Here is a 56,196-nt window from a genome sequence, read left to right on the forward strand (position 1 = left end):
CATTAAGATGCTTAATCTGGGAAATAACTGTTTTGAGTGTGCTAATAGGCCTAAGCTTGTGGTATGCATTCCCACTCATATCCACACCATACAACCCTATACCCAGACGAACCATGTCAAACTGATACTCAGGAAAACGCTGTATACCGCTGCTGTTTAATATATGTTTGATAGGTGTATAGCCTAAAACCTGGCTTAACCGTTTATATATCTGCTCAAACTGCCCGATCTGATGGTGTGTGTAAGCATCTTCCTGCTTATCTTCAGAAGATACCAAATGACTAAAAATACTGCCCACCTTTATTCCAGGTTTTTTACTTATATACGAGATTAATTCATCCACTTCCTGCTGGACAAAACCCAAACGATGCATTCCAGTATCTATTTTAAGATGGATTGGATGTACTGATGGCTTGTGTTTTGAGGTTTCTATCCAGAGCTTAAGTAGTTTGATACTGTATATTTCAGGCTCTAATTGATAATCCTGCATTATTGAAAATGCATCTATGGAAGGATTAAGTACCATTATAGGTGTTCGGATGCCATGTTCTCTCAACATAATACCCTCATCCACATAGGCTACCGCCAAATAGTCTACCCGGTGGTACTGGAGCAGATTTGCAATTTCAAACGAGGCGCCTCCGTATGAGAATGCTTTTACCATCACCATCATCCTGGTTTCGGGTCTTAAGAGAGATCTCGCATAATTCAGATTATGAATGATAGCATCTAGATTAATTTCCAGCGTAGTGCCGGTAATTTTCTTCTGAAGTTTTTTTACGATTCGCTCAAAACCAAAAGTTCTGGCTCCTTTGACCAGTATATTTTCACTTTGGTAAGATTCAGGTTGAAAACTATATAAGTATTCTTCGGTACTCAGAAAATGATCTATTTTCCAGCCTCTGTCTTCAAACAAATGGATGAAAGGCCTTGACCGAGGCCCAATCAGCTTTACTTTTTGTATGGAGTGGTTTGCCAGTAATTTTACTACTTCAGGATAAAGTGCGTCATCTTCGTAGCCGCTATGTAGCAGGTCAGAGATAATGACTGTATTTTTTTGGTTTTGCTTCTGGCGCTGAAGAAAGTCTAATGCGATTTTGAGCCCTGCGAGATCATTACTATAGCTATCATCCAGGATATAACATTGATTAATCCCTTCTTTTAGCTCCATCCGCATATTTACCTGTCGCAACTGCTCTATTCCAGCTTGTATTTCGTTTTCTGACCAACCATCTTTGATCAGAAAGGCGATACAATGCATTACATTTTCTAGTGAAGCGGCATCTTTATAAGCAAATCTGAATTCATAATCTATTTGTTTAGCACTTTGCCTCACCTTAATTAAGGTCAGACCATTTTTTTTAGTAGAAAATGTAGCCTGCAAATCAGCAGCGGTATTTTCAGTAGACCAGCTGAATAATTGTTCAGGACTGTAATGAGCCTGTAGTACCTGAGTGATCTCCGGGTATTCTTTACGATAAATAATGCATGGACAACTTTTAAAAAGTACAGCTTTCTCTTCAGCTTTTTGCAGCCTGTTTTCAAATCCAATATCATGAGCTGGTCCAAGATTAGTAAAAATACCCAGTGTGGGAGAAATTACTTTTTGCAGATTATTCATCTCTCCGGGTCGTGAGATTCCTGCTTCAAAGACCCCAATGTCATACACCTGATTAAGTTGCCAAACTGAAAGAGGAACACCGATCTGAGAATTATAGCTCTTAGGACTCTTCACCACCTTATATTTGTTAGTCGAAATCTGACTCAACCACTCTTTGACAATTGTTTTTCCATTACTACCTGTAATACCTACAATCGGCTGAGAAAAGTTGCTTCTATGAGATGCTGCCACCAATTGCAGTGCGGTGATACAATTATTGACTAAACAAATATTGGCTCCTGGTAACTCATAATCTGGATTTTTTTCAACCACAAATTGACGACATCCCTTATCGTAGAGTTCCTTGATGTAATGATGCCCATCATGCCGCTCTCCTTTAATTGCAAAAAAAACAGATTCTGTCTGGATGATAGCTTGTCTACTGTCTGTGAGCAGGTAGTAGATATTATCATCAAGGTTGCAAGCCTGTAAAACTTTACCTCTCGCATACTTACGTAATGCCTTGAAATTCATGGATCAATGCAGCTTATTTCCATTAGGAATTTTTTCAACCGTTGTGGCCAGTACAATTTCACCTTTTTCATTGGTAAAACCGGTAACCAGTACTTCTGACATAAATGGACCAATTTGCTTGGGAGGAAAATTACAGATGCAGATCACCTGTTTCCCGGGAAGAGTATCTAATGCATAATGCTCCGTGATTTGTGCACTTGATTTTTTGATTCCCAACTCACCCAAATCAATCCAAAGCTGATAAGCCGGTTTTCTGGCTTCAGGAAATTTTTTTGCCTCAACAATAGTCCCGATTCGGATATCAACATTGCTGAAATCCTCCCAGCTAATTTCTTTCATATTTATTATTTATATCTGTATTGAATTCTCGTCTCTGCTTTTTGCAATTCTCTGGTGATAATTAAGTCTGTTAGTTTTTCAGCAGGATTTTCTTCTAGCATGGCTTGTTTCACATCTTTTTCAGTTACATCTATTCTGTATAATAGATTGAGTAAAGTCTCAATATCATGGGCTAAATAATGCTCAATGGTTAACGTTAGTTTTTGCCTAACCTTTTCAAGGAGTATGTCCGCTCCATTCTCCCTTATTTTTAGGTCAAAGTAGTTTTCCAGCCGGTCTGATGCAGCTTTTACTATTTCTTCTTTATTCGTCATACAAACTCAACAATATCAATTATTCGGTTTACATCAAATATTATTAAAAAATCGCTTGGCCTTTTTGCTGCAAAGCTTGAATGAATTCAGCAAATCAAAAATTGAAAAATACAGCCTAAAATAAAACCCATATATTAATTGCTCGTTTTATTTTATATAGTACCTTGCAAAACATAGTACTTTAGCGTTTATTTATCAAAAGTATTTGTTATGGAATACCAGAAAAAGATATTAGGCATCATCTTTATTATAGCCGGAGCTTTACTTATTGTATTTCTCTCGTTGATCACTTCAATTCTTTTTGCTATACCGTTAGTGCCTTTTTCACCACCTATCACTGATATGCCTGGTTTGTTCAAAATTGTTTCTTTGGCAGGTAGTATCATGATGGTTTTGATGCTGGCATTACCTTCCATTATTGTCGGAATTGGACTAATAAGAAAAAGGCATTGGGCGAATGGCTTGATACTACCTTTGGGATGTTTCTATCTGCTATTCTTTCCTTTGGGAACGGCCATAGGAATTTATGGACTAGTAGTTTTCTTCTCCAACCGCCAAAATCAAACATCTTCCCATAACGAATTACACACGTCCTCAACTGTCCATTAATGAACAGCGATGTTCAGATGTGGACATAATGAGAAATAACTATTTTTATTAAAATTCTGATTATCAGCAATTTAAATGCGTGGCATGTATTGTGAAAACACTAAATAAAACCTAACCATAATAACCAATGAGAACTTACCGAATTTTTGCATTAACCTTTCTTTTCTTATGCTGCATGACAGTTTCAATGCAGGCTAAAGAAGTTTATGAAGATCCTTATGTAGTTAAAACTTTTTCAATCAATACCCCTGGAAAACTTATGGTGCGTACCTCGGGAGGTAGCATTTCTGTCTCCGGACACAGTAGCAACAATGTGGAAGTAAGAATGTATGTGAAGAAAAATGGTGCCAGCAGCTGGTTTGGTAGTGATGATAATATTGAAGAGGCTTTGGAAGATTATGACATTTCTATCCGACAGGAAGGGAATACCATATATGCTGAGGCGGAAAGAAGGGGCAGCGGATGGGGAAACAACAATCTCAGCATTTCTTTTGAGCTGGATGTTCCGCATGAAGTTTCTGCCAACCTGAATACCAGCGGCGGGTCAATAAGTATGGCAAGATTAGAGGGAGAGCATGAAGTAAGAACCAGTGGAGGAAGCCTTAATTTTGATGAAATAAAAGGATATACAGACGCACATACATCTGGTGGAAGCATTAATATTGACCAGTATGACGGAGTGATGGACGGAAAAACAAGTGGTGGTTCCATCCGTGCTAATAACTCTAAAGGTGAACTAAAATTGAATACTTCAGGAGGAAGCATAGTATTAGAAGATGTGCGCGGAAGTATTGATGCCCGAACCAGTGGTGGTAGCATTAAAGCTTATGTAAATGACCTGAATGACTACCTGACACTGAAAACAAGTGGTGGAAGCATTAATGCAGTAATACCTGAAGGATTAGGTGTTGATCTGGACCTGAGCGGAAACCGGGTAAATACAAAACTTAGCAACTTCACTGGAGAAGCAGAAAAAAATAATATTGAAGGAAGTATGAACGGTGGGGGAATACCAGTAACCATGAAGACTTCTGGCGGGTCAGTTAACCTTGACTATCACCGTACTTCAGCTTTTAATTAAGAATATGTAGTAATCTGTTGTGTAGTAGTAATAATTCAAGTGCAAAAAATCCTACCAGCTTTGTGTGGGATTTTTTTATAGGAGTTACGCAGACTTCAATCTAAATGGCTGTTTTGACGTAGAACTAACCCTTTTGCTCCGTTACTTTCTTGCTTGATCAAGAAAGTAACTGCGCGGCAGCCGCCAAAGAAATCAAGGAAAAATAATAGCCATACACACAAAACCCACGCAGCAAGCGCAATTTTTCCACCCCTATGCCCATCTTTTTGTCCATAAACTGTTCATGCGTAACTCCAATTTTATACTAAATTTATTTCAACAAGGCTTTTGTAAATCGCTGTTTATTTTTTTCGCAGATAAATGTTTCCGCTAATGGTACTTATGTGAATGGGTGTACCACCTCCGTTTATAGAACCTTGAATCGGTTTTCTCACGCCATAAGTTTCTTCCCTCTTACTATCGTTTGTACTCATATTTAGGTTAAAGTCCGTATAAACTTCCCCACTGATGGAACTAAGCTTAAAGTCAACTTTGGATTCAGAGGGTAAATACATGTCTACGTCTCCGCTCACCACACTGATGGCAATGGGTTTATTGGTATTAATTTGTGCAAAATCAAGTTTAATGTCTCCACTAATGCTGTTTGCCACTACCGGACCGCTGATTCCAAGCAACTCAACATCTTCAGAATGCGCTTTAATTTCAATCTCCCCTTTGATATTATGAATGTAGATATCATCATTTCGGGGGCCAGCCTGTAAACGAATTGTAGTTTGATCAGGAACCTTAAGAATATAGTCAATTTCCTGATGACCAACGCTGATCAGTTGTACCTTGCTTCCTTCTTGGGTAACACTCAAACCAATTCCTGAATTATCCTGTCTGCCATTCGCATAGAGAGCGGTCAGGCCCTTGGCTTTTTCCGGAGGTGCTTCGTAACCATCAGCAGCAATAATAACCTCATCTCCATTATAACCTTCAACTTTAATCTCCCCTCCTTCTATCATTATGGTGAGGAAATTTTCAGAGGAGTTACGCCCAAACGATGTTTTATATTCCTGTGCAACAGATGTTTCTAAAATCAATAAGGATATTAAAAATAATTGTATGGTTTTCATAATGTATAACGAGTAAACTTGGGTCACATTTATAAAAGTTGGCTTAACCCATATTCAGCCTGTTCTCTTACTATCTGATTGAGATCATTTTGTTGTAACAACTGCTGAATTTCGGGTACAGCATCTCTTTCCTTTCTTTCTACCAGAACATCTATTATGGCAATTTGTACATTTGGGTCAGACTGAGAATTCAAAGATTTTTTGAGTGCATTACTGGCTGTGGAGTCAGTAGCAAAGTGTGCCAGAGCTTCCACTGCAGCTAGCCGTACATTGGCATTGGGATCAGCATTTACCGTATATATAAGTGCTTCAAGAATCTGTGTATCAACCTCATCCATAGATTTTGCAGCATTTACAGCCATAATCCTGTCGCTAGCAGAAACCTGGTTCAGTTGGTTAAACATCAGCATACGTTTCATTTCACCCACTTCCTCTTTCAGGGAACTAACTTCCAGGGATGGTGTAGTCTCCTTTTCGTACAAAATACCTCCTCCAAAACCTACAAGCAGAAGTGCAATACTGGCTGCGATCCCAATCAGTCTTTGCAGAGGCAGGCTTTTTTGCCTGATTACTTTTTCTTCTTCCTGATTGATTTTCTGTAAAAAACGGTCTGGCATAAAGAAGTCTTCTTCCTTCTCTTCTCTCAATTCGCTCAGACCTGAGAAAAAGGGCATTTCCCTCTTAAGTTCTTCAGGTATTTCAGCTGATTCAAATACACTTCTCAACTGTGATTCTTCACTCAGGCTAGTTTCTCCTTCATAAAATTTTTCCAGTAACAATTTAATTTCCTGAGCTTCCATAGGCATTAACTTTAGTAAACTGTTCACGAATACTTTTTCTGGCTCTGGATAAACTTACCCTGATATTATTAATACAGAGACCAGTGATTTTTTCAATCTCTTCGTATGAATATTCTTCAATGTCGCGAAGATGAATGATGAGTTTTTGTTGTTCAGGAAGTGCCTGCATAAGTTTAATTAAGACTTCTTTGCTATTATTCTGCTCTGTAATTTTATAGGGGGTGTCATAAGTATGCTCAAATTCGGAGGTATCTCCCACTTCCGTTTTTTTCCAGTGGGCAGATTTGAGTTTATCCAGACACTGATTTTTAGTAATGATCATGGCTAGAGCCTCAATACTCCTGTAATTCTTCAGGTTCTGCCGATTGAGCCATAGTTTCAGTAATACCTCCTGAACGGCATCTTCAGCTTCTTCAGCATTGCCCAGCATTACCTTTGCAAACCGATACAATTTGCCTTGTATCGGAAAGACAGCACTTTTAAAACTTTGAATATTCATTTCAATCAGATAGACGAAGCATAGCAGATAACATTACAGAGATTAACAGATTTTTTTAGAAATATTAAAAATCACTATTTTTTTAATAATCTATGCATGTAATAATATGAGTAATTCACAAAAAGTAAGTAAACGAATGCCCATATATTTAGATAATTAAGTGTTAAATCTAAATATGTCAAAATGAGTAATAATAACTTTGCTTCAAAGGCTTTCCATCTCTTTAAAAATAAGTCTAAAATACTCATTGTAATGCTGCTAGCCACTGTATGGCTAAGTTCATGCCGTAGCCATGTAATGCCTTGTCCTTCTTTTTCACATTTAAACAAAAATGAATCGGGGCAACTGGGAAGCGGTGAGAAATTGAAACTTGATAAACACGGAAGGGTAAAAAATTGAGTTTTTCAGCTATAACTCTGGGTACCACTGGTGAAAAATAGAACTATTACGTCTTTATTACATGCTTTTTGCTATTTACCTGTAATGATCAGCTTAGTGTTGATCTTATTACAGTCAGGAGATGTGCTGGCTCAATCCAAAAAGGACCAACTTCCCACGGTTAAGATTTCAAAGAAAAAGAAAGAGCCCATAAAGATTAAGCCTGGCAAAAAACCACAAAAAACAAAAGATACTTATTCCGGCTCTAAAACCTCTGATAATAATTCTAAGGTCAGAGACGATTATAAGCGCCCTGCTTCTCTGCGAAAACCTGAAAAGAGTAAAGATAAATACCAACGTCCTGCCAGCAAAACGGTAAACTTTGACAACTCTGGAAAAACTGCCAATCAATACCCAAGTCCTCCGGTTGAAGAGGGTCAGGAAAACCAGAATCGCTCTTTTTTCCAACGTATTTTCCATCGTAAATCAGCTTTGGAATTTGAAGGGAATATGAAAAGAAAGAAAAAGGAGGAAGGGACCGAAGGCACTGACTATCAGGTAAAAGTCAAAAAAAGCAAAATTGACTTTGAACAACTTGCTAAAGATCAGCATCTCTATCAGGGTAATATCAGAAAAGCTCCTCCAAAAAGATTAGACAAGCAATTTCAATATAAAGCTGAGTATATGTTCTTTTATGCAGGTGGCAAAAGGGTCCCAAAGCCTGAAAAGCAAGAGAAGATTTCTAAGCAGCAGTCAGCAGACCTTCAAACTGCAGGTTTGTATAAAGTAAAAAAAGAAAAAGACAAAGCAGCCAGTTATACTTCATACCACGGACAAATCAAACTCCCTACGCTTAAGGCCAGAACCAGCCATTACAAAAAGCTTTCCAAAAAGGTGCATCAATATGATGGTGATATCCGTTATCGTAAGCCCGGAAAAGACATGCACCCCAGTGTGTTTCACCTAAAAGCGAAAACGAAAAATTCTTACGAACAAAAAGAGAAATATAGACGTTGGAGATTAATAATTTCGCATATCTTTAAGCAAAGCGATCTTCCTAAAAATGTGAAAGAAAAAGATCGCAAACCAAGATATGATAAAAATGAGAGTGAAATCTGGTATTATTAAAAATCTATGAACTGGAAAAATTTAGACCGTCTAGAGACAATAGAAGAAATTAAAATTAAATCTGAGAATCAACCAATCTTAATATTTAAACATAGCACACGTTGCAGCATCAGCAGCATGGCGCTCAACAGATTGGAAAGAGATTGGAAAAGTGAACTTTCGGAGAGTTCTGATGCATACTTTTTAGATCTGATTAAAAACAGAGATATCTCAAATGCTGTAGCAACTACCTTTAATATTGATCATCAATCACCTCAAGTTTTGATTATCAAATATGGTAAATGTGTATACCACAATTCTCACATGGGAATTTCTTACCGAGAAATAAGTCAGCATTTAGCCAGTGTTGCCTGATCAGAAGGCAAAAGAAACATCTTGATCTATTTCAGGGTTAAGACTTAAAGCCACGGGGCAGCTCAGCGCAGCTTCTTTGAGCATTTTGATTTGTTCATCAGATGCATTGGTTTTCTTTAAACGAAAATCAATCTTGATCTTTGATATTTTACGTGGGCTGGAAGCCATCACTTTTGTAATTTCAGCTTCCAAACCTTCAAGATAAATATCATGCTTCTGAGCTCTGATACCCATGATGGTCATCATGCAACTACAAAGCGACGCACATACTAAATCTGTAGGAGAGAAAGCCTCTCCTTTACCGTTATTATCAGTAGGTGCATCTGTCAGGATTTTGTTCTGAGATTTGATATGAATATTCTCGCAACGTAATTCTCCTAAGTATGTAGACTTTATGGTGATCATCTTCGTTAGTATATTTGTGGTTTAATTGAATTTGATTACATTTAATCATATGGCTGCGGAAAATTACAAAAAAAATAAACTGTTCATACTCTCTTTACTGTGTTTCTTTACGATGTGCAATACCCTTATGGCTCAACAGCAAAGCGACACCTATTCTTACAGCAGAGAGTTTACCTGGGGCATTAGCAAGAATACTAATTCGGGCTTAATAGCTGGTGGAGCTATTAAGTTTAGTAGATTAATAGAAGATAATCGCTTTCAAACTTTCGGATTAGAATTAGTAAATGTCAAGCATCCCAAAGAACTCAGACGGGTTTCACGTACAAGTGGAAACACTTTCATTTTAGGAAAAACGAATCATCTTTTCTCTATTCGTCCAGAGTACGGTCGTGAATGGATAGTCTTCAAAAAAGCTCCCCAGCAAGGTGTACAGGTTAATGCTATTCTTGCAGGTGGCCCTTCCATCGGTATTGTAATGCCATACTATGTACAGTATGCTGAAACTAATAACCGTACAACTACCAGACCATACCGTGATGATTTAGACCCGGGTAGAATTATTGGATCAGGCCCTTTTTTGAAAGGTTTTAGCGAATCAAGCTTGGCTATTGGAGCCAATATCAAGGCCTCCCTTTCATTTGAATTCGGAACATTTAAGAATGATGTAACCGGATTTGAAGCAGGTTTCCAGTTAGAAGCTTTCTCCCGAGATGTAGAAATCGTACCTGTATCCAATCCTAGAAGCATCTTCCCCTCTGCATTTATCATGCTTTTCTACGGAAGCCGCAAGTAATCTGAGGATTTGCTTTCTTAATTCTTGCGGACGAATCATTATTAGGCTTACTTTGTTTTTGACAAAGAAAACAATTACACAGTATATAGAAAATTTAGTATGATTGAATTACCTGTAATACCTGAAGAATCTACTAAAAAAACACGTAAACCCGACTGGTTGAGAGTAAAGTTACCAGTTGGTAAAGAATATGCAAATGTTCGTAAGCTGGTAGATAAATACAAACTTCATACGATCTGTGAGAGTGGAAACTGTCCTAATATGGGAGAATGCTGGGGTAGAGGAACTGCTACCTTTATGATATTAGGAAATGTTTGTACACGCAGTTGTACTTTCTGTGCGGTAGCGACTGGTCGCCCACCTGAATATGATGCTGATGAGCCTAAACGGGTAGCAGAAGCCATCAAATTGATGGGGGTCAAACATGCTGTTATCACTTCAGTTAATCGTGATGAACTTAAAGATCGTGGTGCTGAAATCTGGTACCAAACCGTTAAAGAAGTAAAAAATCTTAGCCCAGAAACAACGATTGAAACTTTAATTCCTGATGTAAAAGGTAATTGGGATGCTTTATATCGTATGATGGAAGGCGGTCAGGAAGTTGTTTCCCACAATGTTGAAACAGTAGAAAGGCTTTACAGGAGAGTAAGACCCCAGGCCAAATATCATAGAAGTTTAGAGCAACTCAAGAGAATTAAAGAGTATGGTATGCGCAGTAAGTCAGGTATCATGCTGGGGCTTGGTGAAACTGATGATGAGGTCTATAAAGCTATGGATGACCTGGTAGAACACGAACTTGACATTCTTACTTTAGGTCAATACCTACAGCCTACCAAAATGCACATAGAGGTTGCTGAATTTATTCATCCTGACAAGTTTGATCATTTTAGAGAAGAAGGACTTAAGCGAGGACTTAAATATGTAGAATCCGGTCCTTTGGTACGTTCATCTTACCATGCTGAAAAACATGTAAATGTCTAAAATTCTTTATTAAACACAATTATTGCTAAAACTGCACGTATTAAAATGTGCAGTTTTTTTATTTTATTACATGCTTACTATCAACTCAAACTCCCTTTCTTGTGTATTTCTGATAAATTCTATGTTTATTATGCATATAAAATAAGTTCAACTTGTGAGAAAGCGTTATGAATAGAAAAGCAACTAAAGCCCTTTATTACGAGATTTGCAGCAGAGTGCATCCCATCAAAGGAATTTATCAGGAAGGTTCAACTGAAAAGGAAAGAATTGTAAAAAACGAACTTGAGGCTTTTAAAGACAACCACCTAAACAAACTAGAAACCAATGCGATTGAGAGGCTCTTCAAATCGCTTGAAGATCAATTGGAAACTGAAGAAAAACTCATGAATTGGTATAAAGCGCTTACAAATTATTATTCTCACGAGATAATCCCTGACACCATTTATATCAAACTGATTACAATTGCTACTCAAAATAAATTTGAGAAAATGCAAGCACTATTAACCCTGCAAAAACAATAAGCTTATAAAAAATGGTTAATATTCGGTTTCAAATGCGAAGGACTAATATTAACCATGAAACTTTTTTTTCAGACACTTACCGAAACCCCAAACAATATTGACAAGACAACCCAGGAAAAAATAGCTTTATACGCTTTAGTTACTATACATTTTTTTGGGATTCTGGGTATTGCATTTCCACCTACCAAACCTTTTTTTGTTTCGGCCACTCCTTTCAGTCTGATTGCTACTTCGTTCATTCTATTTTATTTTCATAAAGATTGGAATGTATCATTTTTTTTCTTTGCTATTATTACCTTCTTAATTGGATACTTTGTTGAAGTAGTGGGGGTTAAAACAGAGCTTATTTTTGGGACGTATTACTATGGCAAAACCCTTGGCTTTAAACTCTTATCTGTCCCAATAATCATAGGACTGAATTGGTTGGTTCTTACTTATGCCAGTGGGGTTATTTCCAGATTTGTTACTAATTCAGCAATACTTGCAAGTTTTATAGGGAGTGCCTTAATGGTTGGCTTAGATGTTTTGATTGAGCCAGTAGCTATTTCCCTGGACTTCTGGAAATGGTCAGGGGGAGTTATTCCTTTAAAAAACTATATAGGATGGTTTATAATATCTTTCCTGTTGCAAATATTATTTCATAAGCTTGAATTTAATAAAAATAATGTATTGGCTAAGCATGTATTTTTTGTTCAAGCAATATTTTTTATCATTTTACAAATTATTATTTAAAAAAATTCTTCAACATATTTGTTTAACGATTGTTCAATAAGAATGAATATAATAAGCAACATTTCATTTTTGATTGTGGGCTTCGTAGGAATGGAATTCTTTTCCTGGTTTATTCATAAGTATATTATGCACGGCCCCTTGTGGAACATTCATAAAACACATCATGTACATTCCGATGGCTTTTTTGAGCTCAATGACCTTTTCTCACTCCTTTTTGGAAGTATAGCCTTCATCCTGATCATCCTTGGGATTCAAAATTTTGATTACAGATTTTGGTTAGGATGTGGAATTACACTTTATGGTTTTTCTTACTTTGCCCTGCATGATATCCTTATACACAGAAGGGTGAAGGTAAAGAAGAAACTCAAGGGAAAATATTTGGCTGGAATAAGTAGAGCGCATCGGGCTCATCATAAAACAAATAAAAAAGATAAAGCTGTATCTTTTGGTTTATTCATTGTTCCAAATAGATATTTTAATAAATAAATTTACAGGAATATATTAAGCATACAAAAGTCCATTGATGTGAGTAACTATTCAATCAGAGATCTAGAACAACTTTCAGGAATTAAGGCCCATACTCTAAGAATCTGGGAACAGCGATACCAGTTTATTGAGCCCAAACGTACTGAGACGAATATTCGCTACTATGATGACAATGATCTTAAACTTATCCTCAATATTGCCTTGCTGAAAGACAACGGATTTAAAATATCCAAAATAGCCGGCATGAAAGAGGAAGAAATGCTTAATGAGGTACTTAGACTTACTGAAAAAAACTTACGCTATCCGGATCAGATTCATGCATTGACTTTAGCGATGATAGATTTGAATGAAGATCGCTTTGAGAAAATTATGGCTACCAATATTCTCAAACTCGGGTTTGAGAGTACCATGATAAATATCATCTATCCTTTTCTTTCAAAAATTGGCGTACTTTGGCAAACGGGAGCCATTAGTCCATCTCAGGAACACTTTATTTCAAATCTGATTAGACAAAAGCTAATCGTAGCCATAGACGGACAATTTGTATCCAACGCTGAAAGCCAACATAAGTATTTACTGTATTTACCGGAAGGAGAACTTCATGAACTTACGCTTCTTTTTCTCTGCTACATAATTAAAGCAAGAAAGAATAAGGTGCTTTACTTTGGTCAAAACTTACCATTTGAGGATCTTAAATCTATCTACAACCACCATAAGCCAGACTATATACTTACTATATTTACTACTAAGCCCCCTGCTAATCAGGTAGATGATTACGTCGAGAAACTAGCTGAAACATTCTCTGAAGCGAAAATTTTATTAAGCGGGTATCAGGTAATCGGAAAAAACTTCAACAATATCAATAATATCATGATGTTCACTCGTATTGACCATATTATTCAGTTTGTTGATGAGAACAATATTCAAAATGTATCTCATCTTTAAGTTTTTAACTCATTATTTTATTCATACTTTTTGGATAAGTTTTATTTAAACAAAACACGTACAGCAATTCTTCGTATACACTATAAACAGACATTGTTTATTTTTTTAACTACTATTTCTTTTAAATGCATTTTTTTAAGCATTGGCATCTTAATTTTATTTTGTTTATCTTAAGGATAATTAATCCTAAACATTTGTTTTTCCTGCATTTTTAGTCTTTCAGGAAAAAAATTGTGAATTTATTTAAAGTGTCTTTAAATAGCTTAAAAGGCATTTTTTTAGATTAATTTTTTGATTCTTTTTATTTTTGTTTAATTTTTTTGTAAATTTAATTAAACATTTTTTCTAATTCTCGTTTAATAGATTAAACGTTTCCTTAAACAAAACCAAGCAAATTTTTTAACCATGACAGCACTTGAATTCAGTTACTCGCTCGACAAAATGTCTAAATCTCTGAAGCCTTTCGCGCTTAAGCTTACTAAAGACATGGAAGAAGCAAATGATCTTCTTCAAGAAACAATTCTCAAAGCGTTCACTAACCGTGATAAATTTACTGATGGTACAAATTTGAAGGCCTGGTTATACACAATTATGAAAAATACTTTCATAACCAATTACCAGCGTATGGTACGCCGTAACACTTTCATAGATACCACCGATAATTTACACTATATCAATAGTACCAGTAGTATCACTGAGAATATGGCTTACTCTAGCTTTGCTATGAGAGATATCAAAAGTGCCATTACAAAATTGGATGATGCTTATAAAACTCCTTTCATGATGCATTATCGTGGATTTAAATACCATGAAATTGCTGACCGTTTAAGCATTCCTATTGGTACTGTAAAGAATAGAATTCATATTGCACGCAAAGAGCTTAAATCTACTTTGAAAAACTACGCTGTAAAGGAGTAGTACAAATAAATGAATGAAAAAAAGTAAAGTAGTAGTTATTGGTTCAGGATTCTCTGGCATATCTGCAGCTACCAATTTAGCGCATAAAGGTTATGATGTCACAATCCTAGAAAAGAACGAATCCGCCGGAGGGAGGGCTCGTTCTTTTTCTGAAAAAGGATTTACTTTTGATATGGGGCCAAGTTGGTACTGGATGCCCGATGTATTTGATAAATATTTTGAGTCTTTTGGTTACTCTACTTCTGACTTCTATGAACTCATCAGATTAGATCCTTCCTATACTGTTATATTTGGTAGAAACGACTTTTTAAATTTGCCAGCATCATTGAGTGAGCTGGCAAACTTATTTGAGACCCTTGAGAAAGGAAGCAGCTCCATGCTTGACAAGTTTTTAAAACAGGCTGCTTATAAATATGAAGTAGGGATTAACAATCTCGTATACAAACCCAGCAGATCAGTATACGAATTTCTAAGCCTCCAATTACTGTATGATATCCTGCGCATGGATGTGTTCAAATCATTCCATAAGCATATCAGGTCTTTTTTCCATGACGACAGGATTATTCGTATCATGGAATTTCCTATATTACTTTTAGGAGCATTACCACAAAATACCCCTGCCCTATACAGTCTGATGAATTATGCAGACATAAAGCTAGGTACCTGGTACCCCATGGGGGGTATGCACAAGATTATTGAAGGAATGCTGAAAGTAGCATTTGACAAAGGAGTAAAGTTAGAATTAAATCAAAATGTAAAAAGTTTTGATTTTGAATCAGGAAAAATTGTCAGCGTAAACACGGAGCATGATGCATTTCAGGCAGACATAGTAATAGCGGGGGCTGACTATCATCATGTAGAAAGTTCGCTCCTGCCTGAAGCTTATCGCAGTTATAGTGATTCCTATTGGGAAAGTAGAAAAATGGCCCCTTCTTCTCTGTTATTTTACGTGGGGATCAATAAAAAACTCAATAATCTTAATCATCATAATTTGTTTTTTGATGAAGATTTTACTCCTCATGCTGAAGATATTTATCAAAATAAAAAATGGCCAAAAAAACCATTATTTTATCTCTCTGTTACTTCTAAAACTGATCCTACTGTAGCTCCGGAAGGTTATGAGAATTTGTTTTTCCTTATACCAGTTGCTCCTGGCCTTGAAGACAATGAAGAAATAAGGGAAAAGTATTATCATATAGTAATGGACCGTTTGGAAGCTTTGAGTGGCCAGGATATAAAAAACGCTGTGGTGTTCAAAAAATCCTATGCTCACAATGATTTTGTAAAAGACTATAATGCTTTTAAGGGAAATGCCTACGGTTTGGCAAACACACTTTTACAGACGGCTATATTAAAACCAAGCATCAAGAGTAAAAAAGTAAATAACCTATATTATACCGGTCAGTTGACTGTACCTGGTCCGGGAGTTCCGCCATCATTGATTTCGGGGAAAGTAGTGGCTGAGGAAATAGCCAAAGAATATAGATAAGCAATCGTCAAGTAAACAATATGCCCAATTTTTATGAACCTCTTTGATCTGACAACTTTTAAATGTAGTAAACTTATTACCGAGCATTACAGCACTTCATTTACACTCGGTATCAAAACATTGCATAAAAGGTTTCACTACCCGATTTATGCAATCTATGGTTTTGTAAGATACGCTGATGAGATCGTAGATACCTTTCATGATCATGACAAAAAAACATTACTGGATAGATTTAGAAAAGAAACATTTCAGGCCATTGAAGAAGGCATAAGCTTAAATCCTGTGATTCATGCTTTCCAAAATGTTGTCAACGAGTACACGATTGAGAATGACCTCATTGATGCTTTTCTAAAAAGCATGGAAATGGACCTTTACATGCAAAACTATAATGATCATAAGTATGAAGAATACATTTACGGCTCAGCTGAGGTTGTAGGCTTGATGTGCCTCAGGGTATTTTGTGAAGGGAATACAACTCTCTACGATCAACTGAAAGAACCCGCCAGAAGATTGGGATCGGCTTTTCAAAAAGTAAACTTTCTGAGAGATATTAAATCTGATTATGTAGAAAGAGGCAGGGTATATTTTCCTGGAGTGGATTTCAGCTCATTTAGCACAAATGCCAAATGTGATATTGAAATTGATATTCAGGATGATTTTGATGCCGCTTACAAGGGAATCTTAAGGCTTCCAAATGGTGCCAAACTGGGTGTTTATCTGGCTTACATCTATTACCTGAATTTATTTAAAAAAATAAAGAATTGCTCCGCTGATAAAATTGCTGAGCAAAGAATCAGAATTCCAGATAACCAAAAACTTGCGCTTCTGGTTAGCACCTATTTCAGAGCTCGCTTCAATTATTTTTAGACCTAAAATTTTTAGACCTAAAAATAATTTTTTGTTGTTCTCAAGTAAACCGTTATAAAAGTATGTTACATCTAAAAGTAGATATTGATCAGAATTCAGGCTTTTGTTTTGGAGTGGTGTATGCCATTGAAATGGCCGAAGATATTTTAGATGAACATCATCATTTGTATTGTCTTGGAGATATTGTTCACAATGATGAAGAGGTTCGTCGCCTTGAAAATAAAGGGTTAAAAATCATCAATCACGACGCACTAAAAAATTTATACAATGAGAAAGTATTGATCCGGGCACATGGTGAGCCACCCTCAACTTATCGCATTGCTTTAGAAAATAATCTTGAACTCATTGATGCATCTTGCCCGGTAGTGCTTAAACTACAAAACCGTATCAGAAACAGTTATGACAAGGATGAAAAAATATATATCTACGGCAAACATGGGCACGCTGAGGTAGAAGGATTGTTAGGGCAAACAGAGCAGCAAGCCGTTGTATTTCAGGATATTAACGAACTGGATATTGCTGAACTTCCCAAAAACATGACCCTGTACAGCCAGACAACAAAAAGCACCGACAAATTTTATGAAATCACAAGTACACTTCGTGATGCCGGAATTGAGGTAAATGCTAATGATACCATTTGCCGTCAGGTCTCCAACCGAGACAAAGAGTTAAGAGATTTTGCAGGAAATTATGATATAATTTTATTTGTATCCGGTACTAAATCGTCGAACGGAAAAGTACTGTATGGTGTATGTAAAGACAAGAATCCAAATACTTACTTTATTTCCAGTGAAAAAGAGATCAAGCCTGAATGGTTTACTCAAGATAATTCAGTAGGGATTTGCGGAGCTACTTCCACCCCTATGTGGCTTATGGAGAAAGTAAAAGAAAAATTGTTAAGTCTATAAATTATCATGGTCTGGTATCGTGAAAAAGGTGTAATTGTTGGGGCAACCATTATTTTCTTATGGTTTGTGAGTTTATTCTGTCTGCTTCAGTTTTTTGAAGTAAGCTGGACAAATCCTCTCACCTATTTTTTCATGTTAGTGCAAGCTCACTTGTATACCGGATTGTTTATTACTGCTCACGATGCCATGCATGGCGCAGTATCTCACACTAAAAATATTAATAACACAATTGGAAAAATAGCGGCGGGTCTTTTCGCATACAATTCTTATAAAAAGCTGTTTCCCAAACACCATATGCATCATCGCTTTGTGGCCACGGACAAAGATCCCGACTATTACCACGGTAATTTTTTCACCTGGTACTTAAAGTTTGCGCTTGAATATGTGAGTATCTGGCAAATTTTATTGATGGCAATTACATACGAATTGCTTTTGCTGGTGTTTCCAAAACCTAATGTGATACTTTACTACATATTACCTTCAATCCTGGCCACTTTACAGCTTTTTTATTTTGGTACTTACCTTCCCCATCGTGGTGAAAAAATTAATAAACACCATTCCTCAACTCAATCCAAAAACCACTTATGGGCTTTTATTAGCTGTTACTTTTTTGGATACCACTATGAACATCACAACGCCCCAGGGGTACCCTGGTGGCAATTGTATAAGGAGAAGGAAAAAATGATTAGGAATTAATCTTCTCTTTTCTTCTACCTCTGTACTTGGGTTGGGCAGCAACTAATAAAGCAGCACCGGCACCAAGCAGAAAACTAGCCAATATAGCTGACCAGGTTTGACTTAAGAATGGTAAAACTTCATCTCTGCCATTCGGATCAAACAAGTCAAATACTAAGTATCCCAGTGCTAAAAATCCAATAATCAAAAATATAATTCCTGTTATTTTCATAAGATTAAAAAGTTTGTTTATAAATACTTAACTGAGTAGACACTTTAGAGTTTTGAGAAGATTGAGATACTTATCATTCAGATTGGTTTAGCATGTCATCTAATGATGCGTTACGGTCAGTCTGATAGAGGTTTTCATGAAAGACATTGAGCTTCCTCAGTAATAGTAATAATTCTGACTTCTGTTTTTCCCCCAAATCACCCATCAAAAGCTTAGACAACTTTTTCATGTGTAAATCTGCATCAGCAACGGTCTTTTTGCCCTGAGATGTAAGTGAAACCAGTCTTGACCGTTTATCCTGAGGGTCTACTGTTTCAGCGAGATAACCTGCTTTTTCTAATCGTTTGATCATTTCAAAGCAAGTCGTGCTTTCTAGTAAGCTAAATTTAATCAGATCTGACTTTCTAGCTTTTTTGAGCAACTCAACTGATTTGAGTAATCCATATTCCTCTACAGTATTGATATGCGAATCTTGCAACGCTTTCTTTGACCACAGATGTGTATATCTAATTAGTCTTGCCCATAATAGCGTAAGTTGATCATCTAAAGAATACTCATGATGAATATATTGCTTAGATGGAGATTCAGTTTCTTGAGTGTCCTTTACTTTTTTGTCCCCTTTTTCTATCTGAACACTTAGCCAGTTTGCAAAAGAAAATAAGTCATCGTCATGCTGATGTGTATACTTTTGCCAGTAATTGAGTAACTGCAATATTTTTTCAGTTTCTTTTCCCATATCTACTAAACAAAATTAAGTAAAAAAAGTATAACAATATTGTAATAAAATTAACACATATTTGTAGCAAATTCATCGCAATGAAAATAATTACACCTTTACTTTTCTCTCTTATAATTATTTCCACAGCAGTATATGCACAAAGTGCTGGTCAGCTGAGTGGATTTGTTAAAGATGCCAAAACCGAAGAACCATTGATCGGGGTTACCATTAAACTTGAAAATACTGATTTGGGGGGTACTACAGATATCAATGGATATTATCAGATCAACAATATACCTGCACAAACTTATAATGTTACAGCTTCTTATGTGGGTTATCAATCACTAACCCGTTACAACGTGATTGTACGCTCAGGAGGTAATCCAGACCTTAACTTCGCTTTAAGCGAAACTGTTGATGAACTAAGTGAAGTGGTGGTACAGGCCAGTCCTTTTGAAAAACTGACTGAAACTCCAAATTCAATCCAACGGCTTTCACAGGAAGAAATCGCAACTTATCCCGGCGGAAATAATGATATTGCCAAGGTAGTACAATCTCTTCCGGGAGTATCTGGATCAGTAGGTTTTAGAAATGATGTGATCATACGAGGAGGAGCGCCTAATGAAAATGTATACTATCTGGATGGAGTAGAAATTCCCAATATCAATCACTTTGCTACGCAAGGTAGTGCCGGTGGTCCTGTGGGACTTCTGAATGTTTCCTTTATTGAGGGCGTTACCCTCAGCACCAGCTCATTTCCTGCACAATATGACAATGTACTTTCCGGTGTTTTACAATTTGATCAAAGGAATGGTAATGCAAAAGAAAGACGTGCCAATATCCGTGTCAGTGCCAGCGAAGCAGCGTTTACCTTTGAAGGCCCCCTGGTAAAACCAGAGGAAGGTGAACTCGCCAAAACCACTTTCGTCACTTCGGTAAGAAGATCTTATCTCCAGTTCTTATTCAAGGTAATAGATTTGCCATTCCTGCCTGACTATTGGGATTATCAGTACAAGGTCAATCATAAAATTGACGACAGAAATGAACTGAATCTGATTGGCGTTGGCTCTATTGATGATTTTCAGATCAATCCACCTGAGGATTACAGCCTTGAACAGCAGGCGACACTAGACCAGGTCCCAGTTATTCAGCAGTGGACAAGTACCATTGGATTAAGCTGGCGCCATCGTTTAAGAGAGGGCAATGGGTTCTTCAGAGCTACATTAAGTGGAAATATACTTAATAATACCTTTACTCAGTACGAAGACAACGTCAATCAGGAAGGAATTCTTTTCAGCAATGAATCCGAAGAGGATGAGAACAAATTCCGCTTTGAAATGACCAATTTTGCTGGCGACTGGACTATTACAAGCGGGGTACTTGCCCAATATTCTCGTTATTCCAACAATACCATTGATGCGGTAAATGACATTCGTTATGAGACCAATACTACATTCTATCGCTATGGCATATTTGGACAGGTCTCAAAGCCCTTTTTTGGAGAAAGGTTTACCCCTTCTTTTGGTATCAGGGCGGATGGCAATACTTTTTTAGAGGATGGTACGAATTTGATAAACACACTTTCGCCGCGCCTTTCTTTAGCGTATGTTGTTGCTCCTCGCTGGACATTAAATGCTTCCGCAGGGCGCTATTTTAAAATACCTCCTTACACCATACTTGGTTTTAAAGATAATGATGGAAACTATGCCAACAAGGATAGTGAATACATCCAAAGTGATCATCTGGTCGCAGGACTGGAGTTTCTCCCAAGAAGATCAACCCGACTAACTTTAGAGGGATTTTACAAAAAATATGACAATTATCCGGTTTCCATCCAAAACGGAGTCTCGCTGGCTAATCTGGGTGGTGATTTTGAAGTCTTGGGAAATGAAGACATCGCTAGTGTAGGCTTAGGCAGAAGTTATGGAATGGAATTTTTATTACAACAAAAGCTGACCAACAACTTTTACGGTATACTCGCCTACACCTTGTACTGGAGTGAGTTTACCGGCCTTGATAGAGATGAATATCTACCATCAGTATGGGACAACAGGCATTTACTTACCTTTACTGGAGGATACAAGCTTCCTAAAAACTGGGAAATTGGTCTTAGAGTCCGCTACCTGGGTCCTACTCCCTACCCTCCTGTTGACCTGGAAAGTTCCTTAGATACCTATCCCTCTTTTGTCTTTGACTATGATCAATTGGGAGAAGTAAGATTGGGCGCCTTCAATCAGGCAGATATACGGGTTGACAAAAAATGGAACTTTAGTAACTGGACTTTTAACCTTTTTCTGGAAGTGACGAATGTACTGGGAAGTAATTTACCTAACGCTCCTACTTATACGTTGGAAAGATCGGATGAAGGAGAAATTTTAAACCCTCAGCGCCTGATTCAGGTTCCGGATACAGATAACAGTTCAGCCTTACCTACCTTAGGTATCATAGTAGATTTTTAGAAGTTGATAAATATATTTTTATGCATGCTATTGTCATCAATCAATATGGAAGTCCTGAAGTATTAGAACAGCAAGATGTACCAATACCTGCACTCAAATCCGGGCAGGTATTGGTTAAGGTAAAAGTATCTTCCATTAACCCTATAGATTTTAAAGCCCGTCAGGGAGATCTTAAACTCTTTTTAACCAAAAAATTTCCCATCATCCTAGGCCATGATTTTGCCGGAGTAGTCCAAGAGTCCAAAGCCCAAAGTAAGAGGATTAAAGCTGGAGATAGGGTTTATGGAATGAATCCATTTCCCCGCATGGGAGCATATGGAGAATACGTGGCTGTTCCTGAAAAATACCTCAGCCATACTCCTGAGAAGCTTGATGACACAGAGGCTGCCGCTGTACCCCTGGCTGCGATGACTGCCTTACAGGCTTTACGAGACAAAGCCAAGCTGCAACAAGGTCAAAAAGTACTGATCAATGGCGCCTCTGGAGGAGTAGGTACGTTTGCTGTTCAGATAGCTAAAACTTTGGGTGCGCAGGTTACAGGAGTATGCAGCTCATCTAATGTTGAGCTGGTGAAGTCACTGGGAGCTGATGAAGTAATAGACTATAAAAAACAAAACTTTGAAGATCAGGCTTCACTGTATGATGCAGTATTTGACGCAGTGGGAAAAAGTAGTTTCTCCAAGTGTAAATCTGTCATTAAACCCAAAGGAATATATATCAGTACTATGCCCAGTCCGGAACTCATGTTAAGAACCGGACTTAGTTGTTTTACAGGTCGCTCGGCTACCACACTTTGGGTGAAGCCCAGCGTTGAAGATCTGAATGTACTGGCTAATTATATTGATACTGGGGCCATCCGCCCTGTGATTGATCATGTATACGACTATAACGAAATGCAGGAAGCACAAAAACAGGCTGAGACAGAAAGATCCGTGGGGAAAAAGGTAGTCAAAATGAATTTCCCTACCACTTAGGATAATATTCCAAGGCACGAAGGGAATCATAATCCGGATTAGGTACAGGCATCTGTGCCTTTACTTCTTCCCGCCAGTTCTTCATCTTCTGATAAAGTTTTTGAGTCAGCTCTGGCATCTGCGTACTCAAATCCTGATTTTCTCCAATATCTTCTTCAAGATGATAAAGCTCAAGATGTTGATCCTCATGAAATTCAATAAGCTTGTAACCATTATATCTGATAGAAGTATGAGGATGAGACCCACCTTCATGATGATGTGGATAATGCCAATAAAGCACCTCTCTGGACAAAGTATCGGCTTGCTCATTTAACAGAGGTAGTAAGCTCTTACCATCCTGATAACTTAAATCTTTACTCTCAAACAAATTTCTTATCGTAGCGAAGATATCCATAGAAATAACCGGCACATCCACTTCAAGACCTGCCTGATAAGACCCTATTGGCTTAACAATCATAGGTACGCGTGTTCCACCTTCATAAGGTGAGCCTTTTCCAGATCTTAAAGGAGCGTTAGAAGTAATATCCCAGAGTATCAGGCCACCATTATCACTGGTAAAGAAAATAAGGGTATTATCAAGGATTGAAAGGTTCTCCAATGCATCCATGATTCTGCCTAAACTCTGGTCGGTGCTTTTCACCATGGATGCATACTCAGAATTATTATGCGTCATTCCTGGCTTTACTTTGTCTTTAAAGTAGGCAGTCAGGCTATCTTTTCCCTGAATGGGAGTGTGTACAGAGTAATGATCAAAATTGAGAAAAAATGGTTTTTCATCATTTTCATAGATGAACGCTATTGCCTCATCCGTCAGGCGATCTGTAAGATACTCACCTTCCTCTCCCCCATCAAGATACGGGATAGGTTCTCTGCCTGGCCGTTCATAAGGATAAAAATAAGAAGGAGGTGAACCTTTGCTATAACCGGCAACATTAACATCAAAACCTTGGTATTGAGGATAATATATTGAATCCTCACCCAAATGCCATTTACCTACGTGTGCGGTTTCATAACCTTTGGTTTTGAGAAATTCGGCAATTGTCTCTTCCTCCAAAGGTAAATACTTCTGCCAATCCGGTACCTGTACTTTTGCATATTCGTTTATGCTACCTGCTATCCAATCCGTAATATTCAGGCGGGCAGGATACTTAGCCGTCATAATTGCTGCTCGGGTGGGAGAACAGACCGTGCAGGCAGCATAAGCATCGGTAAACTTAACTCCATTTTGAGCAAGTCTGTCAATATTGGGAGTCTCGTAAAGGTCACTCCCGTAACAACCTAAATCAGTCCAACCCAGATCATCTACCAGGAATACAATTACATTGGGAGAAGCCTGCTCATTTTGTGATGACTGACAGCCGGAAAATAGTATAGCCATAGTAGCTAAAATAAAACAGCAAGAAATTAAATTTTCAAAAAAACAGGCATTAAATGTAATCGGTTTCATTTTTTAGGTTTTGAGGGAGAAGTAATTTGTGTATTCTTCAGCATTTTACCTAAAAACCATTAAATTAACAGCAAAATCAATATTTCAATCTGTTTTTTTATGATTATTGAAACGGTTTCAGCCAGTGGAAAATAAAAGTTTAAGGGTTGAAATTTTCTCTGTACACTAAAATTTTTATTATGTATAATGACAACCTAAGTATGGAAAAGAAAACCAATAGAAGAGAGTTTTTAGCAACTACCGGAACTGCAATGGCAGGTACTATGATGGCTCCAAGTTTCACTGCATTTGGCAGAGCACCCAAAGCCAAAAAAAGAATAGCCCTGGTGGGAACTGGTGTAAGAGGTATCAGTATGTGGGGAAAAAGTGTAGCTGAAGTTTACAAAGACAATGTAGAATTTGTCGGGCTCTGTGATACAAATCCTGGTCGTCTGGCCTTTGGAAAAAAATATATCGGCGTAGATTGTAAGACCTATACTGATTTTGAGCAGATGATGAGTGAGCAGAAACCTGAGGCACTTATTGTGACTACAGTAGATGCTACTCACCATGAATTCATCATCAAAGGTATGGAAATGGGTGCTGATATTATCACTGAAAAACCCATGACTACCGATGAACGTAAAGCACAGGCTATTCTGGATGCTGAAAGAAGCACAGGAAAAAATGTAATAGTTACTTTCAATTATCGCTATTCTCCTCATCGCCAAAGAATTTATGAACTGCTAAGAGAAGGAGCCATTGGGGACATCACTTCTGTTGATTTTCACTGGTATCTCGATACTGATCATGGTGCTTCATACTTCCGCCGCTGGCATGGAGAAAGAGAGCATAGCGGAACACTTTTCGTACACAAATCCACACATCATTTTGATCTGCTGAACTGGTGGCTAGAATCTGAGCCAGAAGAAGTGTTTGCCTACGGTAAACTTGAGCATTATGGCCTCAATAACGAATTCCGCGGACCTAAGTGCAGAACCTGTGATCATAAAAGCAAGTGTAACTTCTATTGGGATATCACCAAAAACGAACACTATATGAATCTCTATGTGGCTAATGAAGAGTATGATGGCTACATCAGAGATAACTGCCTCTTCCGTAAAGATGTAAACATTTACGATAAGATGGCGGCGTCTATTCGTTATGCCAATGATGTACAGGTAAGCTACTCACTCACTACCTATTCACCTTATGAAGGCTATCGCATTGCTTTCAACGGTACTGGGGGGCGACTGGAAGCCTGGATTCAGGAGGCACAGCCCTGGGAGATGAAAGATTATGATGAGCTACGTCTGACCAAAAACTTCGGAGAAACTGAGCTGATCCAGATTCCTCATGCTGGCGGAGGACACGGAGGTGGAGATACACGCCTTAAAGACAAAATCTTCAAAAATCCTGATATGGCAGATCCTTACCGTCAGTCAGCCGGTTCCAGAGACGGGGCCATGTCTGTGTTGTTAGGGGTAGCTGCCCGTAATAGTGTGGAAAGTGGCGAACCGGTAAAAATTGCTACTTTAACAGATCTAAAACCAAGAGCTACCAGATTATGATTAAACTACAAAGCTGGCTATCAGCCAGCTTTTTTTCGCTAGTTTGTTTTCACTTCCTCAATGCAGCCCAGCTTGATACTGTGCAAATCTACAGTGAGGCAATGGACAAAGAAATTCCTGCGATTGTGATAACTCCGGAGGGCTATTCAGAGTCATCGGCAAACTTTCCTACCATTTATCTTTTACATGGCTATAGTGATAGTTATACAGGTTGGACCACCAAAGCCAGTGTAGTTCCTTCTTTAGCTGATGAGCATCAGGTTATTGTGGTAATGCCGGATGGAGGCTATAATAGTTGGTACATTGACAGCCCACTTGATCCTGAAAGCCAGTATGAGACTCACATTGCTAAAGAAGTGGTTAGTTTTGTTGATTCCGCGTACAGAACTATCCCGGAAGCAAACGCCAGAGCAATTACCGGGCTGAGCATGGGTGGTCATGGTGGTTTATTCTTGGGTATCAGACATCAGGATATCTTTGGTGCAGCAGGGAGCATGAGCGGTGGGGTTGACCTGACTTTTGACATTCACAGATGGGAAATTGATGAAAAGCTGGGGGCTTATGCAAAATATCCTGCCCGTTGGGATTCACTTTCAGTGATTAACATGATAGATAAGATTGATCCTGGCCATCTGAAAATAATATTTGACTGCGGAATCGACGATTTCTTTTTTGAAATCAACCGACGTCTACATCGTAAACTCCTGGAGCATGACATTCCACATGATTATATAGAAAGACCGGGAAGGCATAACTGGGCTTACTGGGACAATGCGGTGCAATATCAATTTCTGTTCTTCAGTAATTTTTTTAGCAGACAAAAGAGTGGATAATTATGAACCACTGCTAACATCTGGATTTCCTTTTTCAAATATCTGTTCACAACATAAATCACTTAAACAGGCTAACACTATCTGCCTGTAGTGAGTTAGCCAATAAAGAGTTTAATCAGAAATATGGATAACAGCAAAATTCTCACAATTGTAGGTATGGGAGAAGGCATAAGTATGTCTATCGCTCGCAAATTTGGAAAGCAGGGCTTTACCATCGCTATGATTTCCAGATCTGACGAAAAACTTAATCATTACCAAAAGAAACTTCATCGCGATAAAGTGGAAGCTTATTATTATATCGCTGATGTATCTGATAGTGATCAGTTAACCTCCAGTTTGGCCTACATTTATGAGTCATTGGGTCCTACCGATGTTTTGATTTATAATGCTGCTGCGGTAAGAGAAGTAGATTTGATGACTATGGATGAAGAGGATTTGGTGATGGATTTCAGAGTCAATACGCTGGGAGCACTTACTGCAACCCGGGCGGTAGTTAATCAAATGAAAGATCAGGGAGGCGGAAAAATATTTTTTACCGGAGGTGGCTTATCATTGCACCCTAATCCAAAGTACGGATCTCTGGCAATAGGCAAAGCAGGCTTACGAAACCTGACTTATAGCCTGCACGAACAGCTTGAACCTCTTAATATTCATGTGGCTACAGTCACCGTCAATGGCTTTGTGAATGAAAGTGATGATAAATACCATCCCGATGCAGTAGCCGAACAATTCTGGAAGCTTTATGAGCAATCTGCAGAAGCTGCAGAAGCAGAAATCATCTATTAATGCTGTTTTTTGGCATTTGCCTTAACCTCTGCACCTGTATATCGTTTGAATATCTTTATAATCATCGTAAATTACGATTAAGCAATATATTTTAAACCATTAAACTTTTTTAACTATGAGATTTGGAAGCAGTACATTTACATTTGGCAAAAAGAAGAAAAAGAAGTTTCCTTCTTTGGAAGCCCTCAAAACAATAAGTTATGTGACCGGTTCTGCACTGGCCATGAATAAAATCCTGAAAGAAAAACTATCAGAACAACAATACTTAATAAGCAAATCAAAAAAGAGAAAAACGACCGACGAAAATACTTTAGTTTTTGCCGGACTGATAGGAGGTCTGGTTGCCGGTGGCATTACCGCTCTGCTCCTCGCTCCTGAGTCTGGTGATAAGCTGAGAGATAGAATCAGCAGTTTTTTTTTGACTGAAAACGGCCATTTTGACTTAGAAACCGAGATGGAGGAGGCCCGCAAAAATGCTGAAGAAAAACTTGGCATGAACGGCAATAATCCGTCTTAATTAAAATTTAAATATAAAGTTCGGTCATCAGGCCGAGCTTTTTTTGTTCTCTTTACTTTGGTTATTTTTGAGCTATCTTGCTCAAGGCTTTGCTCAATATGCCCCTAGATAAAAAGCACCTTACTTTATTACAACAGCTCCGGAATGCTTATCAACTGGAGGAAAATGATTTACAAAGTGTAAAAAAAAATCTTGATAAGGGGATAGCAAAATATAATAGTCTTCATGATTCTCTGATACAATACATTCAGCAGCAAAAAGAATCCAAAGCATTTCAGCGAAGCTTACTTAGCTTAACAGATCAGCTTGAAGTCAATTTATCTGAGAATCTACAAGAAAAAGATCTGCTAAAAATTCTGGTAGCCACTTTTCTACTTTCAATATTCATTGAAAAAAGTGACTGGGAAAAAATTGCTAACCTTCCATCTTTTGAAATTCTGTATAAATCTGTGCAGAAGCTAAAAGAAGGTTTTGAGATAGAGTCCTCATTTCTTGAATTTCTAGATAAAATAAAATCCGATCTTCAAGCAATAGAGTTACAGCCTATCTGGCATTACCTCCGATACACTTCAATTTATCCTATACTTTCGCAAGAAGCTACCTCACAACTATTCCAGTTCAGTAACTATCTGCTCAAGCGAAAACTTGGTCAAAGCATTAATGATGAAGATGCTTCAATTTTGTTCATTAATGCTAAAGAAAATTATTGGGAGAAGAATTTGCTGCATGCCATTGACCCTGACCAGCAAGAAAAAGCATGGCAGGGAAGAATACTGAGTTGTAAAACAGATGTAGTAGATTTCATTCAATCTACACTTGCTCACCTTAATTATAACGAAACTTCCCTGGTTGCTGATCCACCCATATTTTGGCAGGATGTGCTCAATATCCTTGGCCAGGGACTCCAGACCAATCTTTTTTCTACAGTTGAAGAAGGACACAGCATCAGCGAAAAATTGAATGCCAATGATTTTACTTGTATCTATCTGGATCTTCGTAAGTCTCATCCTTACCGTTATATTAAAAAGTCTTTTCCAATACTTGACCAGCAAATCTTAAATATTTATAAAGAACTTAAGCTTGATCATAAAACAGTAAGTGAAGAAGAAAAGCTGCTTTACTGGTCTTTTAGTAAATTGGGTGAGCAGGGAATGCTCATAAGCTTGTTGCCTGCAAACTTTTTAGAAGATTCCAAATACCTGGACCTCAGAAAATTTTTACCTCACATTTTTCAGGAAATTTTTATTCTTGAGTGTGAAGATGAAGCTGAAAACTTAGCGGTGGTGTTCCTCATCAAAAAAGAAGCTACATCTCAAAAGTCATCACCCAATATTCAGCATGCCAGCCTTCCATTACAAAGGCTTAACCAGCAGGAAAAAATAGAGTTTGAGGAATTGCCATGGCAAAAAATATATGCTGAGTATCAGGATTACTGGATAGGTTTACCCCAAAGCGATTTCTTTGATCTTTTACCTATCTACGGAAATGATACGGCTATATTCAGAAAGACTGCCCAGGGTACGAAGAGTCTCATGGAGGATTGGCTCATAGACATAAGTCCAAACCTGCTGGAAAAGAAAGTAAAGTATTTACTCAAGCAATATGCTAAGCTGGCCAAGAAAAAAGAGACTTCCGGTACTTCAATCAAATGGCCTGCTGCAATGATTGAAATGGCTGAGAAAGGCACACCCTTAACCTTTGAGAAACAAAAAATAGCACGAATTGAAATAGCACCTTTCGTTTCCGTATTTCTGTACGATGAAGAAAAGCTATTAACAGATTCTAATAATAATCCTGCCTTTGCTTACCATCAAACTAAGTATCAGGTATATCCATTAAGAAAGAATTGGCATGCACAGTTTTGGAATCGATATGTAGTATTTCCGTTGCACGGAAGTGACTCTGATAAGAGTAGTGCACAAAACATCAATGATAAAGCTTTAAAAAGATTCAAAGAACATTATCAGCATCAAACTAAAGCTCACGATCAGACTTTTATCGTTTTTCCCCCGGAAAGAATCACTCAGACGCTTGATAAAATTGAAACGGTGAGTCGTGATCTTCCGGTAATCAGTAAGTATCCTACCCAGATCAACAAATTATTGGAAGATGCCCGCCATTTTACGTCTGATGTTGAGTTGCTTACTCCACCCTACGAAAAAATTGATGAGTTTAAGCGTAAAGTGCTTCGGCTGGAAAGAGATGCCATTGAAAGAAAAGTCATTTACCAAAAAGTGAAAACCTACATTGAAGAGCTTAAAGATCAGCTTGCCACGCTCACGCATGAACATGATGAAGCTTTGAAAGATGTAGAAGCCATTAGCAAGGTTAACATATTCTATTATACCTTTGCCGTATTGCAAGACCCTGCTTATCCGCACAAGTACAAAGATTTTCTGCACAGAGAGCTCCCCAGAATTCCGTTTTATCCCAAGTTCAGACAATGGGTAGATTGGGGGAAAAGAATTCACCAGGCTATGGCTGAAGAACCGGAAAAATCTACGCTTGTTTCAAAAATTCAGGTAAGCGAAGAAATTTTAGAAAAGCAAATCAGTAAGTCTTTTACTTACCAATTGCATAAAGAAAGAGGCCTTATCGTATTGAAAGAGTTGAATAAATCAATAGCCTTGAGCAACCTCCCCACCTCTGCCTTCAGCTATCAGTTTGAAGGGGTAAGCCCTATTGAACATTACTTATCTTATTTAAGCAAGCAGCAACGCAAAAATAAAAAAAATAAGCCTGAATCCAGACAGGCAATACTTGATGAGCCACAACCTATTATCAAGCATTTGAAGCATTTATGCATGTATTCTGAATGTATGGAAGTGCTTATGGAAGAAATGCACAATGCCCACACCCAGGGATAAGCTGGTTTGAAAATATTTTTTCCACTTCTGCAACTCTTGTTCCCGATTTTCAGTATTTATGTCAGTCTTTAAATTCAATATGTCCATCAAGAAAAAAGTAAAAGCTGTAGAGAAGCTTTATAAGGATCTGGATCAGGAGATGCAGGTCTTTCGTCAGGGAACGGGAATGCACTGTGTAGCGGGTTGCGGCAAATGTTGCTTCAAGCCAGATATAGATGCTACTATCCTAGAATTTCTACCCTTTGCCTACCATTTATTTATGAATAATCAGGCAGAAGAATGGTTGGAGAAGTTGAAAAGCTTTCAGGACAGCCAGGTTTGTGCCATACTACAGACACTTAGTACTGATGGTAAACAGGGCAAATGTACTTCCTATTTGCAGAGAGGCCTCATCTGTCGCCTTTTCGGCTTTTCGGCGGCATTTGACAAATACGGAGCCAAAAGACTTTCTACTTGTGGTGTAATTAAAACTGAGCTGCCGGAAATACATAGAAAAGCAGAAGCATGGGTCAAAGAAGATCAGACTACGCCTGTAATGCGCAATTATTATTATCGTATGTGCAACATTGATCACAGACTTACTGATAAATTTTACCCCATCAATAAGGCAATAAGACTTGCAATTGAGGAAGTACTCTCATACTACGCTTACCGGAGAGCGCCCAGAGCATCCTAACAACTGATTTGATCAGATTAGTCTTACAGGATAGGATAAATGCCAATAAGTGCTGCTGAAGTTTCAGTATTACGCAGATGTTTATATTTTTGATCCTAGTCTGCTTAATCTAGAATCATTCATAGAATAGTTAGAGAGCAGCAACCAATTGGTAAAACGCAACCTATGAAAAAATCATTTGCTTCCTGGCTTATCCTTCTGGGGATAGTATGTCTTTCTCCCCTTCATGTAGCAGCTCAAAATTCTGAAGAAAATACCTCTACCGTAAAAACTTTTACTGAGGATGGAGCATGGTGCTGGTTTTCTGACCCCAGGGCAGTATACTATGAAGGTCAACATCAAAGAACATATGCGTCCTGGGTAGATTCTACCGGAAACATCATGATCGGCTATTATGACCATGAAAATGGAGACACTCAAACAAAAATTCTCCATGAAGACCTTGAAAGAGATGACCATGATAATCCTGCATTACATTTTACCCCTGAAGGAAAAATCATGGTTTTCTATGCAGAACATGCTCGCGAAACGCCAATCTTTCAGTTGGTTAGTAGTGAGCCTGAAGATATTAGTAAATGGGAAGATCGTCGCTCTCTCTACCTGAATGATACTACTAATTATGAAGGCTTTTCCAAAACCTATACTTATGTGAACGTCTGGCAGGTAAAGGATGAGCTCTTTTTATTATGGAGAGGGATGGATTTCAAACCCAATTATTCTATTTCTAAAGATGGCGGGGATACATGGTCAAAGGGTAAAATTTTAATCCTGCCAGAAAGACTCTACCGTGATCGTCGCCCCTATGTCAAAGTATTTAGTGATGGTGAAAAACTTCACATCGCTTTTACTGATGGTCATCCTCGCAGAGAAACTACCAATAGCATTTATTATACTTATTATGAAGATGGGAATTTTTATAAAGCTGATGGGGAGAAAATAAGCTCACTCTCTGAGGTCCCCTTCTCTCCTCAGCAGGCTGAAAAGGTGCATGATGGTACAACTTCAAACAAAGCCTGGATTTGGGATATCGCCGCCGACCAGCAAGGATATCCTGTGCTTACCTATGCTAGCTTTCCTAATGACTCTGCTCACTACTATCACTATGCCCGCTGGAATGGCAAACAGTGGGAACGCCAGTTACTCACCCATGCAGGTAAGTGGTTTCCTCAAACCCTGCCAGGTACTGAGGAAAGAGAAATGAATTATTCAGGTGGCGTGGTGATAGATCATGAAACCCCTTCTACAGTTTATCTTTCAAAAGAGCAAAACGGGACTTTTGAAATTGAACAATGGAAAAGGCAGAATGATGGTAATTGGGATACCTTTCCTATTACTTCATCATCTTCGCTGGATAACGTAAGACCTTACGCAGTACTGAATGCTAAAGAAGGCAATCCGCTCCAGTTGTTTTTTCTAACCAATGAGCGCTATATCCACTATACTGACTACCGCTCGCTCATAAAAATGTGGATCAGGGAGGATTAATACCAAAAGCCATTTCTTGAGCTAATTTCAGCTACAATATTAAGGCTTTCTTTACATCCATAGGCTCTAAGCAAATCTGAGTTTTTATTTTGTAGCCACTCATAGTACTTGCTGTATGCAAAATCCAAATTGTATACAGTATATGAGACGCATAGTTGGTATCATTCTGCTTTTGATAATCTCCTTCTCAGGCTATTCCCAGTCTTACAACAAACTGATAAAAACAGCCGACAAGTACTATAAAGATGGTTTTTATACCGAAGCTGTTAATACTTACCTACTGGCGGAGGAAAAAGAGCCGGGAGGTCTTGAATTAGCCTATCGTATAGGGCAGGCTTATCTTAAGAGTAAATACAAAGACCGGGCACTCCCCTATTTGATCAAAGTGTATGAAAATACCACAGATCATAAAGATCAACTGATATATAACCTTGCTTTGGCCTACCAGTACAACCATCAATTTATGGAAGCACTGGATCATTTTACTGCTTATCGCGAGATTACAGATAATACTTTCGCTGCTGACCAGCATATCATGCAATGTGCCATTGGAATTGAGTATATCAATAATCCTAAGGAGGTAAAAATATCTAACCTCAAAACTCTCAATTCTGATAACCAAGATTATGCACCACTCATCACAGCAGACGGTAACTCTTTAATCTTTACTTCCCGAAGGGAAGGTTCTACTGGTGGAGAAATGGCCTATGATAATAACTTTTATGAGGACATTTACATCGCGCACAAAAAAAATAATCAGTGGGCTCCACCCGAAAAAATAAGCGGAGCGGTCAATACCAACTATCATGAATGTGGGGCCGCAATTTCACCCGATGGCACTCAGCTTTTCATCTACATGGATGAAGGAGATGGAGATTTTTATGTTTCTACTTTTGATGGGAAAAGCTGGGGAGAACCTGTACCGGTAGGTGGAGTTAACTCGCCTTATCGTGAACTTTCTATTTCCATGAATGGCGAAGGCAACAAATTATACTTCTCCAGCAACCGTCCTGGGGGCTATGGTGGATTTGACATTTACGTCTCCACACTTGATGATTTTGGCAGGTGGGGCAAACCCATTAATCTCGGCCCGAAAATTAATACTTCCGGGGATGAAGACGCTCCATTTATTCATGCCGATGGAGAAACCCTGTACTTTAGTTCTACCGGACATCTGGGAATGGGGGGGTTTGATATTTTCAAAAGTAAATACCTGCGCGAAAAATGGACTACTCCCATTAATTTAGCTTACCCTATCAATACCGCTCAGGACGACAATTACTTTGTGATCGCTAAAAATAACGAATATGGCTATTATGCTACCGCCCGTGAAGATGGATTGGGAGGTAATGACGTATATGCTATCCTGATGGATAAAAGAGACTTCATCCAGGAAAAAAAGGATGCCCCACTAATGACACTGGCAAAAAAGAAAGAAAAAGAAACCTACTTAGTGGGTAAAATCAGTGATGTAGAAACGGGTGAATTATTGGAAGCGGAAATTATTCTTTCTGACAATGAGAAAAACATTGTCATGACACGTACATATTCTGATCCCGAAAGCGGAAAATTTCGCATCGCCATCCCTGAAGGTACCAACTTAGGCCTTACAGTGGAAAGAGATGGTTATCTGTTCTATTCGCAAAACTTGAAATCATCTGCCCTTCAACCTTTTAAGGATAACCATATTGATATTACCCTCCAGGAAAGTAGAGTAGGTACAATTGGTATTTTGAAAAATATCTTTTTTGATACCAACAAATCCAATATCCGAAAAGAGTCTCTGGTAGAGCTCAACCAAATTTATACCCTTTTGAAAGCTCAGCCCAACATTGTCATTCAGATCAACGGACATACTGATAATGTGGGAGATGATGCATACAACCAGCAATTATCAGAAAAAAGGGCAAGAGCAGTAGCCAACTATCTTTTGAACTATGGCTTATCTGCTGACAGGATCACTGCCAAAGGTTTTGGAGAAAGCAAACCTATTGCCTCTAACGAATATGAAGAAGGTGGTCGTGCACTAAATCGCCGAACAGAAATAGAAATTATTAAAATTTTGGAAGAAAAATAGTGTTCTACTCTATTACAAATGGTTATATATATCTAATAGCTCTTTCAACCTTATCAGCGGTTAAAGGTTTGCTCAGATAGTATTTTACCTGTGGATATTTTCTGGCTTCTTCTATGTCTTTTTGGTTTGTAGAGGAAGTCAGTACTACCACTTTGATCTTGTCACCCTCACATAGTTCGCAAGCTTCCAAAAACTCAAAACCATCCATCACCGGCATATTAAGATCCAGGAAAATCAGATCAGGACAACAATCAATATCCTGCTCGGTTTTATTTTCCGAAGGGTAATGTAACAACTCCAGGGCTTCCTTTCCATTAGTAGCAACCAGAATGTAATCGGCAAGATTAATTGTATTAAGAATCTCGGTAGTGATAAAATTTGAAACCTCATCGTCATCTACCAACATCACTTTATTAAATTTTATCATAGAATTTCAAGGTTAAAAAAATATACATGAAAACGTGTGTACATACACTTTTAGTATAAAAATGGGTATAGTAAAAAATTGAGTTTGATTTGGTAATTTTGTCAAAAATAAAACGTTTTTGGTAATTTCAATTCAACAGAGATAAAAAAGCTTAGTACAAAAAAGGAGACATTTGTTGAGCAAGAAACTCATTGCCATCTTTGTTCATATGCACTCTGTCCGAAGTAAGTACACCACTGTTTTGGGAATTGCTATTATTCTCTTCTAGAAACGACTTAAACTCATTTCTCAAATCACACAACTCCGCATCAGTATTATGTGCTACTTTTCGTACTACTTCTGCATACTGGTCTAACTCCTGATTAATTTGCCCTTCAAAAGAAGGGTCTTCACCTATCACAGTTGGTGTACAAAATATGATCCTACTCCCCTGTTTCTTTAATTGACTGGCAAGGTTATACAAACCTTCTTCATACCGTTCAATCTTAGTGCCTACTGCTCCTTCTGGTTCATAAAAATGCCAGACATCATTGATGCCTATGTATACAAAAACGATATCAGGATTGAGTGCCAATACATCTTGCTCAATTCGGTTTTCAAGATCAGTAACTTTGTTACCCCCTATCCCCCTGCCAATTAGCTGATATTCAGAGGTATCAATTTGCTGTCTTAATAAGTTGATATAACCAGCCGGATCAGTATCACCCGCTGCTGTAATAGAATCTCCAAAAAAGACAACTGTCTGTTTTTCCTTATTACATGACATTAAGGCCAAAAGTGAAAGTGAGCATAGAAAAAGTTTTAATTTCATCAGATGAGAAAAAGAAATTGAACGGTTTTTTTAGTAAGCATACACAATAATGCATTTTGCCAAGTTAAATAAAACTTAAAGAGTCTACAATATTTCTCTAAAAACTTAAATTATATGTAGCTGCAAAATTTCAGCCTGTTTGGATAATATTTTTCCTTTAAGTTTATTAAATAAACAACCTAATGATCCACAAGTATGACATCTAAAAATGAAAATAGCTTCCTTAAAAAAGCAGCGATTTGGCAGCATATCAGCAGTTCAGCCTCGGACTTGCTTGACTTTGATCAACTCAAAAATATATACCATAGCATTTATGCAAATGATCCTTTGGGTGTCGCGTGGCTCCCGGATGAAAACACACTTCGTAGTGCTAATGTCAGCCAGTTAATGCAATCACTTAATCTGAGAAATTATGAAACACTCCATCGCTGTTCGGTAGAAAACAGGCCAGAGTTTTGGGAAGAGGTCATTCAAAAGCTTAATGTCAAATTTGAGCAAGCGTACGAACAGTTGCTGGATACTTCTGCTGGAGGAGTGGAAAACCCTACATGGTTGCAAGGTGGTCTTCTGAATATCGTGAACAGTTGCTTTCAGGCAGATACAAACAAAACAGCCATCATTGCTTCGGACGAGAACGGACAGCTACGCAACCTCAGCTATGCACAACTTCAGCAACTATGCAATCAGTTTTCCAATGGATTGTTGAAGCAGGGGTTAAAAGCAGGAGACCGCGTTGTACTTTATCTTCCCCTATGTGTTGAAGCGGTTGCTGCCTACCTAGGCATCATACAGGCAGGCATGGTCGCAGTCCTGGTGGCCGACAGCTTTTCTCCTCAGGAACTGAAAAGAAGAGTAGAAAGCAGTGAAGCCAAAGCGGTAGTCGCATTTGACCATTATCAGTACGGAGGGAAAAAACTGCCCATCTACCCTAAGCTTAAAGAAGCACAATCTCCACCAGCTGTTATTATTCCCCAAGAGGATCAAGCTGAATTGCGAGAGCAGGATATGCTATGGGAAGATTTTCTTGCTGATGAAACCTTCACTCCAGTGATAGGAAAGCCTGATACTTTGATCAGTATACTCTTTTCTTCCGGTACCACTTCTGAGCCTAAAGCCATTCCCTGGAATCAACTCACGCCCATCAAATGCGCAGCGGATGCCTATTACCATCAGGATGTACATCCAGAAGATACACTTACCTGGACCACAGGGATGGGCTGGATGATGGGCCCCTGGACAATCTTTGCTGCGCTGATGAACAAAGCGACACTGGCTCTCTTCACCGGCTCGGCTGCCAGTGAGGCTTTCGGAAACTTTGTGCAGGAGGCAAGAGTCAGCATACTGGGCACCATTCCCTCGCTAGTCAAAGTGTGGAGGTCTACTGCTATGATGGAAAAATACAATTGGAACATTCGGGTTTTTAGTTCCACTGGTGAACCCTCACAAGTTGACGACTACTTGTATCTGATGTGGCTGGCAAAGTTCAAAGCACCCATTATTGAATATTGCGGAGGTACTGAGATTGGTGGCGGATACATCACAGGGACTTTGGTACAAGCTGCTTCTCCTTCCACATTTACCACTCCTGCACTGGGCATGGATCTCCGCTTCAGGGATGAAGAAAGTGGTCATCTGAGTGCCGAGCAGAGCGGAGAGGTGTTTATCGTTCCGCCTTCTATCGGACTATCTCAAAGCCTTCTGAATCGTGATCATCATGAAGAATATTATGAGGGCACACCAAGTCTTGAGGATGGCACGCCCTTAAGAAAGCATGGAGACAGTTACCAGTTATACAACGATCTGCTAGAAGGCACCACTTTCTACAAAAGCCGGGGCAGAGCAGACGATAGCATGAACCTGGGTGGTATCAAAGTCAGTGCGGTGGAGATAGAGAAAATCATCAACCAGCACCCTGCGGTTTACGAAAGTGCTGCGGTAGCCGTTGCTCCAAAAGACGGTGGACCGGAAGCCTTACTCATCTTCTTTACGCCCAAAAGCGATAAGATTGAAAATGATCTGCTCAAAAAAGAGTGGCAAAAAATGCTGAGTCAGGAGTTGAATCCTCTCTTCCGCATCAAAGAAATCATTGCTAAAACTACTCTGCCCCGCACGGCTTCCAACAAACTGATGCGTAGATTATTGAGAAAAGAGTATATGGATTCCCACTAATTTCCGCAGTTTATATAGCAAGGCTACAAACCATTCTCCTATATTTCGCATTAATTACACATGCCTCAGCCTCATCTTCCTCCCGAATCTCTAGCACCTGCACTTCAGTGGTTTCAGCAGCAGGCCTGGAAAGCTTTTGACTTTCAGCAGGAAGTATGGGAAGCTTATCTGAAAGGAGAAAGCGGCTTGCTTAATGCTCCTACAGGAAGTGGTAAAACCTATGCCTTGTGGCTGGCTGCTCTGCTGGAATTTATTCAGACTCATCCTGAGCAGTATCAGGAGAAAAGAGGGAATGGCCTGCAAATCCTCTGGATTACTCCGCTCAAAGCACTGGCCAAAGATATACAACAGGCTATGGAGAAAGCCTGCTCAGGCATGGGTGTTCCCTGGAAGGTTGAAGTTCGCTCCGGAGACACATCTTCCAGCCAAAGGCAAAAGCAGATGCGTGCCATGCCCGAATGTCTGATCACAACTCCCGAGAGTCTGCACCTGCTGATCAGCCAGAAGCAGCATTCAAAGTTGTTTAAGAACCTGAAGTGCGTGATCGTTGACGAGTGGCACGAACTGCTGGGCACCAAACGGGGGGTGCAACTGGAACTGGGCTTAAGCCGTCTCAAAGCAATCCTTCCTAAGCTTAAGATTTGGGGCGTATCGGCCACTATCGGCAATATGGAGCAGGCCAAAGATATTCTTTTAGGACCCAATCACCCACGACCCAACCGGATTATCAAGGCCAATGTTGAAAAGAAGATTGTGGTAGAGAGCATTCTTCCTGACGAGATTGAAAAATTCCCCTGGGCAGGTCACCTGGGCATCAGGATGATGGACAAAGTGCTGCCCATCATTGAGCAAAGCCAGACTACGCTTCTCTTTACTAATACCCGCTCCCAGACCGAAATCTGGTATCAAAAGCTTTTGTCCCGGGTACCGGAACTGGCCGGACAAATGGCGATGCACCACGGTTCACTGGACAACTCGGTACGCACCTGGGTAGAAGACGCGCTGCATCAGGGCATCCTTAAGCTGGTCGTCTGCACCTCCAGCCTTGACCTGGGCGTAGACTTCCGTCCGGTGGAAACGGTCATACAGGTGGGTAGCCCCAAAGGAATTTCCCGATTCATCCAGAGAGCCGGCAGAAGCGGCCATCAGCCGGGAGCGGTCAGCCGTATCTATTTCCTGCCTACCCACTCGCTGGAACTGCTGGAAGGAGCGGCCATCAAAGAAGCCATTAAGCAGAAAATCTATGAATCGCGCCGACCTTTGGAAAAATCTTTTGATGTGCTGGTGCAATATCTGGTGACGCTGGCGGTGGGCGAAGGCTTCCGTGAAGCGGAAGTGTTTGAGGAAGTGAGGCAAACGCATGCCTTCAGAGACCTAACGGATAAGGAGTGGCAGTGGGCCCTGCAATTTATCACCACCGGAGGCGATAGTCTGGGTCAGTACGATGAGTTCGCTAAAGTTATCGTAGAAGAAGGCATCTATAAGGTAGAAAACCGCAGGACCGCCATGCGCCACCGCATGTCTATGGGGACAATCGTCAGCGATCCTGTGCTCAAAGTTAAGTATGCCAGCGGAGGGTTTATCGGTACAATTGAAGAAAGCTTTGTAGCAAGACTCAAAAAAGGCGACAACTTCTGGTTTGCCGGACGTAACCTTAAGTTTGAACGCATCAAAGACCTGACCGTACTGGTGCATAAAGCCCGCGGCACCAGCGGTCTCATTCCCTCCTGGTCAGGCGGTCGTATGCCGCTTTCCTCCCAGCTATCGGAGATGATTCGCTATAAGCTGGATGAGTTTCTTGAGGGCGGCTATCAGGATATAGAGTTAAAAGCCATACAACCCTTGCTGTCTTTGCAGGACAGATGGTCGTGTCTGCCGGACCGACACAACTTTCTGATTGAGAAACTGAGCAGCAGCGAAGGTTATCATGTCTATATGTATCCTTTTGCTGGCAGGGCAGTACATGAAATACTCTCCACTTTGGTAGCCTGGAGAATCAGTCAGATTCAGCCCATTTCCTTTTCTATTGCCATGAATGACTACGGTTTTGAACTGCTGTCTGATACCGAGATTCCGCTGGAAGAAGCGCTGGAACTGGATCTGTTTACCGCTGAAAATCTGATGGAAGACATACTGGAAAGCGTCAACAGTACGGAGATGGCCAAGCGGCGTTTCAGAGAAATAGCCGCTATTTCCGGCCTGGTTTTTCAGGGTTTTCCCGGCAAACCCATCGGCAACAAGCACCTTCAGGCCACTGCCCAGATCATCTATGATGTATTTACTGAGTACGATCCTGACAACCTTCTCATCGCCCAGGCGATGGAGGAAGCACTTTACCAGCAGGTAGAGCAGTCTAAGCTGGCGGAAGTCATGCTGCATATCCGGCAGCAGCGCATTATTATTGAGCATCCCTCCTATCCTACCCCTTTCGCCTTCCCTATCATGGTGGACAGGCTGAGGGAGAAAATCAGTTCCGAGACCTTAGAAGATCGTGTACGCAAGATGCAGCAGGAGTTGGAAGCCTATGCAGCTTTTGGGGAGTAGTACTGATCTTTTAATGCATTGACAATGAGGGGCGAGTAGTCTTACCAATGCTTAACCTCTTCCCATAAGTCATTCCATTGGGCATTCAGGTTAGAATTAGCATCTCTTTTTTCTTCCTGTTCCCACTCTTAAGCTGTTTTTCTCGGGCAATAGCTTCTTCTATGCGAGAAAAAACTTCATAGTAAACCAGCTTGTGCAGATTATAGCGGGCAGAAAAGCTCCTGGGATAATACTTCTGCTTATGCTGCTGTATTCTTCGTTGCAGGTTGGAGGTCATGCCCACATACAAAGTAGTGTGATGGGTATTGGTAATGATATATACGTAGCCACCTCTTTCCATATTTTGCTTTACACAAGTTTGGTGCCTAATGCTATGGATTAGCTTCTTCTGAAAAGGATAACTTACTTACTATCGCCCACTGCGAGCTGTGCAACAGCGAAGCAGTCTCCCGGTGATTAGCAGGTAACAAAATGCTTTTCATATCGGGGGACTGCCACATCGGTTACGCTTCGCTTCACCTCCTCGCAGTTAGCGGTAGAGAGAGTCATGGGCTGCATGCTGAATAAATTATAGAGCTTCGTGACAAAAACATACACACGTCTGAAATTCAGCTACTTACAAATAATTATTCAGCACAAAACAACATATTTGTATAGTGCTTTACAGTCCTATTTTATCACTTATAAAATCTAAAAAATCATGAGCGTAACATACAATGTTGTAGCTAAAACAAATTCTCAGAAGCGCAATGCGGCACCCAAGTTTTACGCGGTAGCGCAGAGCAATGGAGAAGTAGACTTTCGTACGCTGGCCAAAGAAATTGCCGAAATCACTACGGTAAGTAAGCCGGATGCTATCGCCGTTTTGGAATCCCTACTGATGATCATCCCTCGTCATATTGAGCGCGGAGAGATTGTACGCCTGGGAGAATTGGGTTCTCTACGCATCACCATCAACAGTGAAGGTTGTGATACCGAAGAAGAGGTGAATGCCAGCAAGATCAAGCAGGCTAAGTTTCGTTTTACTCCCGGTCAGGAGTTGCAGGAAACTTTAAAGACACTTAAATACAGCAGGTTAAAAAAGGCCGCTTCGCCGGTTACTCCCGAATAATATACTGGACTGTAAAGCAGCAAAATTATAGGCACTGAATGACAGACCGTAGGCATGAGCCTGCGGTTTTTTTATGGTTTCTTCCTTCCCCTCTACCCTTCCACCGCCAATATTCACCCCACAAGTCATGCCGTCAGGCATCTTGACCATGCTGAAAGTTCAATGGAGATTTGAGAAAAAAAGAAAGGATTCCTTCACTGCGTTCGGAATGGTGGGAGAAAGGTGAGTGTGCCTCTGGAAAAAGCTCATGAGAAATAAGTCAAAAGATGCTGAGCTTTGGGCTAAAAAGTACTGAGAAATTTTAAAAAGCTCAGCAGTATTTACCCAAATTGTACTGAGCTTTTTACCCGCTACTGCTGAGCATTTGTTTTATCCTTGCTTACCTCTCGTTTATCCCAGTGGAGAAATTTCATTCAACGTCAAAACAATTTATAGTAAGCCTCTGTACTTACGCACAAATACTTCCTTCAAATAAGCGTTATTTCTGTAGACTTACAACCTTTTATCATGTACAATAAATGAAAAAGAAGCCCTCTTCTTTTATATCATAAGGGCCTACCCAGAAACCTTTTCCTTTAGTCATCCCGACGCAAGGAGGGATCTTTTTCAAGACTAGAAAAGATGCTTCCCTTCGGTCAGCATGACCTACTGAGATAGAAAGATAGATTCCTGATAAGGCTCTAAGTGGAAAATTTAGCCCTTAGTAATGGTTTTAATGAACTTTCCCTCTTACTATATCTTTAGGCTAAGTCTTAGGCTTATATTTTTTATAAGGTGAGTTGCTTTAAAAAGCATAGGTATTACAACTTAATTCCGCTTTTGTGGGTCATACATACACAGCTTTAATCCTATAGTTATGAAAATACTTTCAGGCTTACTTATCGTACTATCGGTTATCATTTTCAGTAACTGCCGATCTGATGCAGAACTGTTAACAGAAGAACCACCCTCAGAGGAAACCCAGTTTGAAGGCACCTGGGAATTAAGATCTTCTCACGGAGGACTTCTTCCTGGCAAGGAGTATGCTCCGGGCAGCGGCTTTCTCTTACATTTTAATGGCAACGATTATTATCATTATGCGGAAGAAAAGCTTGTTCAAAGCGGTACTTTTGAACTTGTGAAAGAAGAATTTTTTTACACTGACAGACTTATGGACCGGATCATTTATGACGATGATGAAAGTTCTCCCAAGACATTTCTCCAAATCTCTGGAGATACACTGTATGTTTACTTTGCCGCACCTATTGCAGCAGACGGTATAGAAAAAATATATATAAAGCTAAATGCTGACTACGAAGTATCTCCCCGATAAAGTTTGTCCTGTACTGCTGTAAAGTAACGGCTCAAGATCAAAGAAGGCTAATGGAAGTCCTTATCTGTGGCCTTTTCAAACTTGTTACATTCTGCAAACTTTATAAACCTATGTTACTTAGAGTCTATCCGGAAACCTTTTCCCTTACGTGATGCTGACCGAAGGAAGGTATCTTGTCACTTAAGAGAAAAGATGCCTCGGACCTCGGCATGACATGGGAAGGGAAAAGTCAGCTTTCCGGATTAGTCCTTTATGGATTGCAAAACTGTTTGAGAAAAAAAGAGTTGTATCAGATGATCAAATTAAATTCTTCTCTCAACCTAAAATAATCATCATGAAAATAGGAATCATTGGCTCAGGGAATATCGGAGGAAACTTCGGGATACATCTGGCAAAAGCCGGACACGAAGTGATGTTTAGTTCGCGCCATCCCGAGCAGCTCAAAGCATTGGTGAAAGAAGCGGGTGAGAACGCCTCTAAGGGTACCATTGAGGAAGCCGCAAAGTTTGGCGAACTTATCGTGCTTTCCGTACCCTTCAAAGCCATTGAATCTCTTTCCCATTCCATCGCTGATGAGGTAAAAAACAAAATTATCATTGACACCTGCAATCCCTACCCGGGACGAGATGGGGAAGTCGCCAGCAAAGTGATCCATGATCCTGACATGCGTCAGTCAGCCTACACGGCAAAACATTTTCCGGGTTCCAGACTTGTTAAGGCGCTTAATACCATCTATTTTGAGCATCTGAGGGATTATGCATTCCGATCAGGCGAAGATAAAATTGCATTGCCCCTGGCCGGTGATGATGCTGATGCCAAGCAGATTGTAAGCCAGCTCCTGCAGGATATCGGTTTTGAGCCGGTAGATGTGGGTACACTCGCTGAGTCGGAAGTGATGGAGGTAGATCAACTGCTGTATAACAAGCCTATGAATGCCCGGGATATGAAGGATAAACTGAAGCAGAAGTAATCATCTCTGCCTTATTTTATCTTATTAACCTTCGGACAATATTTACATTTTTAGCATTAAAGCTCTTGAAAATTTTGTCTTCCATGCCTGCAAACTCACCGCGCTCAAACGTATAGCTGATCTTTTGGTCTTGCAGATAGCTGATGGCATCACATATGGAAGTAAGCGACTCCAGGATATGAGAAGTAAGCAGAATGGTCTTTCCCTGTTCTCGCAGTGCTTTGATGATGATCTTTAGCTTTTGTGTGGTTTCCAGGTCAACCCCATTAAAAGGTTCATCTAATATCATGATGTTCCGCTTTAGTGCGATGATTCCCATAAAAGCCAGCTTTTTCTTCATCCCGGTGGAGTACTCTTCTATGAAACGATCCAGCGGGAGTTCAAATAAATCATTCCAGCCATTGAGGTCAAAAGCCTGATTTCTGAGGCAGAACAAGCGGAGATATTCTCTACCGGTGATCCTGGAGTAAAAAAAAGGATCGGTTTCCAGGTAAGCAATGTCTTTTCTTTTCAGTATATCCTCACGAAAACTTAGCTTACCCCTGTCCAGCGTTTTCAGACCGTAGAGGGCTTTGAGCAGTGTTGTTTTCCCTGATCCGTTCAGACCGACCAGTCCATGCACGCTAGCCTCCGGGATTTCCAGGAATAAGTCCCTGTTGACGGCTTGCTTACCATAGCTCAGGCTCACATTTTCAATACGAATCATTCAGATAAGCTTTAAGGTTTACTATGGCTTTGTGCTGATAATTGAACATCATCACCAGCGGCACAGGTACAAAGAAAGGGACAAACAAGCTTAAAACATATATAGCGATAAATATACTTTTGTCCACAGATTCACCGGGTACATAAAAACTATACTTGAGGTTAATGCTCAGGATTTGTATCACTGAACAGACCAAAATGAGCACTGGAAGCACATACCAGTAAGCGGTATTCCCTAATAAGTAGATCAACATCAGAGGTGTGCAGCCCGTCCAGAACAGCAGCAGTTGCATCTTCCATTTCATGAACATAAACTGTCGGGGCGCTAACTGAAAGACTTCTACCATCTGCAGCGGTTCGCCTTCATTGTAAAAAGTGGTGGAGAGCAGGGTAAAAAGCACTAAGACTACAAAGGCCACATAAGGATATTGATAAAGAGAAATAGCAAGCATATAAAGGGCAGTGATAATAAAGCTATGCTTTCTTATGCCGCTTTTCCACTCAAAAGATTCGGCAGGGATCAGCTTAAGTCTGTGGAGAGCAGCTCCATTGCTCATCAGTATTACATTGACAAAGGGAATAATGCTGGTGGCCGTAAAGGAGAGCAGGCTTGTTATCCACTGCTGGTCCAGGAGAAGCCTAACATAAAAAGGGCTGGCAATCAAATGATATTCTACAGCATAAAGCAGATACCTCCTGATGGGCAGAAACTTGAGAAAAGCTTTGTCCTTTCTGAGTATGTGGAGGGAAAAAAGCGAGAAGATGAGCACAAAGCACAGCAAATCAGGGCTTAAGGTGAAAACTCTGGCTAGGGCAAACGATAATAAGACCAAAACAATGAGGCATCTGAAGAGGCCTAATTCTTTTAAAACCCTGATGAGTTGCTTCAGATGTAAGGACAAAAAGCTTAGGATCATCCTACTTCATTTCATCGCTCCAGGGTAATACCCGCAAGCCCATCAGTTGATCCTCCCGGTTGATCACTACTCTTACCTCAGGTTCAGATTGGGAGAAGTTACCCTTGAAACGAAAAATGGTAGCTTCCATCCCGGTTTGGGAAACCTCGTAAGCCTCCTGAAAATCCATTGAGCCTTCGTAATTTCCCACTTGTGCCTTGATCTGCTGGTAGGCCTGCTTTTGCATGTCTTCGGTAAACATATCTATAATCTGAGGAATAGCATCCTCTTCAGTAAAAGCATAGTAGCTTCCTTCTGCCATTTTACCAAGGATTTGATTGGCGAGATCTTCAGCAATTTTTACGTCAGAAGGGTTAACCGCTTCTACAGCAAGCTTTTCTACCTGAGGCTGCTCCTGTGCATTTGCCTGAAAGCCCAGTAGTAAACAAACTGCCAAACACAGGAAACGGACTGTATACATTGAGATAAATTTGTGACTTCTATTCATGATCAAGGAAAAATAGGTTTGTGAGTAACTAATTGTTTATTCATAAATTTTTAAATGCTGCCCAAGATAAAAAATGTAAAGCAGCGTACTTGGTTTACCTTTCTGCGGAACTATCAGTAAATATCTATAATATTTTCATAAAGGTTGGTACAACACGTACTTGTATTCATCGTCCTTCAATGTCATCTCAAAAACAAATAAAACACTTTGTCTGCCTTAAGTACTCACAAGCTCACGTCTTTTTTGCTAGTCATCTTTGTGCAGGAGAAAAATAAAAAAAGTGAATATCTATTGAAGATAGCTTAACATTAGTCATTACTCATTGTTACACTTTAAATCTCACATGATATTTTTTTTGAGATTTCTATTTTTTCTTATTTAACCCAAATGCATCATGAACATTTTAGTTGCAGGAGCACATGGAAAAACAGGGCTCCAAATTGTAAAGTTATTAACAGAAAGAGAACATAATGTACTAGCCATGATCAGAGATGACTCCCAATCCAGTGAAATGGAGAAGCTGGGTGCCACACCTTTTGTGGCCAACCTTGAAGGCGATGTAGAGTTTGCCGTAGAAGGAGCTGAAGCAGTTATCTTTGCCGCAGGCTCTGGGCCTGATACAGATGAAGAAAAAACCTGGGCAGTAGACAGAGACGGTGCTATCAAACTGATAGAATCATGTGAAAGGAATGGTGTAGAAAGATTCATCCTTCTGAGCTCGGTAGGTACAGATGAGCCCGAAGCAGGCCCTGAAGCTTTACAGCATTACCTCAAAGCTAAGGCGGAATCAGAAGATAGGTTGATAAAAAGTAATCTGAACTATACTATTGTTCGTCCGGGTATGCTCAACAACGATCCTGAGACGAATCACATTATCGCTCAGGAAAGTCTGAGAGGAAAAAAAGGGCAGATATCGCGCTCAGATGTGGCTTTATCCATTGTTGAGTCACTTGAAAACCAACATACTTATCGCAAGACTTTTGAAGTCATTAGCGGAGGAAATATGGAAGTAGAAAAAGCGTTGAACAGCTTATAATTCACTAAACCATTTTCAATAAAAAGCTCATCACTACTATTTATGTGTAGTAGCCGGATGAGCTTTTTCTTATGGCTTAAGCTTTCCTGCTAAATCTGATAGTCCTTTGGATTGAGCATAATTGTAAGCAGTATTCCCAGCATTATCTTTGATCGTTTTGTCTGCGCCATTATCAAGTAACATATCAATGATTTCCTGCTGACCAAAAGTAGCAGCATAAATGAGTGCTGTAGCACCATTCATGTTTTGTGCATTTACATCTGCGCCATAATCCAGTAAAAGTTGCGCGATATCCTGATGACCTTTGAAACACACTCCCATCAGCGCAGTGTTTCCGGCAGCATCCCTGGCATTTACATCTGCACCAGCCTCCAACAAAAAACGAGTGATTTCATATTGTTCGCTATAGCTTGCCATTGTCAATGGTGGGAAACCCTTTGCATCTTCCTTTTCCTTTAGACTTGGGTCTTCTTCAAGCCTCTTTTTCAAGTCTTCTACTTGACCACTTTTGATAAGTTCAAAAACATCCATAATGATAATGATTGAAAAAAATTAGGCACAAAATTTAAGATGCCAGTTTACCTATTTATTTATTCTAAATCAATGAATTAAAGTTTGGATTAAGGAATATCACCTCTGTAAAATCTGGATTTACTCTAACTCGCAAATTGATTTAAACTTAGATACCTGCTTAAAAATTTCACTTATAAGTAGTTGACTGCCAAATATTTAAAATCAATATGGAAAGTAACACTTTACTGTACAATAGGACTTAAATATACATGTTATCTTGTAATGAAATTATCATCAGCTCAGGTAGATTATGACACTTTAATGAAAACGAATTCAAAGTGTGCCTCGTACATATAACTGACTCACATTAATACTTTGTAATACAACAGATAAGTTTAATATTGATTTACTCTAGAATAAACATATGAATTTTCATACCAGAAAATGGGTAAAACCAGAGGATTTAAACCCCAATAAAACTTTATTCGGAGGTCGCTTACTACAATGGATAGATGAAGAGGCTGCACTCTATGCCGTTATCCAATTAGAGAATCAACATGTAGTTACCAAGTATATATCTGAGATCAATTTCATCAGCTCAGCGATTACCGGAGACATTATTGAAATAGGAATTGAGCCGGTATCTTTTGGCAAAACTTCTTTGACGGTACGCTGTCTTATCCGTAATAAGATGACCAGAAAAGAGATCTTGTCTATTGATAAAATCGTGATGGTTAACCTGGATGAAAAAGGAATTCCTACGCCTCATGGAAAAACAAATGTGGAGTTTGTGAAAGACCGACTCAACGCTCAGGATGAGATGAAAAAGTAATTTCCATTATATCCCTTTTTTGTCTTTAGTAAATTCTTTCATAATGGTTTCACTACTTCCTACCTGAATATAACCTTTCAATTCTGCGTGAGTGGCTGCTTCCGTTGTGTCTTGCTTGATAATCAACTCAACTCCTTTTTTGGAAAGCTCAGCTGAAATAGATTTTACCACTTCGCTGCGGTTAGGATTACTGACATCACGAATATAGATAGATAAAATCCTGCCCGGATACTCTTCCACCACCTGCTGGTAAATTTCCGGATCATGCTGTCCGCTGTCACCAATCAGTATGAATTTTAGCTTAGGATAAAACGAAAGTATTCTCCTGATTTTGTCAAGCTTATGACTCGCATGCTTTTCTTTGATAAATTTAGTTTCGCTGATCCCGATATCCCTGAGTAAAATCGGTCCTTTAGGGATGTTATTAAGTTCAAAAAAATCAGCCAGCAGGTCATACATATTCCAGGGGCTACTGGAGACGTAAAAGATAGGATTGTGCTGAGATCCATCTTTTCCCTTTTGTAAGGCACGATAAAAAGCTGAAACGCCCTTGAAGGGCATCCTGGTCTTGGCATTATTGGTCATGGCCATACGGATGATTTCAATTCTATGTGTGGTTTTAGATATCAGTATGGTATCATCAATATCAGAAATCACACCGAAGTAAGATTTTTTATCAGGTATCATCACTTCCCCCAAACCGACTATCTCTCTAGGCTCAGCATAAAGTCTATCCAGAAGTTTGAATTTGACTGTATGCCAGAGTTGATCATCAGCTAAAGGTTGATGAAAAGAGGTTTCCAGATGAAAGTAGCCCTCATCATCAGCCTTTATATCTGTTTCACTGTCCTGAAATTTAGCTTTTAACCGTACAAAAGGTATTTCACGGCTCATATAACGACGAGCCATAGCTTTTACATTGGTCCAGGTACTATCATGAACGTTAGGCTTGGCCAGACTACTTTGTTCCAGTACCCTGCCTCTGATGGTAATTCTTTCTTCATTACCATATCCACAGTAAGGGAAAATGATTACATCTCCCAAACGCCCTTTACGTACCCTCCTTTCTATCCTCCAATGGTCAAAGTGTAGTTCTGCTTGACTGAGTTTTTTTAGTAGAAAGCTTTTTAGGTTCACTTTTATTTATCTTCCTGTTTGACCACTTCCATTAAATGCTCTACACTTTCCCGGGTTATCAATTCCTGTTCCAGCGCATGTAAAGCGGGTACTGTGGTATCTTCTGCCAGTACCATGTCAATACCTCTGGCTTTCACTTGTTTGGCGATTTCACGTACTTCTTTATCCCGCTTATCTTTAGTGACATCGCGGATATAAATGGCTTTGATATGAGAGGGATATTTTCTGCTTAGGAACTCATATATTTCAGGGTCTTTCTGACCACTATCGCCAATCAGTATGAACTGCATATCCGGATAGAGTAAAAAAAGTGTAGTGATTTGTGTCACCTTATGTTTACCGTGTCCACTTTTAATAAAGGTATCTTTATCAATCCCCAGATCTCTGAGTAAAAATGGACCATTAGGTATCTCATGTACTTCGCAAAAATAGTCAAGAAGTTCATATAGATTCCAGGGACTGCTGGAGACATAAAATACAGGGTTATGCTGTTCTCCATTGCTACCGGCATACAAGGCCTGGTAAAAGGCAGATATACCTTTAAAAGGAGTTCTTGTGCGAGCGTTATTGAAAAATGTTAGCTGTGCTTTTTTTATCAGGTCGGAGGAACGAGAAATCAGAATCGTATCATCTACGTCTGAGATGACGCCATATTCACTTTTGTTAGGGATGAGGACTTTTCCTTTACCCTTAACCTCACCCTGAGAAGGGTAAACTTCGTCCAACAGTTCAAAATGAATATCGTACCATTTCTCTGTACTGTCTTCAATCTCAAAACCTTCCAGCATAGCATGGAAATAACCCTCACTATCGGTCTTTACTACCTGCTCAAGGCCCTGAAAAAATATCTTTACCCTTACATTGGGAATCTCATCGCTCTCATAGCGACGATACATGATCTGTATATTCTTCCACAAACTCGCTCCTTCTTTAGGAGGCTTACGTCCTTCAGCTTCCAACACACGTCCGTTTACCAGTACTTTTTCGGCATTTCCGAAGCCTTTATAAACCTGTATGGTAAGGGGATCCAGAAGGTTAAGCTTTTTCTTTACATAGAATGAAGATTGATCATAGGTGGTTTCTACTGCACTTAGTGACTTTAACAAAAAATCGGATATTGCTGTCATAAAAAATAGTCTTTGCTAATACAAGTCTTCTGATAAGGGATTTGTTTGCTCAAATACCTTGTAATCATTTAAGTCATCAATTAAATGTCCTAATGCAATGATGCAACAGAACCTGGCTTTATACCAGCGGATACTTCTTGATATCAAAAAGCACCATCGCATTAGCATAACCTTTAGGTAAAGTAATGGTCTTGGTAGCCCGCTGCCCCTGTTCATTGACAAATGATTGTATAAGCTTCACTTCTTCCGGTACACTGAGCTGTACCACAAAATCTCCTTCCGGGGTGTTTTTGTTGAGAGACATATAACCCTTGGCTATTTTACGCAGTCTTTCTTTGGGTGCGGTCTGATCAAAAACTGATGACAGGGTGTTGCGTGCCGCCGAGGTAATCAATGAAACTACTCCTCCCCCTGGTATCAGGCTTAAAGCACCACTTACTGCCTGTCCAAAAACCCTATGCAACAAGGCCGCAATCTTATCCTGCTTCTCAATGGCGCTGATCTCTACATCAATGCCTGACTCGCCTATGATAGCACCTTTAAAAATGATCTGATCTTTGAGAGGTATCCCAGTGAGCTCTAATGTCTTATTGTCTTGCAGGTAAACTTCCATGACTGTCGTAGGAGCCTGCATCTGAGGATTGGGATAAATGATTGACATAGAGAGCAGGTTACTTCCTTCCCCTTCACTTACTTTTCCATTTTCAATAATGGTAATGGACTTTAGTTTAATCTGAAATATCATAGATGGTGTTATGGTGTTATGGTGTTATGGTGTTATGGTGTTATGGTGTTATGGTGTTATGGTGCGTACATGATTAGTAATGAAAGGGTTACGATTCTTATGACAACGTCTCAAAATCAAATATTTACTCCCTACTCTTCTTTGGGAGCTTTGCCATCAGCACGAACGGTCATCAGTCGTTTGAGTAAGTCAAACCAGAAGGGAGCGCCTAAAGTAATGGCCAGAGCGGTGACAATCCAGCCGGGAATAGCCCTTAACCATCCCCAGAGTGACAGTTGCCCTACATTGATGGGCGCATACTCAATTTCACTCCACCCCATACCTAATGCCGACGAACTCATGCTGATCTCCTCTTCAATGAGATAATAGACCTGCCTCTGCAAACTGTCCATACTCATCTCTTTTACATCTACTCCCCTTTTCTGCTGGCTTTCAATAAAGGTTTCTGCCTGTTCAATGATTGCGGTTCTGGCTTCCGGATCAATAGACAACTTCTTGGCTATTTTAAAAGTATCAGCATTGAGTACTATGCTAATAGTGAGCCCCAGAAAAAAAAGGATGATCTGTACTCTTGTCTTGTACCATGAGGTGGCCTGCATCATCATTTCCTCGTACCATACTTCCAGATTCTTCTTGAAGCGTTCCAGGTTTCCTTCTGCCTCTGTCAGAAATGATTGCAATACTTGTTTGGTCTTACTCTCAGGAAGCCGGTTAATGCCTTGTTTTACCTTATCCAGCGTACCACCCTCTTCGGCATAGAGTAATTCCAGTATAACTTTAGAAAAATACTTATTGCTGATGTAGGATGGAAAGCTTCCCTTTTCTTTTCTCCTCAGTTTCTGTATCAGTGGATGTTCAAAAAACTTGTGGCAAAGCACATCATCTTTGCCATCATCATTGAGCATGGTCTGCAGGGCAATCTTGAGGTTAGTCCCCCGAGAGTAGAGCCACTTCATCACCATCTCATTGAGGGTGGTAGCCAGCAGACTTAGCAGCAGGTAGACAAAGATAAGGCCGATGACTACCTCCAGTACTTCTAATCCGAACATGGAGTTTAGGTTAGTTTTTGATCGTGGTCATGGTCTAAACCATTAGTTGATGAAGATAATAAGTATTCTCCAAAGCAGTACTATGCACAGACAGGCTTTTGGAACGAATATTCACCCTCATGCATCCCTGCTGAGCGTATTGGTAAAGCAATACATGCATATTTTCAATTAGTACTTATGAGTATACTTATCATATTTGTTGCATTTTTAATCATATTAACTAAACAAAATTGACAATATGTCATTGATATTATTAATATGATTTACTTCTACCATTATAAATTACACAGCTATGGAACAATTAGGTAATGCAACTTTTGAAAATTATGTAGGTCTGGAACAGGGATATTCAGAGATGGCCTACCAAATGGTATCTCATGTACTAACCCTGGGCTATGCCGTGATGTTTGCCGGATTATTGTACTTTGTACTCACTATCAAACAGGTGGCTCCCCGCTACAGAACCTCTTCAATACTCTCGGTAGTGGTGATGGTTTCGGCTTCGCTACTCCTGTATGTACAGGCACAGAACTGGACAGCCGCTTTTTCCTTTGACTTAGAAAGAGGTAGATACTTTTTGGCACCCGGTGCGGACTTGTTTAACAACGGTTATCGCTATCTCAACTGGCTGATAGATGTGCCCATGCTCTTGTTTCAGATCTTGTTTGTGGTCTCCCTCACCAAAAGTAGTTTCTCCAGCGTTCGTAATCAGTTCTGGATTTCAGGGGCCTTTATGATCATTACCGGCTATATTGGACAATATTATGAGGTGACCAACCTTCCCAGATTTGCGATTTGGGGTGCAGTGTCTACCGTCTTCTTTATTCACATACTCTGGTTGATGCGCAAAGTGATTAACGAAGGGAAAGAAGGTATCCCGGCACCTGCTCAGAAGACACTAAATACAATATGGTGGCTATTTGTCGTATCCTGGATGCTATATCCCGGTGCCTATCTGATGCCTCATCTGGCAGGAATCAATGGAGCACTCTTTAATGAAACCGGTGTATTGGCTCGTGAGATCACTTACACGATTGCCGATGTATCTTCTAAGGTAATCTATGGCGTACTGCTAACCGTGGTAGCGCAGCATCTAAGTAAAGCCGAAGGCTATAATTACCAGAAAATGACCAGCAAGGATAAAGTGCTCAACTAGGGCTATCCATAAACTTCTTATAAATTTTGGTAAACAGCTCATCACAATTTTCTGCTAATGCAGAAAATTACCTTAAGGTGTATGCACTTAGCTTGATTTTAGTGTATACACCTTTTATATTAGACAACATTTAAATGATCATCTATGAACAATCTAAGGTATGCACTAAGCCTGGGTATAGCACTACTAATCATTTCGGCATTAAGCGAAATAGATTACAGTCACTTTACATTCCAAAATGCCTCTTTGAGCTTAACTAAAATTGCTGCACTATTGCTGGCGGCTTATACGCTGTGGAGTAAACGTACTACTGAAAGATTGAAGGATAGAAAAATTGTCAGGAACATCCGGCTCCTGCTCACTGCTTTGCTTGTTTACGGATTTGTCAGATCGTCTGGGGACTGGATTTCAGCAGTTTTTCTTTGGCGGATGCTGGCTATGAATTTACTTTGCTGGGCCTGATTACCCTGAGCCTCATCGTAATCTGGACAAGTAGTGTTGAGGAACTGCTGCTCAAAGATTAATTGTAAGGCTTAAGCTCGTATACTTGTTAAGCGGCTTGTGAGTTGATCAGCGTTATATGAGTTCTTTAACAACTCTACTGTTATTCAATAGATCAAATCTCATCATTGCCATTGAAATTAAGGCCTGCCAAAGTCACCTCAGCAAGCCTTCCCCATCTACTCTATGCGTGAGTACGCACCACTATTCCTAACACTTCCAATAATTGCGGCTCATCTTGAAGCGCAAAGCGGGCTGCCTTGCGAAAATTACTCATCCAGGCATCCATCTTACGCATGGCCTCATTACGCTTCTGGGTAGCGTGCTGCGCTTCTCCCTTGCAGGCAAAGTGCTTATGACGGCCTTCATACAGTGCCTGTATGGAAGCCTGCATCTGAGCCATTTCTTCTTCACTAATGTACTGTGCAATAGGGCCACTATTCTTTAGCAGTACGCTGTAAAAGTTGTCAACGTAGGCCAGCCAGTTGTCAATAGAGACATCCAGCTTGCCCAGGCCCAGCTGTGTATACACTGACTTGTCATTTGCATAGGCGATCTTGGCTAATTTACGGTGGATAGCATGTGTTTGCTTGGCCTTACGTAAATCATCCTTAAATGCCTTGCCTACACCAAACTGATCCCCGTACTTCTGGTTCTGACTCTCATGCAGTATGCGAAACTCTTCCAGATTCGCTTTGCCTTCCTGTAGCATAGGCAGCGTATACCCTACCCTTTTCAGGGCTGCCATTATGTTGGAATATTTCATGCTATTATCAATAGCCGTACTCATCCGGGTCATCTTTTGTACAATGGTTTGTCTCATAAGCTATGTGCTTTTTATACAAAGATAGGATAGCCCATCGCTAGCAAACCACGGTTTGCAGATCGCAAAAGCACAGATGTAAGCTAGTCATTTAAATAAGAAAGAAGCCTTGTCAACAGCCCTGAATTCAGATTTTAAGCCTTTGATTATGAGAGGGGTAGAAAGGGAAAATGATGTTTTGTACGGATACCTTACTTTCCCCAATGGGGAGCCTCATAGATTGCGTTGAATTATTACATTCCCCGACGGGGAAAGCCATGTTTTGGGTACGAATCATCACTTTCCCTATTGGGGAATGCGGGCAAAAGGTTTAAAATTTCATCTTCCCCAGCAGGGAAAGTGAGGAAAAGCATATGATTCTTCTATTTCCCCTAAAGGGAAGGTGAGAGATGAGGATCATTTAACAGGCAAAACTATATGGCAATGAAAAAAATTATCATCCGACAGAGCATTCACCCTATCGTAACGTGGAATAACCTTCATGGTAGTAAGCACAGACGGAAAATGAGATGAAGCTTATGAGTATTCCTTTAAATGTGTAGCAACCCCTAATGAGATAAAGCCGTATTTATTCGGGAGATAAATAATTGATGATTCTTATAACCTGTTAGCTGAAAAGACAATGCTGCGTAATCGTATTACAAATGATGTAAGAGCATGTTTAAATTTTGAAAAGAGCGGGTCAATGAATAAACTTTAGGTTGACCAAAACTTAAAGATTTATGCAAA

58 protein-coding genes (1 of these 58 running past the window's edge) are annotated in these 56,196 nt (G+C 39.6%); 34 read left to right on the forward strand and 24 right to left on the reverse strand.

What is annotated here, in order from left to right; translation table 11 throughout:
- The 4 genes from WJR50_RS15215 to WJR50_RS15230 all read right to left on the reverse strand — a co-directional run.
- Window positions 1–2,134, reverse strand: the 5' portion of a protein-coding gene (locus WJR50_RS15215; protein WP_341294153.1) for a bifunctional UDP-N-acetylmuramoyl-tripeptide:D-alanyl-D-alanine ligase/alanine racemase. 341 nt of this gene lie to the left of the window's left edge; the window shows 2,134 of its 2,475 coding nt (coding positions 1–2,134); it begins with the start codon at window positions 2,132–2,134; its stop codon lies off the left edge, out of view.
- A gap of 3 nt (window positions 2,135–2,137) precedes the next feature.
- Window positions 2,138–2,473: a tRNA-binding protein gene (locus WJR50_RS15220; RefSeq protein ID WP_341294154.1), complete on the reverse strand. Its 336-nt coding sequence runs from the start codon at window positions 2,471–2,473 to the stop codon at window positions 2,138–2,140.
- A 5-nt stretch (window positions 2,474–2,478) separates the two neighbouring features.
- A complete protein-coding gene (locus tag WJR50_RS15225) occupies window positions 2,479–2,787 on the reverse strand; it encodes a hypothetical protein (RefSeq protein WP_341294155.1) in 309 nt (102 codons plus the stop codon).
- 188 nt (window positions 2,788–2,975) lie between these two features.
- Window positions 2,976–3,203 carry a hypothetical protein gene (locus WJR50_RS15230; protein ID WP_341294156.1) on the reverse strand — a complete coding sequence of 76 codons (228 nt, stop codon included), beginning with the start codon at window positions 3,201–3,203 and terminating at the stop codon, window positions 2,976–2,978.
- Between the two features lie 320 nt (window positions 3,204–3,523).
- Here WJR50_RS15230 and WJR50_RS15235 point away from each other — a divergent pair, with 320 nt between their 5' ends.
- Window positions 3,524–4,477 carry a DUF4097 family beta strand repeat-containing protein gene (locus WJR50_RS15235; RefSeq protein WP_341294157.1) on the forward strand — a complete coding sequence of 318 codons (954 nt, stop codon included), beginning with the start codon at window positions 3,524–3,526 and terminating at the stop codon, window positions 4,475–4,477.
- Between the two features lie 341 nt (window positions 4,478–4,818).
- Here the strand turns inward: WJR50_RS15235 and WJR50_RS15240 are convergent, their stop codons facing one another.
- From WJR50_RS15240 to WJR50_RS15250, 3 genes are read right to left on the reverse strand one after another with little or no spacing between them, the layout of a single operon-like run.
- Window positions 4,819–5,595, reverse strand: coding sequence for a DUF4097 family beta strand repeat-containing protein (locus WJR50_RS15240; RefSeq protein ID WP_341294158.1), 777 nt, complete (start codon window positions 5,593–5,595; stop codon window positions 4,819–4,821).
- 29 nt (window positions 5,596–5,624) lie between these two features.
- On the reverse strand, window positions 5,625–6,395 hold the full coding sequence (locus WJR50_RS15245; RefSeq protein ID WP_341294159.1) for a HEAT repeat domain-containing protein: 771 nt from the start codon (window positions 6,393–6,395) through the stop codon (window positions 5,625–5,627).
- Window positions 6,376–6,894 (reverse strand): GFO_1088 family ECF-type sigma factor, encoded by a 519-nt coding sequence (locus WJR50_RS15250; protein ID WP_341294160.1) that lies wholly within the window; start codon window positions 6,892–6,894, stop codon window positions 6,376–6,378. The genes WJR50_RS15245 and WJR50_RS15250 overlap by 20 nt, the downstream gene beginning before the upstream one ends.
- Window positions 6,895–7,377: 483 nt before the next feature.
- On the opposite strand from WJR50_RS15250, the gene WJR50_RS15255 reads away from it, so the two are divergent.
- Window positions 7,378–8,400 (forward strand): hypothetical protein, encoded by a 1,023-nt coding sequence (locus WJR50_RS15255; RefSeq protein ID WP_341294161.1) that lies wholly within the window; start codon window positions 7,378–7,380, stop codon window positions 8,398–8,400.
- Between the two features lie 6 nt (window positions 8,401–8,406).
- Window positions 8,407–8,754: a bacillithiol system redox-active protein YtxJ gene (ytxJ, locus tag WJR50_RS15260; RefSeq protein ID WP_341294162.1), complete on the forward strand. Its 348-nt coding sequence runs from the start codon at window positions 8,407–8,409 to the stop codon at window positions 8,752–8,754.
- Here the strand turns inward: ytxJ and WJR50_RS15265 are convergent, their stop codons facing one another.
- Window positions 8,755–9,159: an OsmC family protein gene (locus WJR50_RS15265; protein WP_341294163.1), complete on the reverse strand. Its 405-nt coding sequence runs from the start codon at window positions 9,157–9,159 to the stop codon at window positions 8,755–8,757.
- Between the two features lie 127 nt (window positions 9,160–9,286).
- On the opposite strand from WJR50_RS15265, the gene WJR50_RS15270 reads away from it, so the two are divergent.
- The 11 genes from WJR50_RS15270 (at window position 9,287) to WJR50_RS15320 (ending at window position 18,495) form a co-directional block, all read left to right on the forward strand.
- Window positions 9,287–9,952, forward strand: a complete 666-nt coding sequence (locus WJR50_RS15270) for a hypothetical protein (RefSeq protein ID WP_341294164.1) — start codon at window positions 9,287–9,289, stop codon at window positions 9,950–9,952.
- A 99-nt stretch (window positions 9,953–10,051) separates the two neighbouring features.
- Entirely contained in the window at window positions 10,052–10,933 is an 882-nt protein-coding gene (gene lipA, locus WJR50_RS15275; RefSeq protein ID WP_341294165.1) for a lipoyl synthase, read from the forward strand.
- A gap of 167 nt (window positions 10,934–11,100) precedes the next feature.
- Window positions 11,101–11,454: a hypothetical protein gene (locus WJR50_RS15280; protein ID WP_341294166.1), complete on the forward strand. Its 354-nt coding sequence runs from the start codon at window positions 11,101–11,103 to the stop codon at window positions 11,452–11,454.
- Window positions 11,455–11,508: 54 nt separating this feature from the next.
- A complete protein-coding gene (locus tag WJR50_RS15285) occupies window positions 11,509–12,186 on the forward strand; it encodes a carotenoid biosynthesis protein (RefSeq protein ID WP_341294167.1) in 678 nt (225 codons plus the stop codon).
- A gap of 42 nt (window positions 12,187–12,228) precedes the next feature.
- On the forward strand, window positions 12,229–12,672 hold the full coding sequence (locus tag WJR50_RS15290; RefSeq protein WP_341294214.1) for a sterol desaturase family protein: 444 nt from the start codon (window positions 12,229–12,231) through the stop codon (window positions 12,670–12,672).
- Window positions 12,673–12,711: 39 nt separating this feature from the next.
- Entirely contained in the window at window positions 12,712–13,617 is a 906-nt protein-coding gene (locus tag WJR50_RS15295; RefSeq protein ID WP_341294168.1) for a MerR family transcriptional regulator, read from the forward strand.
- Window positions 13,618–14,022: 405 nt separating this feature from the next.
- Window positions 14,023–14,535 carry an RNA polymerase sigma factor gene (locus WJR50_RS15300; protein WP_341294169.1) on the forward strand — a complete coding sequence of 171 codons (513 nt, stop codon included), beginning with the start codon at window positions 14,023–14,025 and terminating at the stop codon, window positions 14,533–14,535.
- A gap of 13 nt (window positions 14,536–14,548) precedes the next feature.
- Window positions 14,549–16,024: a bifunctional phytoene desaturase/3,4-desaturase gene (gene crtID / locus WJR50_RS15305; RefSeq protein ID WP_341294170.1), complete on the forward strand. Its 1,476-nt coding sequence runs from the start codon at window positions 14,549–14,551 to the stop codon at window positions 16,022–16,024.
- Between the two features lie 33 nt (window positions 16,025–16,057).
- Window positions 16,058–16,891, forward strand: coding sequence for a phytoene/squalene synthase family protein (locus tag WJR50_RS15310; RefSeq protein WP_341294171.1), 834 nt, complete (start codon window positions 16,058–16,060; stop codon window positions 16,889–16,891).
- A 62-nt stretch (window positions 16,892–16,953) separates the two neighbouring features.
- Window positions 16,954–17,799 carry a 4-hydroxy-3-methylbut-2-enyl diphosphate reductase gene (locus WJR50_RS15315; RefSeq protein WP_341294172.1) on the forward strand — a complete coding sequence of 282 codons (846 nt, stop codon included), beginning with the start codon at window positions 16,954–16,956 and terminating at the stop codon, window positions 17,797–17,799.
- 6 nt (window positions 17,800–17,805) lie between these two features.
- A complete protein-coding gene (locus tag WJR50_RS15320) occupies window positions 17,806–18,495 on the forward strand; it encodes a fatty acid desaturase (RefSeq protein ID WP_341294173.1) in 690 nt (229 codons plus the stop codon).
- On the opposite strand, the gene WJR50_RS15325 is transcribed toward WJR50_RS15320, so the two are convergent.
- Together WJR50_RS15325 and WJR50_RS15330 are read right to left on the reverse strand one after the other, a co-directional pair.
- Entirely contained in the window at window positions 18,485–18,706 is a 222-nt protein-coding gene (locus WJR50_RS15325) for a hypothetical protein (RefSeq protein ID WP_341294174.1), read from the reverse strand. The two genes, WJR50_RS15320 and WJR50_RS15325, sit on opposite strands and share 11 nt — an antisense overlap.
- Before the next feature lie 73 nt (window positions 18,707–18,779).
- A complete protein-coding gene (locus WJR50_RS15330; RefSeq protein ID WP_341294175.1) occupies window positions 18,780–19,442 on the reverse strand; it encodes a MarR family winged helix-turn-helix transcriptional regulator in 663 nt (220 codons plus the stop codon).
- 80 nt (window positions 19,443–19,522) lie between these two features.
- Here WJR50_RS15330 and WJR50_RS15335 point away from each other — a divergent pair, with 80 nt between their 5' ends.
- The gene (locus WJR50_RS15335; RefSeq protein WP_341294176.1) at window positions 19,523–21,883 is read left to right on the forward strand and encodes a TonB-dependent receptor; all 2,361 of its coding nucleotides are present in this window, start codon (window positions 19,523–19,525) and stop codon (window positions 21,881–21,883) included.
- A 20-nt stretch (window positions 21,884–21,903) separates the two neighbouring features.
- Window positions 21,904–22,857: an NAD(P)-dependent alcohol dehydrogenase gene (locus WJR50_RS15340; protein ID WP_341294177.1), complete on the forward strand. Its 954-nt coding sequence runs from the start codon at window positions 21,904–21,906 to the stop codon at window positions 22,855–22,857.
- Here WJR50_RS15340 and WJR50_RS15345 read toward each other — a convergent pair.
- Entirely contained in the window at window positions 22,847–24,235 is a 1,389-nt protein-coding gene (locus WJR50_RS15345; RefSeq protein WP_341294178.1) for a sulfatase, read from the reverse strand. The genes WJR50_RS15340 and WJR50_RS15345 overlap by 11 nt on opposite strands.
- A 332-nt stretch (window positions 24,236–24,567) precedes the next feature.
- Here WJR50_RS15345 and WJR50_RS15350 point away from each other — a divergent pair, with 332 nt between their 5' ends.
- The 8 genes from WJR50_RS15350 (at window position 24,568) to WJR50_RS15385 (ending at window position 35,095) form a co-directional block, all read left to right on the forward strand.
- On the forward strand, window positions 24,568–25,854 hold the full coding sequence (locus WJR50_RS15350; protein ID WP_445223469.1) for a Gfo/Idh/MocA family protein: 1,287 nt from the start codon (window positions 24,568–24,570) through the stop codon (window positions 25,852–25,854).
- Window positions 25,851–26,687, forward strand: coding sequence for an alpha/beta hydrolase (locus WJR50_RS15355; protein WP_341294179.1), 837 nt, complete (start codon window positions 25,851–25,853; stop codon window positions 26,685–26,687). Before WJR50_RS15350 ends, WJR50_RS15355 begins: the two co-directional genes overlap by 4 nt.
- Window positions 26,688–26,810: 123 nt before the next feature.
- Window positions 26,811–27,473, forward strand: a complete 663-nt coding sequence (locus tag WJR50_RS15360) for an SDR family NAD(P)-dependent oxidoreductase (RefSeq protein ID WP_341294180.1) — start codon at window positions 26,811–26,813, stop codon at window positions 27,471–27,473.
- Between the two features lie 115 nt (window positions 27,474–27,588).
- Window positions 27,589–27,990, forward strand: coding sequence for a YtxH domain-containing protein (locus tag WJR50_RS15365; RefSeq protein WP_341294181.1), 402 nt, complete (start codon window positions 27,589–27,591; stop codon window positions 27,988–27,990).
- Window positions 27,991–28,088: 98 nt separating this feature from the next.
- The gene (locus tag WJR50_RS15370; RefSeq protein WP_341294182.1) at window positions 28,089–30,857 is read left to right on the forward strand and encodes a type ISP restriction/modification enzyme; all 2,769 of its coding nucleotides are present in this window, start codon (window positions 28,089–28,091) and stop codon (window positions 30,855–30,857) included.
- A 58-nt stretch (window positions 30,858–30,915) separates the two neighbouring features.
- A complete protein-coding gene (locus WJR50_RS15375) occupies window positions 30,916–31,533 on the forward strand; it encodes a YkgJ family cysteine cluster protein (RefSeq protein WP_341294183.1) in 618 nt (205 codons plus the stop codon).
- A gap of 165 nt (window positions 31,534–31,698) precedes the next feature.
- Complete coding sequence (locus WJR50_RS15380; RefSeq protein WP_341294184.1) at window positions 31,699–33,018, forward strand: BNR-4 repeat-containing protein; 1,320 nt, start codon at window positions 31,699–31,701, stop codon at window positions 33,016–33,018.
- A 142-nt stretch (window positions 33,019–33,160) separates the two neighbouring features.
- The gene (locus tag WJR50_RS15385) at window positions 33,161–35,095 is read left to right on the forward strand and encodes an OmpA family protein (RefSeq protein WP_341294185.1); all 1,935 of its coding nucleotides are present in this window, start codon (window positions 33,161–33,163) and stop codon (window positions 35,093–35,095) included.
- A gap of 22 nt (window positions 35,096–35,117) precedes the next feature.
- On the opposite strand, the gene WJR50_RS15390 is transcribed toward WJR50_RS15385, so the two are convergent.
- Both WJR50_RS15390 and WJR50_RS15395 read right to left on the reverse strand, forming a co-directional pair.
- A complete protein-coding gene (locus WJR50_RS15390; RefSeq protein WP_341294186.1) occupies window positions 35,118–35,522 on the reverse strand; it encodes a response regulator in 405 nt (134 codons plus the stop codon).
- A 151-nt stretch (window positions 35,523–35,673) separates the two neighbouring features.
- Entirely contained in the window at window positions 35,674–36,288 is a 615-nt protein-coding gene (locus WJR50_RS15395) for an SGNH/GDSL hydrolase family protein (protein WP_341294187.1), read from the reverse strand.
- Window positions 36,289–36,528: 240 nt separating this feature from the next.
- Here WJR50_RS15395 and WJR50_RS15400 point away from each other — a divergent pair, with 240 nt between their 5' ends.
- The gene (locus WJR50_RS15400) at window positions 36,529–38,502 is read left to right on the forward strand and encodes an AMP-binding protein (RefSeq protein WP_341294188.1); all 1,974 of its coding nucleotides are present in this window, start codon (window positions 36,529–36,531) and stop codon (window positions 38,500–38,502) included.
- Between the two features lie 60 nt (window positions 38,503–38,562).
- Entirely contained in the window at window positions 38,563–41,046 is a 2,484-nt protein-coding gene (locus WJR50_RS15405; RefSeq protein WP_341294189.1) for a ligase-associated DNA damage response DEXH box helicase, read from the forward strand.
- An 85-nt stretch (window positions 41,047–41,131) separates the two neighbouring features.
- On the opposite strand, the gene WJR50_RS15410 is transcribed toward WJR50_RS15405, so the two are convergent.
- Entirely contained in the window at window positions 41,132–41,386 is a 255-nt protein-coding gene (locus tag WJR50_RS15410) for a GIY-YIG nuclease family protein (protein ID WP_341294190.1), read from the reverse strand.
- 360 nt (window positions 41,387–41,746) lie between these two features.
- On the opposite strand from WJR50_RS15410, the gene WJR50_RS15415 reads away from it, so the two are divergent.
- The gene (locus WJR50_RS15415) at window positions 41,747–42,157 is read left to right on the forward strand and encodes an HU family DNA-binding protein (RefSeq protein WP_341294191.1); all 411 of its coding nucleotides are present in this window, start codon (window positions 41,747–41,749) and stop codon (window positions 42,155–42,157) included.
- Here the strand turns inward: WJR50_RS15415 and WJR50_RS15420 are convergent.
- Window positions 42,122–42,307, reverse strand: coding sequence for a hypothetical protein (locus WJR50_RS15420; protein WP_341294192.1), 186 nt, complete (start codon window positions 42,305–42,307; stop codon window positions 42,122–42,124). The genes WJR50_RS15415 and WJR50_RS15420 overlap by 36 nt on opposite strands.
- 706 nt (window positions 42,308–43,013) lie before the next feature.
- Here WJR50_RS15420 and WJR50_RS15425 point away from each other — a divergent pair.
- Window positions 43,014–43,469 (forward strand): hypothetical protein, encoded by a 456-nt coding sequence (locus WJR50_RS15425; protein ID WP_341294193.1) that lies wholly within the window; start codon window positions 43,014–43,016, stop codon window positions 43,467–43,469.
- 334 nt (window positions 43,470–43,803) lie between these two features.
- Window positions 43,804–44,439, forward strand: a complete 636-nt coding sequence (locus WJR50_RS15430) for an NADPH-dependent F420 reductase (protein ID WP_341294194.1) — start codon at window positions 43,804–43,806, stop codon at window positions 44,437–44,439.
- Between the two features lie 16 nt (window positions 44,440–44,455).
- Here WJR50_RS15430 and WJR50_RS15435 read toward each other — a convergent pair whose 3' ends face one another.
- From WJR50_RS15435 to WJR50_RS15445, 3 genes are read right to left on the reverse strand one after another with little or no spacing between them, the layout of a single operon-like run.
- Window positions 44,456–45,145, reverse strand: a complete 690-nt coding sequence (locus tag WJR50_RS15435; RefSeq protein WP_341294195.1) for an ATP-binding cassette domain-containing protein — start codon at window positions 45,143–45,145, stop codon at window positions 44,456–44,458.
- On the reverse strand, window positions 45,132–46,061 hold the full coding sequence (locus WJR50_RS15440) for a hypothetical protein (RefSeq protein ID WP_341294196.1): 930 nt from the start codon (window positions 46,059–46,061) through the stop codon (window positions 45,132–45,134). The genes WJR50_RS15435 and WJR50_RS15440 overlap by 14 nt, the downstream gene beginning before the upstream one ends.
- A gap of 1 nt (window position 46,062) precedes the next feature.
- Window positions 46,063–46,521, reverse strand: a complete 459-nt coding sequence (locus WJR50_RS15445) for a hypothetical protein (protein ID WP_341294197.1) — start codon at window positions 46,519–46,521, stop codon at window positions 46,063–46,065.
- 421 nt (window positions 46,522–46,942) lie between these two features.
- On the opposite strand from WJR50_RS15445, the gene WJR50_RS15450 reads away from it, so the two are divergent.
- Entirely contained in the window at window positions 46,943–47,584 is a 642-nt protein-coding gene (locus WJR50_RS15450; protein ID WP_341294198.1) for an SDR family oxidoreductase, read from the forward strand.
- A gap of 69 nt (window positions 47,585–47,653) precedes the next feature.
- Here WJR50_RS15450 and WJR50_RS15455 read toward each other — a convergent pair whose 3' ends face one another.
- Window positions 47,654–48,115, reverse strand: coding sequence for an ankyrin repeat domain-containing protein (locus WJR50_RS15455; RefSeq protein WP_341294199.1), 462 nt, complete (start codon window positions 48,113–48,115; stop codon window positions 47,654–47,656).
- Between the two features lie 406 nt (window positions 48,116–48,521).
- Between WJR50_RS15455 and WJR50_RS15460 the strand changes: the two genes are divergently transcribed.
- The gene (locus tag WJR50_RS15460; RefSeq protein WP_341294200.1) at window positions 48,522–48,929 is read left to right on the forward strand and encodes an acyl-CoA thioesterase; all 408 of its coding nucleotides are present in this window, start codon (window positions 48,522–48,524) and stop codon (window positions 48,927–48,929) included.
- Window positions 48,930–48,935: 6 nt separating this feature from the next.
- Here the strand turns inward: WJR50_RS15460 and WJR50_RS15465 are convergent, their stop codons facing one another.
- The 4 genes from WJR50_RS15465 to WJR50_RS15480 all read right to left on the reverse strand — a co-directional run bounded on the left by WJR50_RS15465 (window position 48,936) and on the right by WJR50_RS15480 (window position 52,987).
- The gene (locus WJR50_RS15465; RefSeq protein WP_341294201.1) at window positions 48,936–50,066 is read right to left on the reverse strand and encodes an App1 family protein phosphatidate phosphatase; all 1,131 of its coding nucleotides are present in this window, start codon (window positions 50,064–50,066) and stop codon (window positions 48,936–48,938) included.
- A gap of 2 nt (window positions 50,067–50,068) precedes the next feature.
- Window positions 50,069–51,193: an App1 family protein phosphatidate phosphatase gene (locus WJR50_RS15470; protein WP_341294202.1), complete on the reverse strand. Its 1,125-nt coding sequence runs from the start codon at window positions 51,191–51,193 to the stop codon at window positions 50,069–50,071.
- 118 nt (window positions 51,194–51,311) lie between these two features.
- Complete coding sequence (locus WJR50_RS15475) at window positions 51,312–51,938, reverse strand: hypothetical protein (protein ID WP_341294203.1); 627 nt, start codon at window positions 51,936–51,938, stop codon at window positions 51,312–51,314.
- Window positions 51,939–52,069: 131 nt separating this feature from the next.
- Window positions 52,070–52,987 carry a hypothetical protein gene (locus tag WJR50_RS15480; protein WP_341294204.1) on the reverse strand — a complete coding sequence of 306 codons (918 nt, stop codon included), beginning with the start codon at window positions 52,985–52,987 and terminating at the stop codon, window positions 52,070–52,072.
- A gap of 49 nt (window positions 52,988–53,036) precedes the next feature.
- Here WJR50_RS15480 and WJR50_RS15485 point away from each other — a divergent pair, with 49 nt between their 5' ends.
- The 3 genes from WJR50_RS15485 to WJR50_RS15495 all read left to right on the forward strand — a co-directional run bounded on the left by WJR50_RS15485 (window position 53,037) and on the right by WJR50_RS15495 (window position 54,605).
- Window positions 53,037–53,159 carry a hypothetical protein gene (locus tag WJR50_RS15485; RefSeq protein WP_341294205.1) on the forward strand — a complete coding sequence of 41 codons (123 nt, stop codon included), beginning with the start codon at window positions 53,037–53,039 and terminating at the stop codon, window positions 53,157–53,159.
- Window positions 53,160–53,279: 120 nt separating this feature from the next.
- A complete protein-coding gene (locus tag WJR50_RS15490) occupies window positions 53,280–54,143 on the forward strand; it encodes a bacteriorhodopsin (protein WP_341294206.1) in 864 nt (287 codons plus the stop codon).
- Between the two features lie 144 nt (window positions 54,144–54,287).
- On the forward strand, window positions 54,288–54,605 hold the full coding sequence (locus WJR50_RS15495; protein WP_341294207.1) for a hypothetical protein: 318 nt from the start codon (window positions 54,288–54,290) through the stop codon (window positions 54,603–54,605).
- 223 nt (window positions 54,606–54,828) lie between these two features.
- Here the strand turns inward: WJR50_RS15495 and WJR50_RS15500 are convergent, their stop codons facing one another.
- Window positions 54,829–55,467 (reverse strand): PQLLE family protein, encoded by a 639-nt coding sequence (locus tag WJR50_RS15500; RefSeq protein WP_341294208.1) that lies wholly within the window; start codon window positions 55,465–55,467, stop codon window positions 54,829–54,831.
- Between the last annotated feature and the right edge of the window lie 729 nt (window positions 55,468–56,196).

The sequence above is a fragment of the Catalinimonas locisalis genome (assembly GCF_038039535.1).
In the GTDB taxonomy this organism is placed as follows: Bacteria; Bacteroidota; Bacteroidia; order Cytophagales; family Cyclobacteriaceae; genus Catalinimonas.

Excerpts from the sequence above, each read along its gene's own strand:
- WJR50_RS15220 (WP_341294154.1), bottom strand. The coding sequence starts at position 2,473 with ATGAAAGAAATTAGCTGGGAGGATTTCAGCAATGTTGATATCCGAATC.
- WJR50_RS15225 (WP_341294155.1), bottom strand. The coding sequence starts at position 2,787 with ATGACGAATAAAGAAGAAATAGTAAAAGCTGCATCAGACCGGCTGGAA.
- WJR50_RS15230 (WP_341294156.1), bottom strand. The coding sequence starts at position 3,203 with ATGGAAGGTAATGCCAGCATCAAAACCATCATGATACTACCTGCCAAA.
- WJR50_RS15235 (WP_341294157.1), top strand. The coding sequence starts at position 3,524 with ATGAGAACTTACCGAATTTTTGCATTAACCTTTCTTTTCTTATGCTGC.
- WJR50_RS15240 (WP_341294158.1), bottom strand. The coding sequence starts at position 5,595 with ATGAAAACCATACAATTATTTTTAATATCCTTATTGATTTTAGAAACA.
- WJR50_RS15245 (WP_341294159.1), bottom strand. The coding sequence starts at position 6,395 with ATGGAAGCTCAGGAAATTAAATTGTTACTGGAAAAATTTTATGAAGGA.
- WJR50_RS15250 (WP_341294160.1), bottom strand. The coding sequence starts at position 6,894 with ATGAATATTCAAAGTTTTAAAAGTGCTGTCTTTCCGATACAAGGCAAA.
- WJR50_RS15255 (WP_341294161.1), top strand. The coding sequence starts at position 7,378 with ATGATCAGCTTAGTGTTGATCTTATTACAGTCAGGAGATGTGCTGGCT.
- ytxJ (WP_341294162.1), top strand. The coding sequence starts at position 8,407 with ATGAACTGGAAAAATTTAGACCGTCTAGAGACAATAGAAGAAATTAAA.
- WJR50_RS15265 (WP_341294163.1), bottom strand. The coding sequence starts at position 9,159 with ATGATCACCATAAAGTCTACATACTTAGGAGAATTACGTTGCGAGAAT.
- WJR50_RS15270 (WP_341294164.1), top strand. The coding sequence starts at position 9,287 with ATGGCTCAACAGCAAAGCGACACCTATTCTTACAGCAGAGAGTTTACC.
- lipA (WP_341294165.1), top strand. The coding sequence starts at position 10,052 with ATGATTGAATTACCTGTAATACCTGAAGAATCTACTAAAAAAACACGT.
- WJR50_RS15280 (WP_341294166.1), top strand. The coding sequence starts at position 11,101 with ATGAATAGAAAAGCAACTAAAGCCCTTTATTACGAGATTTGCAGCAGA.
- WJR50_RS15285 (WP_341294167.1), top strand. The coding sequence starts at position 11,509 with ATGAAACTTTTTTTTCAGACACTTACCGAAACCCCAAACAATATTGAC.
- WJR50_RS15290 (WP_341294214.1), top strand. The coding sequence starts at position 12,229 with ATGAATATAATAAGCAACATTTCATTTTTGATTGTGGGCTTCGTAGGA.
- WJR50_RS15300 (WP_341294169.1), top strand. The coding sequence starts at position 14,023 with ATGACAGCACTTGAATTCAGTTACTCGCTCGACAAAATGTCTAAATCT.
- crtID (WP_341294170.1), top strand. The coding sequence starts at position 14,549 with ATGAAAAAAAGTAAAGTAGTAGTTATTGGTTCAGGATTCTCTGGCATA.
- WJR50_RS15310 (WP_341294171.1), top strand. The coding sequence starts at position 16,058 with ATGAACCTCTTTGATCTGACAACTTTTAAATGTAGTAAACTTATTACC.
- WJR50_RS15315 (WP_341294172.1), top strand. The coding sequence starts at position 16,954 with ATGTTACATCTAAAAGTAGATATTGATCAGAATTCAGGCTTTTGTTTT.
- WJR50_RS15320 (WP_341294173.1), top strand. The coding sequence starts at position 17,806 with ATGGTCTGGTATCGTGAAAAAGGTGTAATTGTTGGGGCAACCATTATT.
- WJR50_RS15325 (WP_341294174.1), bottom strand. The coding sequence starts at position 18,706 with ATGAAAATAACAGGAATTATATTTTTGATTATTGGATTTTTAGCACTG.
- WJR50_RS15330 (WP_341294175.1), bottom strand. The coding sequence starts at position 19,442 with ATGGGAAAAGAAACTGAAAAAATATTGCAGTTACTCAATTACTGGCAA.
- WJR50_RS15335 (WP_341294176.1), top strand. The coding sequence starts at position 19,523 with ATGAAAATAATTACACCTTTACTTTTCTCTCTTATAATTATTTCCACA.
- WJR50_RS15340 (WP_341294177.1), top strand. The coding sequence starts at position 21,904 with ATGCATGCTATTGTCATCAATCAATATGGAAGTCCTGAAGTATTAGAA.
- WJR50_RS15345 (WP_341294178.1), bottom strand. The coding sequence starts at position 24,235 with ATGGCTATACTATTTTCCGGCTGTCAGTCATCACAAAATGAGCAGGCT.
- WJR50_RS15350 (WP_445223469.1), top strand. The coding sequence starts at position 24,568 with ATGATGGCTCCAAGTTTCACTGCATTTGGCAGAGCACCCAAAGCCAAA.
- WJR50_RS15355 (WP_341294179.1), top strand. The coding sequence starts at position 25,851 with ATGATTAAACTACAAAGCTGGCTATCAGCCAGCTTTTTTTCGCTAGTT.
- WJR50_RS15360 (WP_341294180.1), top strand. The coding sequence starts at position 26,811 with ATGGATAACAGCAAAATTCTCACAATTGTAGGTATGGGAGAAGGCATA.
- WJR50_RS15365 (WP_341294181.1), top strand. The coding sequence starts at position 27,589 with ATGAGATTTGGAAGCAGTACATTTACATTTGGCAAAAAGAAGAAAAAG.
- WJR50_RS15370 (WP_341294182.1), top strand. The coding sequence starts at position 28,089 with ATGCCCCTAGATAAAAAGCACCTTACTTTATTACAACAGCTCCGGAAT.
- WJR50_RS15375 (WP_341294183.1), top strand. The coding sequence starts at position 30,916 with ATGTCAGTCTTTAAATTCAATATGTCCATCAAGAAAAAAGTAAAAGCT.
- WJR50_RS15380 (WP_341294184.1), top strand. The coding sequence starts at position 31,699 with ATGAAAAAATCATTTGCTTCCTGGCTTATCCTTCTGGGGATAGTATGT.
- WJR50_RS15385 (WP_341294185.1), top strand. The coding sequence starts at position 33,161 with ATGAGACGCATAGTTGGTATCATTCTGCTTTTGATAATCTCCTTCTCA.
- WJR50_RS15390 (WP_341294186.1), bottom strand. The coding sequence starts at position 35,522 with ATGATAAAATTTAATAAAGTGATGTTGGTAGATGACGATGAGGTTTCA.
- WJR50_RS15395 (WP_341294187.1), bottom strand. The coding sequence starts at position 36,288 with ATGTCATGTAATAAGGAAAAACAGACAGTTGTCTTTTTTGGAGATTCT.
- WJR50_RS15400 (WP_341294188.1), top strand. The coding sequence starts at position 36,529 with ATGACATCTAAAAATGAAAATAGCTTCCTTAAAAAAGCAGCGATTTGG.
- WJR50_RS15405 (WP_341294189.1), top strand. The coding sequence starts at position 38,563 with ATGCCTCAGCCTCATCTTCCTCCCGAATCTCTAGCACCTGCACTTCAG.
- WJR50_RS15410 (WP_341294190.1), bottom strand. The coding sequence starts at position 41,386 with ATGGAAAGAGGTGGCTACGTATATATCATTACCAATACCCATCACACT.
- WJR50_RS15415 (WP_341294191.1), top strand. The coding sequence starts at position 41,747 with ATGAGCGTAACATACAATGTTGTAGCTAAAACAAATTCTCAGAAGCGC.
- WJR50_RS15420 (WP_341294192.1), bottom strand. The coding sequence starts at position 42,307 with ATGGTCAAGATGCCTGACGGCATGACTTGTGGGGTGAATATTGGCGGT.
- WJR50_RS15425 (WP_341294193.1), top strand. The coding sequence starts at position 43,014 with ATGAAAATACTTTCAGGCTTACTTATCGTACTATCGGTTATCATTTTC.
- WJR50_RS15430 (WP_341294194.1), top strand. The coding sequence starts at position 43,804 with ATGAAAATAGGAATCATTGGCTCAGGGAATATCGGAGGAAACTTCGGG.
- WJR50_RS15435 (WP_341294195.1), bottom strand. The coding sequence starts at position 45,145 with ATGATTCGTATTGAAAATGTGAGCCTGAGCTATGGTAAGCAAGCCGTC.
- WJR50_RS15440 (WP_341294196.1), bottom strand. The coding sequence starts at position 46,061 with ATGATCCTAAGCTTTTTGTCCTTACATCTGAAGCAACTCATCAGGGTT.
- WJR50_RS15445 (WP_341294197.1), bottom strand. The coding sequence starts at position 46,521 with ATGTATACAGTCCGTTTCCTGTGTTTGGCAGTTTGTTTACTACTGGGC.
- WJR50_RS15450 (WP_341294198.1), top strand. The coding sequence starts at position 46,943 with ATGAACATTTTAGTTGCAGGAGCACATGGAAAAACAGGGCTCCAAATT.
- WJR50_RS15455 (WP_341294199.1), bottom strand. The coding sequence starts at position 48,115 with ATGGATGTTTTTGAACTTATCAAAAGTGGTCAAGTAGAAGACTTGAAA.
- WJR50_RS15460 (WP_341294200.1), top strand. The coding sequence starts at position 48,522 with ATGAATTTTCATACCAGAAAATGGGTAAAACCAGAGGATTTAAACCCC.
- WJR50_RS15470 (WP_341294202.1), bottom strand. The coding sequence starts at position 51,193 with ATGACAGCAATATCCGATTTTTTGTTAAAGTCACTAAGTGCAGTAGAA.
- WJR50_RS15475 (WP_341294203.1), bottom strand. The coding sequence starts at position 51,938 with ATGATATTTCAGATTAAACTAAAGTCCATTACCATTATTGAAAATGGA.
- WJR50_RS15480 (WP_341294204.1), bottom strand. The coding sequence starts at position 52,987 with ATGTTCGGATTAGAAGTACTGGAGGTAGTCATCGGCCTTATCTTTGTC.
- WJR50_RS15485 (WP_341294205.1), top strand. The coding sequence starts at position 53,037 with ATGAAGATAATAAGTATTCTCCAAAGCAGTACTATGCACAGACAGGCT.
- WJR50_RS15490 (WP_341294206.1), top strand. The coding sequence starts at position 53,280 with ATGGAACAATTAGGTAATGCAACTTTTGAAAATTATGTAGGTCTGGAA.
- WJR50_RS15495 (WP_341294207.1), top strand. The coding sequence starts at position 54,288 with ATGAACAATCTAAGGTATGCACTAAGCCTGGGTATAGCACTACTAATC.
- WJR50_RS15500 (WP_341294208.1), bottom strand. The coding sequence starts at position 55,467 with ATGAGACAAACCATTGTACAAAAGATGACCCGGATGAGTACGGCTATT.